At 72.9% G+C, this 56,984-nt stretch carries 48 protein-coding genes and 1 pseudogene (2 of these 49 cut by a window edge); 26 read left to right on the forward strand and 23 right to left on the reverse strand.

Annotation, left to right across the window (positions count from 1 at the left end):
• From HCJ93_RS08650 to HCJ93_RS08700, 11 genes are all read right to left on the reverse strand, one after another.
• Positions 1-995, reverse strand: partial view of a sulfatase family protein gene (locus tag HCJ93_RS08650; RefSeq protein ID WP_167992674.1) — the 5' portion only. It extends 502 nt beyond the left edge of the window; only the first 995 of its 1,497 coding nucleotides appear in the window; it begins with the start codon at positions 993-995; its stop codon lies beyond the left edge, outside the window.
• Positions 992-3,142, reverse strand: coding sequence for a glycoside hydrolase family 3 N-terminal domain-containing protein (locus HCJ93_RS08655; protein ID WP_167992676.1), 2,151 nt, complete (start codon positions 3,140-3,142; stop codon positions 992-994). Before HCJ93_RS08655 ends, HCJ93_RS08650 begins: the two co-directional genes overlap by 4 nt.
• 129 nt (positions 3,143-3,271) lie before the next feature.
• On the reverse strand, positions 3,272-5,812 hold the full coding sequence (locus HCJ93_RS08660) for a beta-galactosidase (RefSeq protein WP_167992678.1): 2,541 nt from the start codon (positions 5,810-5,812) through the stop codon (positions 3,272-3,274).
• Positions 5,809-7,266, reverse strand: a complete 1,458-nt coding sequence (locus tag HCJ93_RS08665) for a glucoamylase family protein (protein ID WP_167992680.1) — start codon at positions 7,264-7,266, stop codon at positions 5,809-5,811. The genes HCJ93_RS08660 and HCJ93_RS08665 overlap by 4 nt, the downstream gene beginning before the upstream one ends.
• Before the next feature lie 170 nt (positions 7,267-7,436).
• Positions 7,437-8,318, reverse strand: a complete 882-nt coding sequence (locus HCJ93_RS08670; RefSeq protein WP_167992682.1) for a carbohydrate ABC transporter permease — start codon at positions 8,316-8,318, stop codon at positions 7,437-7,439.
• Positions 8,315-9,307 carry a carbohydrate ABC transporter permease gene (locus HCJ93_RS08675; RefSeq protein WP_167992683.1) on the reverse strand — a complete coding sequence of 331 codons (993 nt, stop codon included), beginning with the start codon at positions 9,305-9,307 and terminating at the stop codon, positions 8,315-8,317. Before HCJ93_RS08675 ends, HCJ93_RS08670 begins: the two co-directional genes overlap by 4 nt.
• Complete coding sequence (locus HCJ93_RS08680) at positions 9,304-10,554, reverse strand: sugar ABC transporter substrate-binding protein (protein WP_167992685.1); 1,251 nt, start codon at positions 10,552-10,554, stop codon at positions 9,304-9,306. Before HCJ93_RS08680 ends, HCJ93_RS08675 begins: the two co-directional genes overlap by 4 nt.
• Positions 10,555-10,843: 289 nt before the next feature.
• Entirely contained in the window at positions 10,844-11,896 is a 1,053-nt protein-coding gene (locus HCJ93_RS08685) for a LacI family DNA-binding transcriptional regulator (RefSeq protein ID WP_167992688.1), read from the reverse strand.
• Positions 11,897-12,276: 380 nt separating this feature from the next.
• Entirely contained in the window at positions 12,277-12,885 is a 609-nt protein-coding gene (locus HCJ93_RS08690; RefSeq protein WP_240967510.1) for a peptidoglycan recognition protein family protein, read from the reverse strand.
• A gap of 223 nt (positions 12,886-13,108) precedes the next feature.
• Positions 13,109-13,990 carry a lysozyme gene (locus HCJ93_RS08695; RefSeq protein ID WP_167992690.1) on the reverse strand — a complete coding sequence of 294 codons (882 nt, stop codon included), beginning with the start codon at positions 13,988-13,990 and terminating at the stop codon, positions 13,109-13,111.
• Between the two features lie 858 nt (positions 13,991-14,848).
• Positions 14,849-16,057: a pyridoxal phosphate-dependent aminotransferase gene (locus HCJ93_RS08700; RefSeq protein WP_167992692.1), complete on the reverse strand. Its 1,209-nt coding sequence runs from the start codon at positions 16,055-16,057 to the stop codon at positions 14,849-14,851.
• An 87-nt stretch (positions 16,058-16,144) separates the two neighbouring features.
• On the opposite strand from HCJ93_RS08700, the gene HCJ93_RS08705 reads away from it, so the two are divergent.
• Both HCJ93_RS08705 and HCJ93_RS08710 read left to right on the forward strand, forming a co-directional pair.
• A complete protein-coding gene (locus tag HCJ93_RS08705) occupies positions 16,145-16,813 on the forward strand; it encodes a winged helix-turn-helix transcriptional regulator (RefSeq protein WP_167992693.1) in 669 nt (222 codons plus the stop codon).
• A 34-nt stretch (positions 16,814-16,847) separates the two neighbouring features.
• A complete protein-coding gene (locus HCJ93_RS08710) occupies positions 16,848-17,765 on the forward strand; it encodes an immunity 49 family protein (RefSeq protein WP_206317128.1) in 918 nt (305 codons plus the stop codon).
• 5 nt (positions 17,766-17,770) lie between these two features.
• On the opposite strand, the gene HCJ93_RS08715 is transcribed toward HCJ93_RS08710, so the two are convergent.
• Positions 17,771-19,306 carry an IucA/IucC family protein gene (locus HCJ93_RS08715; RefSeq protein WP_167992695.1) on the reverse strand — a complete coding sequence of 512 codons (1,536 nt, stop codon included), beginning with the start codon at positions 19,304-19,306 and terminating at the stop codon, positions 17,771-17,773.
• Between the two features lie 119 nt (positions 19,307-19,425).
• Here HCJ93_RS08715 and HCJ93_RS08720 point away from each other — a divergent pair, with 119 nt between their 5' ends.
• Positions 19,426-21,027 (forward strand): IucA/IucC family protein, encoded by a 1,602-nt coding sequence (locus tag HCJ93_RS08720; RefSeq protein ID WP_206317129.1) that lies wholly within the window; start codon positions 19,426-19,428, stop codon positions 21,025-21,027.
• On the opposite strand, the gene HCJ93_RS08725 is transcribed toward HCJ93_RS08720, so the two are convergent.
• Positions 20,996-21,271 (reverse strand): DUF3140 domain-containing protein, encoded by a 276-nt coding sequence (locus HCJ93_RS08725; RefSeq protein ID WP_167992810.1) that lies wholly within the window; start codon positions 21,269-21,271, stop codon positions 20,996-20,998. The genes HCJ93_RS08720 and HCJ93_RS08725 overlap by 32 nt on opposite strands.
• Before the next feature lie 65 nt (positions 21,272-21,336).
• Positions 21,337-21,585 (reverse strand): hypervirulence associated TUDOR domain-containing protein, encoded by a 249-nt coding sequence (locus tag HCJ93_RS08730; RefSeq protein ID WP_167992698.1) that lies wholly within the window; start codon positions 21,583-21,585, stop codon positions 21,337-21,339.
• A gap of 196 nt (positions 21,586-21,781) precedes the next feature.
• On the opposite strand from HCJ93_RS08730, the gene HCJ93_RS08735 reads away from it, so the two are divergent.
• Complete coding sequence (locus HCJ93_RS08735) at positions 21,782-22,696, forward strand: HipA family kinase (RefSeq protein WP_167992700.1); 915 nt, start codon at positions 21,782-21,784, stop codon at positions 22,694-22,696.
• A complete protein-coding gene (locus tag HCJ93_RS08740) occupies positions 22,693-22,971 on the forward strand; it encodes an Rdx family protein (RefSeq protein WP_167992702.1) in 279 nt (92 codons plus the stop codon). The genes HCJ93_RS08735 and HCJ93_RS08740 overlap by 4 nt, the downstream gene beginning before the upstream one ends.
• Positions 22,972-23,070: 99 nt before the next feature.
• Here HCJ93_RS08740 and aceB read toward each other — a convergent pair whose 3' ends face one another.
• Together aceB and HCJ93_RS08750 are read right to left on the reverse strand one after the other, a co-directional pair.
• A complete protein-coding gene (gene aceB, locus HCJ93_RS08745; RefSeq protein ID WP_167992703.1) occupies positions 23,071-24,696 on the reverse strand; it encodes a malate synthase A in 1,626 nt (541 codons plus the stop codon).
• Positions 24,697-24,928: 232 nt separating this feature from the next.
• Positions 24,929-25,543 (reverse strand): nucleotidyltransferase family protein, encoded by a 615-nt coding sequence (locus HCJ93_RS08750; RefSeq protein WP_167992705.1) that lies wholly within the window; start codon positions 25,541-25,543, stop codon positions 24,929-24,931.
• Positions 25,544-25,719: 176 nt separating this feature from the next.
• Here HCJ93_RS08750 and HCJ93_RS08755 point away from each other — a divergent pair, with 176 nt between their 5' ends.
• The gene (locus tag HCJ93_RS08755; protein ID WP_309141344.1) at positions 25,720-26,034 is read left to right on the forward strand and encodes a DUF5955 family protein; all 315 of its coding nucleotides are present in this window, start codon (positions 25,720-25,722) and stop codon (positions 26,032-26,034) included.
• A 73-nt stretch (positions 26,035-26,107) separates the two neighbouring features.
• On the opposite strand, the gene HCJ93_RS08760 is transcribed toward HCJ93_RS08755, so the two are convergent.
• Positions 26,108-26,914: an IclR family transcriptional regulator gene (locus tag HCJ93_RS08760; RefSeq protein WP_167992709.1), complete on the reverse strand. Its 807-nt coding sequence runs from the start codon at positions 26,912-26,914 to the stop codon at positions 26,108-26,110.
• Positions 26,915-27,214: 300 nt separating this feature from the next.
• Here HCJ93_RS08760 and allB point away from each other — a divergent pair, with 300 nt between their 5' ends.
• Positions 27,215-28,555, forward strand: coding sequence for an allantoinase AllB (gene allB, locus HCJ93_RS08765; protein ID WP_167992710.1), 1,341 nt, complete (start codon positions 27,215-27,217; stop codon positions 28,553-28,555).
• Positions 28,556-28,591: 36 nt separating this feature from the next.
• The gene (alc, locus tag HCJ93_RS08770; RefSeq protein ID WP_167992712.1) at positions 28,592-29,707 is read left to right on the forward strand and encodes an allantoicase; all 1,116 of its coding nucleotides are present in this window, start codon (positions 28,592-28,594) and stop codon (positions 29,705-29,707) included.
• A 131-nt stretch (positions 29,708-29,838) separates the two neighbouring features.
• Here alc and HCJ93_RS08775 read toward each other — a convergent pair whose 3' ends face one another.
• Positions 29,839-30,513: a GntR family transcriptional regulator gene (locus tag HCJ93_RS08775; RefSeq protein ID WP_167992714.1), complete on the reverse strand. Its 675-nt coding sequence runs from the start codon at positions 30,511-30,513 to the stop codon at positions 29,839-29,841.
• A gap of 224 nt (positions 30,514-30,737) precedes the next feature.
• Between HCJ93_RS08775 and HCJ93_RS08780 the strand changes: the two genes are divergently transcribed.
• From HCJ93_RS08780 to HCJ93_RS08790, 3 genes are read left to right on the forward strand one after another with little or no spacing between them, the layout of a single operon-like run.
• Positions 30,738-32,471, forward strand: a complete 1,734-nt coding sequence (locus tag HCJ93_RS08780; RefSeq protein ID WP_167992715.1) for an L-lactate permease — start codon at positions 30,738-30,740, stop codon at positions 32,469-32,471.
• The gene (locus HCJ93_RS08785; protein ID WP_167992723.1) at positions 32,471-33,850 is read left to right on the forward strand and encodes an FAD-binding oxidoreductase; all 1,380 of its coding nucleotides are present in this window, start codon (positions 32,471-32,473) and stop codon (positions 33,848-33,850) included. Before HCJ93_RS08780 ends, HCJ93_RS08785 begins: the two co-directional genes overlap by 1 nt.
• Positions 33,847-35,094 carry a (Fe-S)-binding protein gene (locus HCJ93_RS08790; protein ID WP_167992724.1) on the forward strand — a complete coding sequence of 416 codons (1,248 nt, stop codon included), beginning with the start codon at positions 33,847-33,849 and terminating at the stop codon, positions 35,092-35,094. Before HCJ93_RS08785 ends, HCJ93_RS08790 begins: the two co-directional genes overlap by 4 nt.
• An 87-nt stretch (positions 35,095-35,181) precedes the next feature.
• Here the strand turns inward: HCJ93_RS08790 and HCJ93_RS08795 are convergent.
• Positions 35,182-35,981: pseudogene (locus tag HCJ93_RS08795) on the reverse strand (SDR family NAD(P)-dependent oxidoreductase).
• Between HCJ93_RS08795 and HCJ93_RS08800 the strand changes: the two are divergent.
• Both HCJ93_RS08800 and HCJ93_RS08805 read left to right on the forward strand, forming a co-directional pair.
• Positions 35,959-36,585: a dihydrofolate reductase family protein gene (locus HCJ93_RS08800; RefSeq protein WP_167992726.1), complete on the forward strand. Its 627-nt coding sequence runs from the start codon at positions 35,959-35,961 to the stop codon at positions 36,583-36,585. The pseudogene HCJ93_RS08795 and the gene HCJ93_RS08800 overlap by 23 nt on opposite strands.
• Before the next feature lie 164 nt (positions 36,586-36,749).
• Positions 36,750-37,145 (forward strand): guanyl-specific ribonuclease, encoded by a 396-nt coding sequence (locus HCJ93_RS08805; RefSeq protein ID WP_167992728.1) that lies wholly within the window; start codon positions 36,750-36,752, stop codon positions 37,143-37,145.
• 63 nt (positions 37,146-37,208) lie between these two features.
• Here the strand turns inward: HCJ93_RS08805 and HCJ93_RS08810 are convergent, their stop codons facing one another.
• Positions 37,209-37,409 (reverse strand): hypothetical protein, encoded by a 201-nt coding sequence (locus HCJ93_RS08810; RefSeq protein ID WP_167992729.1) that lies wholly within the window; start codon positions 37,407-37,409, stop codon positions 37,209-37,211.
• A gap of 171 nt (positions 37,410-37,580) precedes the next feature.
• On the opposite strand from HCJ93_RS08810, the gene HCJ93_RS08815 reads away from it, so the two are divergent.
• The 3 genes from HCJ93_RS08815 to HCJ93_RS08825 all read left to right on the forward strand — a co-directional run bounded on the left by HCJ93_RS08815 (position 37,581) and on the right by HCJ93_RS08825 (position 40,281).
• On the forward strand, positions 37,581-38,840 hold the full coding sequence (locus tag HCJ93_RS08815; protein ID WP_240967505.1) for a sensor histidine kinase: 1,260 nt from the start codon (positions 37,581-37,583) through the stop codon (positions 38,838-38,840).
• A 93-nt stretch (positions 38,841-38,933) separates the two neighbouring features.
• Positions 38,934-39,608, forward strand: coding sequence for a response regulator transcription factor (locus tag HCJ93_RS08820; protein ID WP_167992731.1), 675 nt, complete (start codon positions 38,934-38,936; stop codon positions 39,606-39,608).
• 244 nt (positions 39,609-39,852) lie between these two features.
• Entirely contained in the window at positions 39,853-40,281 is a 429-nt protein-coding gene (locus HCJ93_RS08825; RefSeq protein ID WP_167992732.1) for a PaaI family thioesterase, read from the forward strand.
• A 37-nt stretch (positions 40,282-40,318) separates the two neighbouring features.
• Here the strand turns inward: HCJ93_RS08825 and HCJ93_RS08830 are convergent, their stop codons facing one another.
• Positions 40,319-41,341 (reverse strand): Gfo/Idh/MocA family protein, encoded by a 1,023-nt coding sequence (locus HCJ93_RS08830; protein ID WP_167992734.1) that lies wholly within the window; start codon positions 41,339-41,341, stop codon positions 40,319-40,321.
• Between the two features lie 128 nt (positions 41,342-41,469).
• On the opposite strand from HCJ93_RS08830, the gene HCJ93_RS08835 reads away from it, so the two are divergent.
• The 6 genes from HCJ93_RS08835 to HCJ93_RS08860 all read left to right on the forward strand — a co-directional run bounded on the left by HCJ93_RS08835 (position 41,470) and on the right by HCJ93_RS08860 (position 49,666).
• Entirely contained in the window at positions 41,470-42,207 is a 738-nt protein-coding gene (locus tag HCJ93_RS08835; protein WP_167992814.1) for a GntR family transcriptional regulator, read from the forward strand.
• A gap of 76 nt (positions 42,208-42,283) precedes the next feature.
• Positions 42,284-43,432, forward strand: a complete 1,149-nt coding sequence (locus HCJ93_RS08840) for an ROK family glucokinase (RefSeq protein ID WP_167992742.1) — start codon at positions 42,284-42,286, stop codon at positions 43,430-43,432.
• Positions 43,429-44,007, forward strand: a complete 579-nt coding sequence (locus HCJ93_RS08845) for a sugar kinase (protein ID WP_167992744.1) — start codon at positions 43,429-43,431, stop codon at positions 44,005-44,007. Before HCJ93_RS08840 ends, HCJ93_RS08845 begins: the two co-directional genes overlap by 4 nt.
• A 121-nt stretch (positions 44,008-44,128) precedes the next feature.
• Positions 44,129-47,065 carry an SCO1167/SCO6262 family helicase gene (locus tag HCJ93_RS08850; RefSeq protein WP_206317131.1) on the forward strand — a complete coding sequence of 979 codons (2,937 nt, stop codon included), beginning with the start codon at positions 44,129-44,131 and terminating at the stop codon, positions 47,063-47,065.
• Positions 47,062-49,173: an SWIM zinc finger family protein gene (locus HCJ93_RS08855; RefSeq protein WP_167992746.1), complete on the forward strand. Its 2,112-nt coding sequence runs from the start codon at positions 47,062-47,064 to the stop codon at positions 49,171-49,173. The genes HCJ93_RS08850 and HCJ93_RS08855 overlap by 4 nt, the downstream gene beginning before the upstream one ends.
• Positions 49,174-49,285: 112 nt before the next feature.
• Positions 49,286-49,666, forward strand: a complete 381-nt coding sequence (locus HCJ93_RS08860) for a hypothetical protein (RefSeq protein WP_167992747.1) — start codon at positions 49,286-49,288, stop codon at positions 49,664-49,666.
• Positions 49,667-49,818: 152 nt separating this feature from the next.
• Here the strand turns inward: HCJ93_RS08860 and HCJ93_RS08865 are convergent, their stop codons facing one another.
• Together HCJ93_RS08865 and HCJ93_RS08870 are read right to left on the reverse strand one after the other, a co-directional pair.
• Positions 49,819-50,073 carry a lipopolysaccharide assembly protein LapA domain-containing protein gene (locus tag HCJ93_RS08865; protein WP_167992753.1) on the reverse strand — a complete coding sequence of 85 codons (255 nt, stop codon included), beginning with the start codon at positions 50,071-50,073 and terminating at the stop codon, positions 49,819-49,821.
• Between the two features lie 162 nt (positions 50,074-50,235).
• Positions 50,236-50,658: a pyridoxamine 5'-phosphate oxidase family protein gene (locus HCJ93_RS08870; protein WP_167992755.1), complete on the reverse strand. Its 423-nt coding sequence runs from the start codon at positions 50,656-50,658 to the stop codon at positions 50,236-50,238.
• Positions 50,659-50,922: 264 nt separating this feature from the next.
• Here HCJ93_RS08870 and HCJ93_RS08875 point away from each other — a divergent pair, with 264 nt between their 5' ends.
• From HCJ93_RS08875 to narH, 4 genes are all read left to right on the forward strand, one after another.
• Positions 50,923-52,359, forward strand: coding sequence for a nitrate/nitrite transporter (locus tag HCJ93_RS08875; RefSeq protein WP_277350691.1), 1,437 nt, complete (start codon positions 50,923-50,925; stop codon positions 52,357-52,359).
• Positions 52,360-52,372: 13 nt separating this feature from the next.
• Positions 52,373-52,876: a hemerythrin domain-containing protein gene (locus HCJ93_RS08880; protein ID WP_167992756.1), complete on the forward strand. Its 504-nt coding sequence runs from the start codon at positions 52,373-52,375 to the stop codon at positions 52,874-52,876.
• A 284-nt stretch (positions 52,877-53,160) separates the two neighbouring features.
• Positions 53,161-56,868 carry a nitrate reductase subunit alpha gene (locus HCJ93_RS08885; protein WP_167992818.1) on the forward strand — a complete coding sequence of 1,236 codons (3,708 nt, stop codon included), beginning with the start codon at positions 53,161-53,163 and terminating at the stop codon, positions 56,866-56,868.
• Positions 56,868-56,984, forward strand: the beginning of a protein-coding gene (gene narH / locus HCJ93_RS08890; RefSeq protein ID WP_167992758.1) for a nitrate reductase subunit beta. The gene runs 1,569 nt beyond the window's last position; 117 of the gene's 1,686 nt are visible here — the first part of the coding sequence; its start codon is at positions 56,868-56,870; its stop codon lies beyond the right edge, outside the window. Before HCJ93_RS08885 ends, narH begins: the two co-directional genes overlap by 1 nt.

Here is a 56,984-nt window from a genome sequence, read left to right on the forward strand (position 1 = left end):
TCCTCCCGGCGCGAGCCGGGCTCGGCGACACCGGGCCAGCGCAGCACCAGCGGGATGCGCATGCCCTCCTCGTACATGAACCGCTTGTCGAACCAGCCGTGCTCGCCGAGGAAGAAGCCGTGGTCGGAGGTGTAGGCGACGGCGGTGGAGGCGTCCAGGCCGGTGACGTCGAGGTAGTGCAGCACCCGGCCGACGTTCTCGTCGAGCGCGGCGATCACCCGCAGATAGTCCTTGATGTAGCGCTGGTAGCGCCACTCCCGCTCCTCGCGCGGTGAGAGCCCGGGCGGCACCGGGACGCCCTTGAGGTCCTCGTCGGTGAGGTCCTCCATGCTCATCTCCGCCTCGCGCGCGGCGGGTGCCCGTCCGGCGAGGTCGTCGTGCAGGGTCGGTGGCGCGGGGACGTCCTGCTGCTCGTACAGGTGCCGGTGGCGAGCGGCGGGCTCGAACGGGCGGTGCGGCGCCTTGTGCTGGATCAGCAGGCAGAACGGCTTGTCCGGGTCGCGCCGGTCGAGCCAGTTCAGGGCCAGGTCGGTGATGATGTCGGTGACATAGCCGGGGTACCTCCTCCTGCCGTCCGCGGTGAGGAACTCCGGGTCGTGGTAGACGCCGTGCTCCGGGAGGATCTCCCAGTGGTCGAAGCCCTCCGGGTCATGGCCCTCGCCGTGCCCGAGGTGCCACTTGCCGACGATCGCGGTCTGGTAACCGGCCTCCTGCAGCATCCTCGGGAACGACGGCTGGCGGGCGTCGAACTTGTGGTCCGGGCCCTCCAGCGAGGTCATGCCGTTGACATGGCTGTAGGTGCCGGTCAGCAGGGTGGCGCGGGCGGGGGAGCAGATGGCGTTGGTACAGAAGGTGTTCTCGAAGACCGTGCCCTCGGCCGCCAGGCGATCGACCGACGGGGTCCTGTTGATCACGCTGCCGTAGGCGCCGATGGCCGCCGGTGCGTGGTCGTCGGTCATGAACAGGACGATGTTCGGGCGCCGCGGGACGCTCATGACCGGACCACCGTCAGGGTGCAGCGGGCGTCGGCGAGGGAGTCGGTGCCGGCGTACAGGTCGAAGCGGCCCGGCTCGACGACGAAGCACCCGGACGGGTCGTTGGTCCAGAAGCCCAGGTCGTCCGCGCCGAGGGTGAAGCGCACCTGGGTGGTCCGCCCCGGCTCCAGGGTGACGCGGCGGAAGCCGCGCAGCCGGCGCACCGGCTGGGCGATGCTCGCCACCGGGTCGTGGACGTAGAGCTGGACGACCTCGTCGCCGGTGCGGTCACCGGTGTTGGTGACGCTCACCAGCACCTCGACGTGCGCGCCGCGCTCCAGCTCGTCGACGGTGACCGTCTCCCGGTCCAGGCGCGGCCGGCCGGTGGTGAACGTGGTGTAGCTCAGGCCGTGCCCGAAGGCGAACTGGGGGCCGTCGGCGAGGTCGAGGTAGCGGGAGACGTACTTCTGCTCGGCGCCGTCGGGGGAGTAGGGGCGGCCGGTGTTCTCCCGGTTGTAGTAGATCGGGATCTGGCCCAGCGCGCGCGGGAAGGTGACCGGCAGCTTGCCGCCGGGGTTGACCTTGCCGAACAGCACATCGGCGACGGCGTTGCCGGCCTCGATGCCCGGGTGCCAGGCCTCCAGCAGCGCGGGCACCTCGTCCACCCAGGAGCCGATGGTCAGCGGGCGGCCGTTGAGCAGCACCACCGCGAAGGGCTTGCCGGTGGCGGCGATGGCGGCGATGAGCTGCTCCTGCCCGTCGGGCAGCGAGATCTCGCTGCGCACCGCGGCCTCACCGCTGAGCTCGGGCTCCTCGCCGACCACCACGACGGTGACGTCGGCGGACCGGGCGGCGGCCACGGCCTCCTCGATGTCCGCACCGGCGTGGGTGACCGTGGCGCCGGGCGCGGCGGCGCGCACGCCGTCGAGGATGCTGACCGTGGGGAAGCGGCGGCAGCCGGGGCCGGCCCAGGTGCCGTGCAGATCGGTGTGGCCGGCGAACGGGCCGACCACGGCGATGGAGCGGGCTCCCGGGCCGAGCGGCAGCACCCCGCCGTCGTTCTTCATCAGGACCATGGAGCGGCCCGCGGCCTCCCGGGCCGCCGCCCGCGCCTGCGGGGTCGGCTCGTCGATGGCCTGCGACTCGTCGGTGTACGGGTCGTCGAAGAGGCCGAGTTCGAACTTCAGCCGCAGGATGCGGGCCACGGCGTCGTCCAGCCGGTCCTCGGTGACACGGCCCTCGGCGAGCAGCCGCTTGCCGTGCGCGGCGATGGTGGTGCTGACCATCTCCATGTCGAGGCCCGCCATCAGGGCCAGGCGGGCCGCGTCGGCGGCGTCGGCCGCGTAGCCGTGCGCGATCAGCTCCTCGACGCCGGTGTAGTCGCTGACCACGACGCCGTCGAAGCCCCACTCCTCCTTCAGGATGCCGGTCATGGTGTGCGGGTTGCCGTGCGCCGGCACCCCGCTGACGGTGTTGAACGCCGCCATCACCGTGGCCACCCCGGCGTCCACCGAGGCCTTGAACGGCGGCAGGTACAGATTGCGCAGCCGCTGCTCGGAGACGTCGACCGTGTTGTAGTCCCGCCCGCCCTCGGCGCCGCCGTAGGCGACGAAGTGCTTGGCGCAGGCGGCCACGTTGTGCCCGGCGCTGAGGTCGTCGCCCTGGTAGCCGCGGATCTTGGCGACGGCGAGGACGGTGTTGAGGTACGGGTCCTCGCCGCAGCTCTCCGCGATCCGCCCCCAGCGGGGCTCGTGCGTGACGTCCATCATGGGCGAGAACGTCCAGCGGATGCCGTTGGAGCGGGTCTCCATCGCCGAGATCTCGGCGTCCAGCTCCACCACGGCCGGGTCGAAGCTGGAGGCCTCGGCGAGCGGGATCGGGAAAGTGGTCCAGAAGCCGTGGATCACGTCCTGGCCGAAGAGCAGCGGGATGCCCAGGCGGGACTCCTCGACCGCCATGCGCTGCAGGGTGTTGGTGTGCTCCGCGCCGAACAGGTTGAGCACCGAGCCGAGCAGACCCGCACGGGCCGCGCGCTCGACCTCCTCGGTCTGGCCGCCGCCGGGGCCGGTGTCACCGGTCCAGGTCAGCTGCTGGAGCTGGCCCAGCTTCTCCTCGACCGTCATCCGGCTGAGCAGGTCCTTGACCTCGTGTTCGTACGGTCGGTGCATGTCCTGTTCCTTGTCACCCGTGTCGCGCTCGGCACTGCGCCGAATGTAAGCGCATACATCCCATGCTTGCAAACGTCTCGCCGGTGTGGCGCACCGGGGGGTGCCTCCCTTCCCCGGTGCGCCGGCCGCTCAGCCCCGCCGGACGGTGAACTCCCCGCCGCCGCGCACCCGCAGCAGCGTGCGGCCGCCCTCGGCGGAGACCTTGGCCCCGCCGCAGCGGGCCCGCCCCTCGACGGCCACCACCGCCTCGTCCCCGAGCGGCCGGAAGGTCACCCGCCCCTCGCGCACCGCGGTGATCTCGGCGGTGGCGTAGGCGATCCGCAGCCCGCCGGCGGTGAGCCCCAGTGGCAGCATCGCCGCGCTGCGCCCCGGCAGATGCAGCCGCTCGCCGCCGAACAGCGGCTTGCCGCGCTCGGCGACCGTGACGGACTGGGGGTAGCCGGAGGCGATGTTGAAGGCGTGCAGCAGCCGACCGCCGTCCCGGTCCACCGTGCTGAGGAAGAAGATCCCCGGCAGCCGGGCGTCGTGGGTGATGCCCGGCTCGGCGCCCAGCCGGCGCAGGGCGGCGGTCCAGAAGTCCGGATCGCAGCGGTAGTTGGCGGTGATCACCACGGCCCGGCCCTTGCCGACGGGGACGTCGAACCCGCAGCCGTCACCGGTGGAGACCTCCCGCAGCACCACGTCGCCGCGGCTCGCCTCGCACAACTGGGCCTTGTTCACCCGGATCTCGGCGCGCGGCGCCGCCCACCCGTGGGCCGTCACCGACAGGAAGAAGCGATCGGCGTCCGTGAGCGTTCTGCCCGGCTTCAGGCCGAGGGCCTCGCGCAGCTCGGTCGAGGCCCGCCCGGACATGTCCTTGCCGGGCACGAGACCGGACAGCAGCAGCCGGCCGCCCGCCTCCAGATAGCGCACCAGGCGCCGCTGCAGCGCGGAGTCCAGGTACTCGCCGGTGGCCAGTGCGAGCACCGGCGTGCGCTCCGGGTCGAGGTCGCCCGCCTGGAGGTCGACGCTGTCGTAGCGGAAGCCGCTGAGCAGCATGCCCCGGGAGAGCGCACCGCCGGGCCCGAAGCCGCGCACCCCCTGTACATCGGAGAGCACCGCCTCCACCGACGGCGTGTCCGGGTGGTACTCGGTGAGGTAGTGGTCCGGGACGAACCCCAGCGAGACGCGGTCGTACTGCGGCTTCATCGGCGCGAGGAGCCCGGCGTTGGCGTTCACCGCGTGCACCGTGCGCCGCAGCGACGGATAGCTGTAGCCGGGCCGGCCCTCGGGGTCCACCGGGGCGGCGAAGCCGTGGCGTTCGCCGGTGGAGCCGATGCGGTCGTTGCCGTCGCCGAGCGGCTCGTCGAGCCGGGGGTTGAAGCCGCCCGCGAACAGGTAGTAGTTGATCATCTTGGCGCCCTGGGCCAGACAGAGCCTGGTCTTCAGATCCGCGGCCTCGGCGCCGGACTGGTTGTCCAGGGTGTTGCCGTAGTCGGCGTGCCCGGCGTCGAACTCCAGCGCCGTGACCGGCTGGTCGGCGTCGTTGGTGGCGTCCATGAACGCGTTCACCAGATACAGGTCGGTGACGTTGCTGAAGCTCAGGTCGCCCAGGTAGAAGTCGGCGCCGGACACCATGCCCGGCTTGCCGGAGTACGTCTCCATCAGCTGGCTGATGCCGATGGGGAAGTTCTCCGCGCTGCCGCCGCCGGTGCCGTGGATGTTGATCAGGAACGGCACGCCCTTGACGCCGTTGTCCTCGGCCGCGGTGCGCAGCTCCGTCACATAGCGGGCGAAGCGTCCGCGCATGAAGGTGCCGAGGTCGTGCATCAGCACGGCGGCGTAGCCGTCCTCGGGGGAGCGGATCGCCCGGTCGCGCTCGGCGGCGGGCTTCCCGGCGAACGGGTAGCGGTCACCGAGCCTGTCGCCGTACTTCTCGTCCAGCCAGGAGTTGAAGTCCTCCAGCAGATGACCGGTGAGCGCCGGGGTGTTGCTCACCCAGTCGAGCATGCCGATCTCGTTGTCGAGCTGGCAGGCGATGACGCCAGGACGGCCGTCGCGGCGCAGCCGCTCGGCGAGCACCGGCATCACCGCGTCGTACCAGCGGCGGGCCTCCTTCAGGAAGGTCGGTGCCAGGTAGTCGATGGCCGGAGTGGGGCCGTCGGCGCCGTCCCAGCCCCTGGGGTTGATCTCCGGGTGCTCCTTGCGCACCCGCTCCGGCACGCCCTCGCCCTTCAGTTCGGCCATGGTGAACGGGCCCGGGCGGGGGACGATGTCGAAACCGTTGTCGATGCACAGGTCGAGGAAGGCACCGAGGTCGCGTTCGGGCCGGGTGCGCCCGGTGACGTCGATGGAGCCGTCGGGGGTCTCGTGCCACATCCAGGGGACGTAGGTGGCGATGGCGTTCAGGCCCGCGTCCTTTGCCCTGTCCAGGCGGGACTGCCAGTCCTTGCGCCTGAGCCGGAAGTAGTGGATCTCGCCGCCGAGGACCAGCGTGGGCCGGCCGTCGACCAGGATCTGCTTGTCGCGGCAGGTGACCGGGCCCGCCGAGCCCGCCTTGCCCGCGGTGGCGGAGCCGGAGGCGGGTGCGGCGGCGGCCGGAGCGGCCGTGGCGGAGGCCGCGGCGGTGGCCATGCCGGCCGCGGCGGTGCCGAGGACGGTGCGGCGGCTGACGGTGCGGAAGGCGCTCACAGCCCGAAGTCCTCCCTCACGATCAGCGGGCGCAGGTTCTTGCGGAACCCGCCGGTGCGGAACGGGCGCTGCAGCACGCCCGGCTCGAGCACCTGCGCGAAGGCGGCGGCGGCCATGCCCTGGTCGAGGGAGAGCATCCGGTCGCTGACCTTGCCGGTGGAGACGTTGACGGAGTCGTAGAACCCCATGCCGTCCTCGTAGGAGTCGAAGTCCCGCTCGATGCGCATCAGGTTGGTGAGCGCGTCCCGCGGGGAGATCATCAGCGCCAGGGCCCCGGCGTGCGGGGTGACCACGCCGTTGGTGTAGGCGGACGGGTCCGGCCCCGGCTCGCCGTGGGGGACGTAGGTGCGGTCGGTGTTGGAGCAGTAGCCCTCGGGGTTGATGCCGAAGTACTGCACGCCGTACTCCTGGTAGCCGCCCTCGGGGACGTTGCAGGGGGAGAAGCCCCAGTAGCCGTACTCGGTGTCGAGCAGGCCGTGGTCCCGGTGGCCCATCACGTGGTGGGTGAAGCTCTTGCGCCAGGAGTCGTTCCACTGCGCGGACGGCACGAACAGCTCCGTCATCAGCTGGCCGAACATGTCGCCGCCCCAGCCGGGCACGTGCTTGCGGCCGCGGTAGGTGTAGTGGCCGTTGAAGTAGCGCACCCCGTCCCGGACGACCCATTCGCCGCCGGGCGGCATCTCCTGGCGCACGCCCGGCTCGAAGGTGCGCTGCATACGCCAGTAGTGCTCGCCGGGGACGGTGCCGTCGGCGATGCCCAGGTAGCCGGCCATGCGGGTCTCGGAGACCAGTGCCCCGTAGAAGTAGGGGGTGAGGCGGTCCTCGCCGGGCCAGAAGCCGGTGCGCATGTGGCCGGGGTGGGCCGCCGGGTCGGCCTCGTCGTAGGGCTCGTAGAAGAAGGACCAGTCGATGTCCTTGCGGATGCGGCGGATGCGCGGGGCGAGCCGCGGGTCGGCGTCCTCGGCGATGCGCAGGCCCACGTCCAGCCAGGCGTTGTCGACGGTGGACAGCAGATGCTTGATCGGGTCGCCGCTGCCCGGCCAGGTGTCGAGCACCTCACCGGTGAAGGTGTCGTACCAGTTGAACCAGAAGCCGTGCACCCGCTCCATCTTCTCGACGGTGGCGACGGTGCGGGCGAGCCGGCGGTGCATCTCGCTCTCGCTGATCACCCCGAGCCCGGCGGCGGCGACCGTGGACCACAGCCAGCAGCCGATGTTGGTGGTGGAGGTGTTCCGGGCCGGCACCGGCTTGTCGCCGCCGAGCCGGATGTTGTCGGCGGGCAGGCCGCTGTCGGCGACCATCGCCTCCAGCGAGCGGTAGGTGTCGGTGAACCAGCGGGTGATCAGGGCCTCGGGGTCTCGGGCGGGGCGCCGGCCGGCGTGGGCGGGGGCGGCGCCGAGGGCGAGGGCGCCGGCGGCGCCGGCCGAGGCGGCGAGGAACGTACGGCGGTGCATGGAGCGATCCAACTCCCTTGGCAGCAGGGGACATGTGCGGGGACGTGCAGGGCAGGGCGAAGCGTGCGGTCCGCCCCGCCGGGCATGCGGTGGATGGAGCTCATGTGCCTGGTGCGGGGCCGGCAGCCGTCAGGTTGCCGCCGGCCCCGCACCGGTTCGGGGACGACCGGCTACTTGAGGCCGGTCGTGGCGATGCCCTGGGTGAAGTGGCGCTGGAGCGCGATGAAGACCGCGATCACCGGAAGCACCACCAGGAAGGCGCCGGCCATCAGGACGCCGTTGGAGCCGTCGGACTTGGTGGGGTCGGTGGCGAAGGTCGCGAGCGCCACGGGCAGCGTGTACTTGTCCGGGTCGTTGGTGGCCACCAGCGGCCACAGGAAGTTGTTCCACGATCCGAGGAAGGTGAAGATCGTCAGGGTGGCCAGCGCCGGCTTGACCAGCGGCAGCACGATCCGCCAGAAGATGTACCACTCGCGGGCGCCGTCGATCCGCGCCGCCTCGAGCAGCTCGTCGGGGATGGCCGACATGAACTGCCGCATCAGGAACACCCCGAACGCGCCGGCCGCGAAGGGCAGGATGAGCGCGGCATAGGTGTCGAGCAGTTCCATCTTGCTCATCATCACGAACTTCGGCAGCAGCATCAGATTGCCGGGCACCATCAGGGCGCCCAGCACCACGCCGAACACCACGCGCTTGCCCGAGAAGTTCAGCTTCGCCAGGGCGTAGCCGAGCATCGAGCAGAACAGCAGGTTGCACAGGGTGACCAGCACGGCGACGGCGGCCGAGTTGAGGAACGCCTGGCCGACGTCCATCAGGGACAGCAGCTCGCGGAAGTTGTCCAGCGTCCAGGTGGTGGGGATCCACACCGGGGGGCTGGCGCCCAGGTCCGCCTGCGTCTTGAAGGCGGACAGACCCATCCAGACGAACGGCGCGGACATCACCAGCAGTCCCACGCTCAGCAGCGTGTACGTCACTGCCCTGGCGCCGGGCACGCCCGAGGTGGCCGTGCGGCCGGGGCGCGCGGGTGCGGCTTCGGAGTCGAGAGCCTTCATCGGGTCTTGTCCTTCAGCAGGCGGAGCTGGAGCAGCGTGACGGCGAGCACGACGGTGAACAGCACATACGCCATGGCGCTCGCGGAGCCCATGTGGAAGAAGCGGAAGCCCTCCTCGTACATGTGCAGGGAGACCGTGAGCGTGCTGTCGTCGGGACCGCCGTCGGTCATCACGAACGGCTCCTCGAAGACATTGAGGAAGCCGATGGTCGTCATCACCGAGACGTAGAGCATCGTCGGCCGCAGCAGCGGCACGGTGATCCTGCGGAACTCCTGCAGCGGCCCGGCGCCGTCGATCCGCGCCGCCTCGCGCACCTCGGCGGGGATGGCCTGCAGTCCGGCGAGGAAGAGCACCATCGCGGTGCCCATGTTCCGCCACACCGCCATCACGATCAGCGAGGGCATGGCCAGCGTCTCGGAGGCCAGGAAGTCCGGCGTGGAGAAGCCGAGCTGGGCGCCGAGGCCGGCGATCAGGCCCTCCGACGGGTCGAGCACGAACCGCCAGATGACCGCCACCGCCACGATCGCGGTGACCACCGGGACGTAGAAGCCGACCCGGAAGAAGGTGCGCAACCGGTCGATGCCCGAGTTGAGCAGCACCGCCGCCACCAGTCCGCAGCCGATCGTCAGCGGTACGCCCAGGACCACGAAGTAGCCGGTGTTGAACAGGGCGGTGAGGAACTTGTCGTCCTGGAGGAGCGCGGCGTAGTTGTCCAGGCCGACCCATTCGGCGTCCAGCGGGTGGGTCACATGGCGCAGCCCGAAGTCGGTGAAGCTCATCAGGAGCGTGGCGACGATCGGGAACGCCATGAAGGTGAGGAAGAACGCCAGGAACGGCGTGGAGTACAGCCAGCCCGCGAGGTTCTGGCGGGAGAGCCGGTCGGGCCGCCGCCCGGCCCCGCCCGGCTGCCCGGCGGTGACGCCGGCCGGGGCCTTCGCCGGGCGGGCGGCCCGGTCCTCGGTCTCCGCCTCGGTGACGGCGGAGGTCACTGGTCCACCAGCCCTTCGGTCGCCTTCTGGAGCTTCTTCGCGGTGGCCGCCGGGTCGGCGCCGCGGGCGACCTTCTCCATGGCCTCCTCGATCTGGACGGCGAACTCGGTCCACTTCTCCAGCGGCGGGACGTCCTTGGCGGTGTCCAGGGACTTCTCGAACACCGGCAGGGTCTCGCTGTTCTGCATCTCCGGCTCGTTCCAGGCGGCCTTGTTGGCCGGCAGCGACTTGGAGATCTCGTACCAGTGCGCCTGCATCTTCGGCGTGGTCAGGAACTGGGTGAACTTCTCGGCGGCGGCCTTGTGCGCACTGTCCTTGAACGTCACCAGCGAGGAGCCGCCGACCCAGGAGACCGAGCCCTTGCTGCCGGCGGGCAGCGGCGCCACCTTCCACTTGCCCTTGATCTGCGGCTGCTGCTCGTCGAGGTTCTGCACCATCCACGGGCCGGACATGAACATCGGGACCTTGCCGGCGCCGAAGTCCTTGGCGACGTCGCGGCCGACCACGAAGTTCTTCTTGGCCAGGCCGTCCTCGAAGTAGCTGCCGAACCGCTCGAAGGCCCTGACCGCCTCCGGCGAGTCCAGGGCGGGCTTGCCGTCCTCGCCGATCAGCTCGCCGCCCTCGGAGTAGAGGAAGGGCAGCCAGGTCTGCCAGGCGCCGGTGGAGCCGGGCTGCAGCTCGGTGCCCCAGGTGGCGCCGTTCTTCTTGTAGGCCTCGGCCAGGGCGTGGTGCTCGTCCCAGGTGGCGGGCTCCTTGCCCTTGCCGGCCTTCTCGGCGATGTCGGTGCGGTAGTACAGAGCGCGGACGTCGGCGTACCAGGGGACGCCGTAGGAGACGCCGTCGACGACGTTGTTGTCCCAGGTGGCGGGGAAGAAGTCGGCCTTGTCGAAGACCTTCTCGTCCACCGGCTCCAGCGCGTCGAGCGCGATGAACTCGCCCATCATGGTGGACCCCATCTGCGCCATGTCCGGCAGGGTCCCGGCGGCCGCGGCGGAGGTCATCTTCTGGCCGACGACGTCCCAGCCGACCGGCGTCACCTTGACGGTGATGTTGGGGTGCTTCTCGGTGAAGTCCTTGGCGACCTCCTCGAGCCGCTTGGCCTCCTCGCCCATGCCCCAGATGGTCAGCGTCTGCTTGGCGTCCGCTCCCACCTGATCGCCGTCCCCGCCACCGCAGGCGGCCAGCCCGAGCGACAGCACCAGAGCGGTCGCGGTGATCGTGGTACGGGACAAGGCGTTGCGGGACATGCGGCTCCTCCTTGAGTACGCGCATCATTCTGTAAGCGCATACATGACCCTGTAGGACACTCCGCGGCGAGACAAGAGGGGCTGGGTAACGCTTCTGTATACCTGCCGGGACCTCGGCCACCCCGCGGGCGGCCGTCACACAGCGCTCACGCGCACACGCGCGGAGTCCGCGCCGCCACCCTCGGGATTTCTGTTGTGACAGGCGGTCGTCCACCGATGCCGCACACCGGCACGCCGCCGCACGCGGACGCGGGGACATCCCTCCGCCCGGGCGATGCGCCCCAGGCTCTCATACCTCGCAGCCGCAGCTGACCCGCCTGCTCACCGAGGTCGGCAGCGTGCGCGCGACCGCCTGCTTGCCGCGGTCGGCCAGCCGCGCGAGCAGCAGCTCCACCGCCTCCTCGCCGAGCCGCCGCATCGGCTGGCGCACCGTGGTGAGCGCCGGGCTGACCAGCCGGCTCAGCGGAATCCCGTCGAACCCCGTCACCACCAGGTCGCCGGGCACCGACACGCCCCGCCCGGCCAGCGCGTACAGCGCTCCGACCGCCATCTGGTCGTTGGCGAAGACCAGGCCCTGCGGCCGTGGCCCGTCCCGGTCCAGCAGCTCCGCCACCGCCTTGCGGCCGGCCGCGAGCGTCAGATCGCCCCGCGTGGCCGGCTCCTGCGGCAGCGGGAGACCGGCCGCCAGATGGGCCGCCTGGAAGCCACGGAAGCGGGCCTCGGCGTCCGGCGAGTCCTCCGGACCGCCGACAAAGGCCAGGTCGGTGAGCTGGTGGTCGGTGATCAGATGCCGGGTGAGCTCCAGCTGACCGTCGAAGTTGGCCACGTCGATACGGTCGAGCCCCGGTGCCGGATCCCCGGCGAGCACCACGACCGGCAGCCGCCGCGAGACCACGTCCAGCACGTCCGGCGGCACGTGCTGCGCCAGTACCGCCAGACCGTCCACCCGCCCGGCCACCTCCGCCAGCGTCTCGCCGACCCGGTCGGCGTGCGCGGACGCGATCAGCAGGGCGTACCCCTGCCGCCGGGCGGCACGTTCCATGCCGCGGATGACCTCGTCGCCGTAGAAGCTCAGCTCCGTCCCGTCGTCCCCGCCGACGTCCGCCGTCCCCTCCGCCTCCGGGTCGGCGAAATCCGGGAAGAACAGTCCCAGGACCTCGGTGGACCGGCTGGCGAGCCCACGTGCGCTGGCGCTGGGCACGTACCCCAGTTCCCGTCCGGCCGCCAGCACACGCTCGCGGGTCGTCGCGCGCACCGCGTCCGGGTTGCGGTACACCCGCGAGACCGTCGCGATGGAGACGCCGGCGCGCTCGGCCACGTCGTAAACGGTGGGATCACCCATGATGGAGCCGCTGCCCTCGCTACCTGCGGATCTTCTGGAGACCTGCGCCGACCGGACTGACTGGAAGCGCATTCATCCTAGTTTGGCCACGAGGGGGCTGACAACCACGGGCGAGGCGGGTGACAACCACGGGCGGGGGCGGGTGACAACCACGGGCGGGGGCGGGGCGGGTGACAACCCGCGCGCCGAGTCGGGTGACCAGCGGTGGCGCCCGCGGGTGCCGGAGGGGAGGCGGACGGCGGCCGGTGACCGGCCGGGGCTCAGGTCTCGGGCGCGAAGCAGGGGAGCGGCCCGGCACCCGTCGTCAGTGCCCGGCCGCTCCTGTGGTTCCCGTGCTTCCCGTTGGTTGCGTGTGCTCCGGTGCTTCGCGCGGCTCGTGCCTACAGGGCCGCCGCCACCTCCTCGCGCAGCCGGGGCAGCATGTCGTGGTAGACGCCCGGGCAGAGGGTGGTGCCGTGGTCCTTGTGACCGGTGATCTGCGCCGGGGCGATCCCGTACTGGGCGCAGACGTACGCGCACAAGGTCACCAGCACGTCCCACTGGGCCTCGGGCGGCAGCGCGCCCGCGTGGTAGGAGCCCTCGTTGGCGATGCCGATGGTGCGGTCGTTCTGACCCGAGGTGTGCGCGCCGAGCACGAAGCTGCTTCCGCCGGTCAGCGCCGAGAGGCTGCCGTGCCGCCCCTCGGTGATCCAGCCGCCCCGGCTGACCAGGAAGTGGTAGCCGGTGTCGGCCCAGCCGTTCTCGTCCAGGTGCAGGTCCTGCACCCAGCGGGCGTGGGCATGTGCCTGGGCGCGGCTGAAGTCGGTGGAGTTGGTGCTCGCCGTGTGGTGGATGACGATGCCGGACGGCCGGTGGCGCAGCACGCTGATGGTGCCCTGCGGGGCGCGGGCCCCCCAGGTGCTGGTGCTGTCGATGTCCGGCTGGACGGCACCCGCGCCCGCCCCTGTGCCCTGAGCGCGGGCAGGGCCCGGCAGCAGGGCGGCGGCCAGGGCGGCGACGCCGGCCGCACCGGTGCGCAGCAGCCCGCGGCGGCGGAGGCCGGCCGTCCGGAAGGTGCCGCCGGGGCTGTCCGGATGTGCTGAGCGGTCCGGATTCGGTGGGGTCGCTGGGGTCACTGGGGTCACGGACACTCCTCGGAACGTGGGGGAGGGAAGTGAGGAGAGGGCGGGCGGGTGCCGTCCCGCGGCGAGCGGCTGGTGCGAGACCGTCCTGCTACGTGTTGTTGGCCAGTGCCAGCAGCCGGTCGCGCGAGCCGTTGAACTTGTTGCGGTCGACGTTCCCGGAGACCCCGGAGACCGAGCCGGTGCTGGTGTACTGCCACACGGTCCAGGTCGGGAAGCCGGCGGGGATGGTCGGCGAGGAGGCCGAGGTCCAGTGCGCCACCCACAGCGGGCTCTTGGCGGACATGCCGGTCCAGTTGCCGGTGCAGGTGTTCCACCAGCTCGCGGTCGTGTAGATCACCACGTCACGGGTGGTCCGCGCCTTGTAGGTGTTGTAGAAGTCGTTGATCCAGTTGCGCATCTGAGTGGTGGACAGGCCGTAGCACATCGCCCCGTACGGGTTGTGCTCGATGTCCAGGACGCCCGGGAGGGTGAGGTTGTCGCGCGACCAGGCGCCGCCGTTGGACGCGAAGTAGTTCGCCTGGACGGCGCCGCTGGAGACGTCGGGCCGGGCGAAGTGGTAGGCGCCGCGGATGACCCCGGCGGCGTGCGCGGCCGGGTAGTTGGTGTTGAAGCGGCTGTCCTTGTAGCTGGTGCCCTCGGTCGCCTTGATCCAGGCGAACTGGATGCCGGCGTTGCGCACGGAGGTCCAGTTGATGGCGCCCTGCCAGTGCGACACGTCGATGCCCTGGACGCCGTCGGTGGGGGCGAGGACGCCGAGGGAGTCGCGGGCGGCGGGGAGGCCCTGGTGCACCTTGATCCCGACGCCCATGTAGGCCTGGCCGGGGGTGACGCGGACGCGGTCCGGGTCGGGCGGCGGAGCCGCGACGGAGCTGCCGGCCGTGCCGGCCAGGAGGGTGAGGGCCGCGCCGAGGACTCCGGCCGCGAGGGCCGTACGTCTGCCGGGACGCCGCAGGGAGCGGAACGCGAACATGTCTGCCTCCGGATACGGGTGGGGGTACGGAACTGGAGGTGACGTCGACGTTTGTTGACGTGCGCGCGTCATCAGTTACGCACGTAGATTGTTCGTGTGTAAAGGGCTTCCAGCCTTCTCTGGTGGTCTGGTCCACTGTAAGAGCGGATGGCCTGGAAACTTGTGATTTGAGCGTGCGAAAACTTCATCGGATGAAAATGGAATCGCGCGGATCGCACGCGTGAACGCGCGTCAGGTGCCCCGGTGGCGGTGTGAGTCGAGAGGCGGGTGGGGCGAGAGCTGACGGTCCGTCGCCGGCCGGTTGGTTCGAGGTGCCGAACCGGCTGCTGGTGACGGCTCCTCGGTCCCGCAGCTCGTGGAGGTGCAGGAGGCGTCCCGCGCCGCGTCTCGTTCGCCGGCGGTGCGGGGGATCGCGCCCGGCCTCGGTGAGCGCGGACGCCGCGGTCGCTTCGTCACCCAGGCCGGCGCGGCATCCGCGCGCAGCACGAGCAGGCGCGGCAGCCGCACAGGCGTGGGACCCTCGTCCTGGCTTGTGCAGTGCCTGGTCGAGGATCTTGGCGGCGGGCCGCCGGGTCCTCCCTGGAGTCCGCGAAGAGCGAGGCGAAGTGCAGGGCCCGGGGCGCGGTGGCAGCCGGGAACGGGCTGGCGGGTGCGGCAGGGCGGGAGGGATCGTCGAGCGACTCGGAGGTCATGTACGGGGCGTGGTGTTCCGCTCCTCCGGTCAGGAACTCACCACCGCCGGCACCTACGCCGGCATGGTTTCCCGGATCAGCGAGCAGGTCCTGCCCCGACTCGCCGTTCTCGCTGTCCGCGGGGCGGGTCGAACGGTAGGGACCCTGCGGCCCGGGAGCGGCACGTCTACTGCCGGTAGCCGCTCAGGAAGCGGCCGATGCGGCCGATCGCCGCCTCCAGGTCCTCCGCGTGCGGGAGAGTGAGGATGCGGAAGTGGTCGGGGGCCGGCCAGCTGAAGCCGGTGCCCTGCACGACCTGGATCTTCTCCCGGAGCAGCAGGTCCAGGACGAACTTCTCGTCGTCGTGGATCTTGTGGACCTTCGGGTCGAGGCGGGGGAACGCGTAGAGGGCGCCCTTGGGTTTGACACAGCTCACGCCCGGGATCTCGTTCAGCTTCTGCCAGGCCACGTCCCGCTGTTCGCGCAGCCTGCCGCCGGGGGCGGTCAGCTCGCGGATGGACTGGCGGCCGCCCAGGGCCGCCTGGACGGCGTACTGGGCGGGCGCGTTGGCGCACAGGCGCATGGAGGCCAGCATGGTCAGCCCCTCCAGGTAGTCCTTGGCGTGCTGCCGGGGGCCGGTGACGACCAGCCAGCCGGAGCGGAAGCCGGCCACCCGGTAGGTCTTCGACAGGCCGCAGAAGGTGAGGACCACCAGGTCGGGGGCGAGGGCGGCGGCCGAGTGGTGGACGGCGTCGTCGTAGAGGATCTGGTCGTAGATCTCGTCGGCGAAGACCATCAGGCCGTGGCGGCGGGCGAGGTCGAGGATGCCCTCGACGATCTCCTTCGGGTAGACCGCGCCGGTGGGATTGTTGGGGTTGATGATGACGACCGCCTTGGTACGGTCGGTGATCTTCGACTCCATGTCGGCGAGGTCCGGGTACCAGTCGGACCGCTCGTCGCACAGGTAGTGCACGGCCTTGCCGCCCGCCAGGGTGGTCACCGCCGTCCAGAGCGGGAAGTCGGGGGCCGGGACGAGGACTTCGTCACCGTCCTCGAGGAGCGCCTGCACGGCCATCGAGACCAGCTCCGACACGCCGTTGCCGAGGTAGACGTCGTCGACATCGACCTCCAGGCCGAGGGCCTGGTAGCGCTGGGCGACGGCCCTGCGGGCGGAGAGGATGCCGCGGGAGTCGGTGTAGCCGTGTGCCTGCGGCAGCATCCGGATCATGTCCTGGACGATCTCCTCCGGCGCCTCGAAGCCGAACAGCGCAGGATTTCCGGTGTTGAGCCGCAGCACGTGGTGCCCCGCCTCCTCCAGCGCATCGGCGTGCTCGATCACCGGGCCGCGGATCTCGTAGCAGACCTCGTTGAGCTTGCTCGACTGCCGGAACTCCATGCGCCGCCACCTCTCAGGTCACTGGTGTTGCTTGGTTTTACCAAGTAGGCGCTTGGAAAGTCCAACAACTTGTCTAGACTGCGCCGCATGTCACCTCGCGCTCGCCGTAGTTACGACCAGTACTGCTCCGTCGCCCGTGCCCTCGACGCCGTGGGCGACCGCTGGACCCTGCTGATCGTCCGGGAGCTGCTGGCCGGCCCGCGGCGCTACACCGACCTGCACGCGGATCTCCCCGGTGTCAGCACCGACGTCCTCGCCTCCCGGCTGCGGGACATGGAGCGCGAAGGACTGTCCACCCGCCGCCGGCTGCCCCCGCCCGGTGCCGCCTACGTCTACGAACTGACCCCGCGCGGGCGGGAGCTGCTGCCCGTGCTGCAGGCGCTCGGCGCCTGGGGGCAGGACGCGCTGGGGGAGCGGCGGCCCACCGACGCCGTGCGGGCGCACTGGTTCGCCCTGCCGCTGCTGCGCTCGCTGGAGGGCGAGGGGCTGGTCGAGGTGCGGCTCGAGGAGGGGCGGTTCCATGTGCGGGCGGGCGCCGGGGACGGGCCCGTCTACGGCGACGGTCCGGCGCCCGCCGAGCCGGACGCGGTGCTGGTGCTCGACACCGAGACCTGCACCGCGATCAGCCGCGGCGAACTCCCGCTCGGCCGGGCGGTCGGCACCGGCCGGGTCGAGGTGACGGGCGAGGGCACCCTCGCCAAGTGGCTGCGGGAGACCGCGACGGAGGGCACTGCCGGGGCACCACCGGTGACCTGACGGACTGTCGGCGACCGCTGGCAGGATGACCGGCATGACGATCATGAATGTGGACCGGCACGAGGTCGGTACGGCGGCCGTGGAGCGCGCGCTGACCGACATCGAGGGGCGGGCCCTGGGCCGCTGGCACCGCATGGAGTACGACTGCTACTCCGACGCCGAGTTGTGCGCCCTGCGTGACGACCTCCTGGACCATCTCGCCGCCCGCACCCTGACCGACCCCCAGCTGCGCACCGAGGCGTCCGTCACCGTCGCCCGCACGGCGGCGGAGTGCGCTCTCGGCTATCTGGACCTCGGCAGCTTCCCCAATGGGGACCAGGAGATCCGTTTCCCCCTCATCGGGAAGAGACTCAGCAGCGAGAATCACGACTTCGAGCCCACGGTGGAGCACGCCTCCACCGCCGGCGACTGGCTCGACGCCTTCGCGCTGAGCCTGATCAGCGGCCTGATGTACGAGCGGAACCGGGTCATAGGGCTGCTGCTGCGCGACGATCACGCACCCGCGATCCGCGCCGGCGTTCCGTACTCGAAGCTGAACTCCGTGTCCGATCCGGGCGAGCTGGCGGAGATGGACACCCTGGCCTGCTATCTGACCGGGGCGGAAGGCCATCCGCCGCGCCAAGGCGCGGTTCCGGTGCGCATGCCGGAGGTCGACGAGCGGCTCGACGGGATCCTGCGCCTCAGGGAGGCCGGAGAGCTGACGCCGGACCAGCGGCTGCTGCGCGTGCTGATGGAGGACGATCGGACGGCCTTCGAGCGGGCGCTGGCCGAGCGCCTGGAGCAGTACCGGCACAGCGTGCCCGCCGGCGCCGCCCCGCGCAGTCTGCTGCCGCACCGGACCGTGGCCCTGGCCGCCCTCGCGGTGCGGGTGCACGGCTGGGACCTGCGGGTGCGCTCCCCCTATCTGCCGCAGGGTCTGCTCCAGGCCCCGGCTCACGCCGTGTCGGTGTGAAGGGCTCACGCCCCCTCGGCGTGCAGGGGGTTGGGCAGTTCGGCCCACAGGGCGCCGGGGGTGCGGGGGGACAGGCGCATCAGGGTGAGCGCCTTCGCCGGGATCGGTGCGCCGAGCAGGGCGGGCAGGTCGGGCGTGCGGGGCAGTCCGTCGCGCACGGCCGCCCGGAGTGCCGCCCCGAGCAGTCCGGCCGAGCCGGTGGTGCCGGCCAGTGAGCCCGCCACCAGGGATCCGAACAGCTTGCTGCGCAGCACCCGTTCGTCGTCCGTGAGCATCCGGGCGGGCAGGTTCGGGACGGGGATGCCGTGGCGGGTCAGCCGCGCCGGGCTGACCCGCAGGTCGGCCAGGTCCCGGTAGACCAGCCGCAGCGGCTCGCCCTCGCCGGACAGCACGACCAGGAGATTCTGGCCGTGTGCCTCGAGGGCCACGCCCAGCTCGAGCAGCCGCAGGCCGACGGTGAGCGCCAGCCGGGTGAAGCGCGCGGACCAGGCGGGGGAGCCGGGCAGCCCGGTCGTCGCCAGGACGGCCACCGGGAGGACCCGTTCTCCGGGTCCCGCGTACTGCCGCGGTGATTCCCGCAGCACCGCGGCGAGGTCGGGGGAGCCCGCCGCGGCGGCGCCCAGCGTGCGGGTGATGTGCAGCAGGCCGCCGGTGCGCTCGGCCATCGCCTCCCCGAAGCGCGACAGCTCCGCGGAGGCGGTGACCGAGCCGAGCGAGATGTCCCGCACCGAGGACGTCAGGCGGGCGCTCAGCGCCGTCTTGACGTGCGGGCCGCCGGCGGGGAGTGCGAGGGTGCGCAGCGCCATCAGCGGATGCGCGCCCCGCACCCGTTCCTCGCTGCCGCGCTTGAGCACGTGCTCCGCCTGCCAGGGATGGACCGGGATCAGCAGCCGCCCGCCGTCCCGCAGCCACTCGGGCCAGCCCCCGCTGACCACGCACTCCCCGGCCGGGGCCGGCAGCAGACCCAGGTCGACCACCGGCCCGTGCTCGGGCGCGTAGGCCAGCTGCTCGGCCACCGAGAAGCCGGGCCGGGAGCGGCAGCTTGGGTGGAAGGGATGCCCGTCGGTCACCCGCTGCTCCCACTCCCAGTCGGTGTCCGGCCACTCGTCCGGGTGATCTCCGCCGGCCCGTGACGCGACCCGTGCGCCGGCCCGGGAGAGCGCCAACGAGGCGACACTGTGGGCGAGTTCGGCCGCGAAGGCCGCAGACCGGGGTACGGCGAGATCGGTCATCAGGCGTGCCGGGTCGTCGTAGTCCGTCTCCCCGAGCCGTACGACCTCGGCATACGTCTGTGTCGCGTAGGGATCCGCGCACGGGCCGTGCAGCCGGCGCCCGTCCCTCAGGTGCAGGGTGAGCCCGTCACCGCCGCGCTCCCGGCGGTCCACCCAGGGCAGCGGCTCGAGCGCCAGGCCCCGCCACAGCCGGGTCAGCACGGCCGCACGGGCTCCGGGCAGCTCCCGCTCGTACCCGGGCAGCAGGGCGGGCCGTACGGCGGCCAGCTCGTCGGCCATCTCGGTCTCGGCGGCGGTGGGACGGTGCACGGGCGGACTCCTCGGGGTACGCAAGGTGGACGGACGGGACGAAGGGGAGGTGCGCGGCAGACATACTGATCGTCTCCGCCCGGACAGACCGTAGGGAACCAGTGGAACGCGTTGACCACATGCCCCCGCACGCAGACGACGACCCGGGGGCGCGCTCCGATCAGGCCGGGCGCGCCGACGCCTACGCGGCGGTGCCCCTGCTCAACTGCCTGCTGCGGGAGGTGGCCGAGCCGCTCCCCGGGGACGGCACCGGCGACCGCCGCACCTACCGGCTGCCCGGCACCGGGCGTTTGCTCCGGGTCGGCGGCGGGCGGCGCCCCACCGGGCCCGAGGTGCTCACCGACGGTGCCTGGCAGCGCATCGGCCACGTCGAGCTGGTGAAGCTCGCCGGCGAGGAACTGCGCCGCCACACCGGCGTGTCCAACCACGAGCTGCCCGGCGAGATGATCGACAGCCGGGACGCGGTGGCCGCGCTGCTCGCCGCCCGCACCGCCGCCACCCCGCCCGACGACCCCTATCTGCGCTCCGAGCAGAGCCTGGTCACCGGACACACCCACCACCCGGCACCCAAGGCCCGCGGCGGCGGCCCCGCGGCGAGCTGGCTGCCGTACGCGCCCGAGGCGCACGCCCGGTTCCCGCTGACGCTGCTCGCCCTGCGCGAGGACGCCGTCGTCGAGGACGGCGACACCGCCGCGCTGGACCTGCTCGGCGCCGCCCCGCCCGGCTACCGGCTGCTGCCCGCCCACCCCTGGCAGCTGGAACTCGCGGCCCGCGACCTCGCCCCGGCCTTCGCCGACGGCCGGCTCCTCCGGCTCGGCACCACCCCGTTCCCCGTCTGGCCGACCGCCGCGATCCGCACCGTGTACGCGCCGGAGCTGGACCTCTTCTGCAAGTTCAGCCTCGATGTGCGCATCACCAACGACATCCGGCGGCTGTGGCGGCACGACCTGACCCGGCTGCGGGCCACCGACGAGGCGGTGCGCGCCGCGTTCGCCCGCTGCACCGGGCCCGCCGCCCCGGGCGCCGGCACGGCGGCCTGGCTGAGCGACCGCGGCCACCGCTCGGCCGACTTCGCCTACGAGCAACTGGCCGTCGTGGTCCGGGACGGACTGCGCGCCCATCTGCTGCCCGGCGCCACGCCGTACCTCGCCGCCGCCCTGGTCGAGGGCTTCGACGGCAGCCCGCTCCCCGCGGCCACCCCCGGCCCGGACGCCTGGTGGCGTGCGTATCTGACCCAGGTGGTGCCGCCCGTCCTGGCCGTCTTCGCCCGGCACGGGGTGGTCCTGGAGGCGCATCTGCAGAACACCCTGATCGCCGTGGACCGCGCCGGAACCCCTGTCCAGGCCCTGTTCCGGGACGCCGAGGGCGTGAAGCGGGTGCGCGGGGCGGCCGGGACGCCGGGCCCGCCCGAGGTGTCCCGGGAGGCGGGCTGGGAACGGCTGGTGTACTGCCTGATCGTGAATCACCTCGCCGAGGTGGCGGCCGCCCTCGCCGACCTCCACCCCGGATTCGACCCCTGGCCCGCGGTACGTCACGAGATGGCCCGCCACGACCTGCCCGAGGCCGCCGCCCTGCTCACCGCGCCCACCCTCCCCGGCAAGACCAACCTCCTGCTGCGCTGGACCGCGGCGGACGGCGCCGACGCCCGCTACCGCCCCCTGCCCAACCCGCTGCGCGCGCCGGACGCGGCTACTTCAGGGGATCGTGGCCCCAGTTCATGAGCGAGTGGCGCCAGGCGGAGCCGGTGACGTCGCCGGCCGGCCGCTGGGCGAGGTGCCGGTGCACGTAGCCGACGACCTTGCGCATATGGGCCAGGTCGTCCTCCGTCAGGTCGTCCTTCCTGGTACGCAGCAGTTTCACGATGCGCCGTCCGGAGGCATGGCCGACGCTCTCGCCCCCGTCGCTCTGCCCCGCGCTCCTGGACTCCTCGGTGCCGAGCCACTTCTCCAGCTCGGCGGCGGTCATGTTCACCGCCTCGCCGAACGCCTTGCGCGTCTCGTCCCGGTCCTCGCCGGAGCTCTTCGCCGCCGTCACGAGCGCTCGTCCTCATCGCCGTCCCGGCGGCGCAGCGCCTCCGGCTTGTGCACGGCCGTGCGGCCGGACTTGTCGCTCTCGACCTCGTACTGCGGCTCGTCCCCGGAGGCGTCCACGGTCCGTCCCGAGGCCTCGGTACGCTCCGTGATCTTCTTCTTGACCCTGCCGGGCACGTCCTGCCCGTGACTGCTCCACGAGACCTTCTCGCCCCTGCCCAGGTCGTCCTCGTCCTTCTTCTTCGCCACGGTCCACTCCTACGCGCCGGCACCGGAGGCCGGCCCTCCTTCAGGTTGCGGCACCACCCGCGGGACTGCATCCGGGCGGGGACCGGTACGCCGGGGGAGGCGGTCGCGGCGGTCGAGGCACCGCCCGGGCGGTGACTCTCGGTCACGGCCTCGGGTTACCATGCACTCTTCGTGCCGAACGCCGGGAGTCTGGGAGATGCTGACCGAGGTCACCGCGACCCGCTATGTGGAGCCCCTGCACACCGGCGGCAGCGTGCCCGGCGTGGTCGAGGCCGATGACCTGGGCACCTACGTGGTGAAGTTCACCGGCTCCGCCCAGGGCCGCAAGGCGCTGGTGGCCGAGGTGATCGTGGGGGAGCTGGCGCGGGCGCTCGGACTGCGCTTCCCGGAGCTGGTGCTGGTGCACTTCGACCCGGCGATCGCCGGGGAGGAGCCGCACCAGGAGGTGCGGGAGCTGCACGCCGCCAGCGCCGGGGTCAATCTCGGCATGGACTTCCTGCCGGGGGCGCGCGACTTCACCCCCGAGGCGGCGGAGCAGTTCACGGTCGACCCGCTGGAGGCCGGGCGGATCGTCTGGCTCGACGCGCTGACCGTGAACGTCGACCGCACCGTGCACAGCTCCAACCTGGTGCTGTGGCCGACGCTCGGCGTCGCCCCGCCCCGGCTGTGGCTGATCGATCACGGCGCGGCGCTCGTCTTCCACCACCGCTGGGACGGCAGCGACCCGGCCAGGGCGTACGACTTCCGGCATCACGCGCTCGGCCGCTACGGGCCCGATGTGCGGGCCGCCGACGCGGAACTCGCGCCCAGGGTGACCGAGGAGCTGCTGTGGTCCATCGCGGCCGAGGTGCCGGACGCCTGGCTGGCCGGCGAGCCGGGGTTCGCCACACCCGACGCGGCCCGGGAGGCGTATGTCGGACACCTGCACGCGCGGGCGCGGGCGTCCGCCGCGTGGCTGCCGGTCGACTTCCCCTCGGCCGAGGAGATCGCCGCGGAGAACGCGCTCCGTGCGGCACGGACGCAGCAGGGCCGCCCGGACTGGCTGAAGCGGGTGCCGGACCTGCACGGCCGTCCGGCGGTGGAACAGGACGGGACGGTGCATCTGCGATGACGGCCGGCGACCGCCGTGTGGAGATCGAGTACTGCACCCAGTGCCGCTGGCTGCCCAGGGCGGCCTGGCTGGCGCAGGAGCTGCTGACCACCTTCGAGCAGGAGCTGACCGAGCTGGCGCTCAGGCCCGGCACCGGAGGCGTGTTCGTGGTCCGGGTCGGGGACGAGGTGGTGTGGGACCGGCGGGAGCAGGGCTTCCCGGAGCCGACCGCGGTGAAGCGGGCCGTACGCGACCGAGTGGCCCCGGGGAAACCCCTGGGCCACTCGGAGAAGTAAACCGCGCGGACGGCGCCGGCCACCGGCCCGTTGCCGGCCCCTCGGCCGCCGCAGGACGTGACCGCCGCCGTCCCCGGGCTGTCGGCCCTCGGGCCGCCGTCAGCCCTTGAGCTGTTCGTACGCCGGCAGGGTGAGGAAGTCGGCGTAGTCCTCGTCGAGGGCCACCTGCAGCAGCAGGTCGTGCGCCTGCTGCCAGTTGCCCGCGGCGAACGCCTCCTCGCCGATCTCCGCGCGGATGTTCGCCAGCTCCTCGGCGGCGACCTTGCGGGCCAGATCGGCGGTGACCTTCTCGCCGTTGTCGAGGACGACACCCGCGTTGATCCACTGCCAGATCTGCGAGCGGGAGATCTCCGCGGTGGCCGCGTCCTCCATCAGGTTGAAGATGGCGACCGCGCCGAGGCCGCGCAGCCAGGCCTCGATGTAGCGGATGCCGACCTGGACGGCGTTGACCAGGCCGTGGTACGTCGGCTTGGCGTCCAGGGAGTCGATGGCGATGAGATCCTCGGCCGTGACGTTCACGTCCTCGCGCAGCCGGTCCTTCTGGTGGGGCTTGTCGCCGAGGACCCGGTCGAAGGACTCCATGGCGATCGGCACCAGGTCGGGGTGGGCGACCCAGGAGCCGTCGAAGCCGTCGGCGGCCTCGCGGTCCTTGTCGGCGCGGACCTTCTCGAAGGCGACCCTGTTGACCTCCGGGTCGCGCCGGGAGGGGATGAAGGCCGCCATGCCGCCGATGGCGTGCGCGCCCCGCTTGTGGCAGGTGCGGACCAGCAGTTCGGTGTAGGCGCGCATGAAGGGGGCGGTCATGGTCACCGCGTTGCGGTCCGGCAGCACGAACTTCGGCCCGCCGTCGCGGAAGTTCTTGACGATGGAGAACAGGTAGTCCCAGCGGCCGGCGTTCAGCCCGGAGGCGTGGTCGCGCAGCTCGTAGAGGATCTCCTCCATCTCGTAGGCGGCGGTGATCGTCTCGATGAGCACGGTGGCGCGGATGGTGCCCTGCGGGATGCCCAGGTAGTCCTGCGCGAAGACGAAGACGTCGTTCCACAGGCGGGCCTCGAGGTGGGACTCGGTCTTCGGCAGGTAGAAGTACGGGCCCTTGCCGAGGTCGAGCAGCCGCTGGGCGTTGTGGAAGAAGTACAGGCCGAAGTCGACGAACGCGCCGGGGACCGGGGTGCCGTCGGCGTCGACGAGGTGACGCTCGTTCAGGTGCCAGCCGCGCGGGCGCATCACGACCGTGGCCAGCTCCTCGTTCGGGCGCAGGGCGTAGGTCTTGCCGGTGCGCTCGTCCGTGAAGTCGATGTTCCGGGTGTAGGCGTCGATCAGATTGAGCTGGCCGAGGACCACGTTCTCCCAGGTGGGAGCGGAGGCGTCCTCGAAGTCGGCGAGCCACACCCGGGCGCCCGAGTTGAGGGCGTTGATGGTCATCTTGCGGTCGGTGGGGCCGGTGATCTCGACGCGGCGGTCCTCCAGGGCCGGGGGAGCCGGGGCCACCTTCCAGGAGTCGTCCGCGCGGATGGCGGCGGTCTCCGGGAGGAAGTCGAGGGCGGAGGTGCGGGCGATCTCGGCGCGGCGTTCCGCACGGCGGGCGAGGAGCTCGTCACGCCGGGGCGTGAACCGCCGGTGCAGCTCGGCCACGAAGGCGAGGGCCGGCTCGGTGAGGACCTCCTCCTGCCGGGGCAGGGGCTCGGCGTCGACGATGGCCAGCGGGGACGGCGCTGGTGCGGACATCAGCTGTCACTTCCTTACGCGTGCAGGCGTGGCACCGGGTGCCAGTCGACCCGGGTACGGCTGGGAACGCCCGGAGACGGGCCGGGCCCTTCTGATCAGTGGATAGTAGTTTCCTCATGGTGGAAGTTCAATGGTTTGTTGATGTCGAGATTCTCTGGGTCGAGTGAAGGTGGCGCTGAGTGCCACGCCGCTCACTCGGGGTGTGGCTCGTCTCCGGACCGGGCGGGCCGGCTCACTCGAGGTGCGCCAGGTCGGCCTCGGTGTCGATGTCGTGGGGGTCGGCCACGTCCCCGCACTCGACCGGCGTGATCCGCTCCTCGTGCTCCCTCAGATAGGCGCGTGCCCCCCGGTCGCCGGTCGCAGTCGCGGCGACACCCGCCCAGTGCGCGGCGCCGAGCAGAACGGGATGTCCGCGGACGCCGTGGTAGGTGGCGGAGGCCAGCGAATCCGCAGTCCGGTACGCGGCGAGCACTCGTGCGACCGCCTGCTCGCCGATGCCGGGCTGGTCGACCAGCGAGACCAGCGCCGCCCGCGCGCCGGTCCCGGCCAGCGACTCGAGGCCCGCCCGCAGGGAGGTGCCCATGCCCTGCTCCCAGCCGGGGTTGTCCACCAGCACGCAGCTGGGCAGCGCCGCCCGCTCCCTCACCTCCTGCGCCCGCGCGCCCAGCACCACGTGCACGCGTCCGCAGCCGCCCTCGCGCAGCACCCGCACCGCGTGCTCCACCAGCGGCCGCCCGCGGTGGGCGAGCAGCGCCTTGGGTCTCCCGCCCAGTCTGCGCCCGCCGCCGGCCGCGAGCAGCAGTCCCGCGACCGGTGCGCGTCCGCCGTCCGTCCCTCGTGTCGTCATGCCTCCTCCCTACCCCACGCGCTCCCCGGCCCCGATGTCACGCTGCGGAGCAACTCGATGACGCAGCGGGCTGGCGCGCGGGGCGCCGGGTGGCGTTTACTGGCGCGCACCGCGACCGGCGGGGTGACGGTGTGCCGGGGGCGGTGAGCGCACAACGACGTGCCTGGGGGAGGACTGTGTTGCGGAGCGTGGAGCAGAGGCGCGTGGCCGGCGGTCGTGAGGATCCACGGGTGGCGGAGCTGCGCACGGCCGTGTCCCGGCTGCGGCGCCAACTCGCCGCTCTTCCGGCGGAGTTCCCCGACCGGGGCATCGCGGAGGAGGAACTGGCCGCACTGGACGCCATGGCCCTGAGCGGCACCCCCGACGTGCCCCGCCTGCGCCGCTCCCTGCTGCTCGTCGCCGCCGCCATCGGCTCCGTGAGTGCCCTGCGCGGCGCCCTGCGCGAGGTCCGCGAGGCGGTGGAGCTCTTCGGCCCGTCAGCCCGCAATTGACGAACGCCTGTACGGACCCCTCCCTGGCGGGTGAAGCGGGGCGGGCGCCGCTCACGCGGGGTGACGGCCCCCCTCAGGTGGCCTGGGCGCCGCCGCTCGTGAGGACCTCGGAGAGTTCCGAGGCCACCTGCCGCAGGGCCGGGACGAACTTCTCCGTGGCCGACTCGGTGACGCGGCCCGCCGGGCCGGAGATGGAGATGGCCGCGGGCGTGGGGGAGTCAGGGACCTGGACGGCCAGGCAGCGGACGCCGACCTCCTGCTCGTTGTCGTCGACCGCGTAGCCCTGGCGCCGTACCTCCTCCAGGGCTGCGAGGAAGTCCTCCGGCGTGGTGATGGTCCTGTCCGTCGCCGCGGGCATGCCGGTGCGGGCGAGCAGGGCCCGTACCTCCTCCGGGGGGAAGGAGGCCAGCAGCGCCTTGCCGACGCCGGTGGAGTGCGGCAGCACGCGCCGGCCGACCTCGGTGAACATCCGCATCGAGTGCTTCGACGGCACCTGCGCCACGTACACCACCTCGTCCCCGTCGAGCAGCGCCATGTTCGCCGTCTCGCCGGTCTCCTCGACCAGGCGGGCCAGGTAGGGGCGGGCCCAGGTGCCGAGCAGCCGGGAGGCCGACTCGCCGAGCCGGATCAGCCGCGGCCCCAGCGCATAGCGGCGGTTGGGCTGCTGCCGGACGTAGCCGCAGGCCACCAGGGTGCGCATCAGGCGGTGAATGGTCGGCAGCGGCAGTCCGCTGCTCGCGGACAGCTCGCTCAGGCCGACCTCCCCGCCCGCGTCCGCCATCCGTTCGAGCAGATCGAAGGCGCGCTCGAGGGACTGCACGCCACCGCCGGCGGCGGTGGTCCGGGCGGAGTCGGTGGTGCTGGCGCTGGACGTCGGCACGTCGCGTTCCTTTCGGGACGGGCAGGAAGGGGCCAAAGCCTACCCGGCGGCAGGTTGACTGCCCGTCGGTGCGTCACTACGTTCTGTGTGACGGAATTCTATTTCCGTGTCGTGGAAATGTCTAGGACGGCCGCCGAAGGGTCCCGAAGGGGAAGTGTGCCCTTGACGGGGCTGGAACGGGAGTGAAGACTCCTTCAACAGAACGTTGAATTTCGCTAGGCGGAAACCGCCGGAGGGGCAGCCGCCGGGGCAGGCGGGAACCCGTTCGGATGCCGCCGCGAACAGGTCAGGAGGGTCCGGGTGTCCGACGCCGAACTGGTGCTGCGCTCGACACGTGTCATCACTCCCGAGGGGACGCGCCCCGCGACCGTCACGGTCGCCGGCGGCACGATCACCGCCGTCGGCCCGCACGACGCCCCCGTGGCGTCCGGTGCCCGCCTGGAGGACCTCGGCGACGACGTCCTGCTGCCCGGCCTGGTGGACACCCATGTGCACGTCAACGACCCCGGCCGCACCGAATGGGAGGGCTTCTGGACCGCCACCCGCGCCGCGGCGGCCGGCGGCATCACCACGATCGTCGACATGCCCCTCAACTCGCTCCCGCCCACCACGACCGTCGGCCATCTGCGCGTCAAGCAGGAGACCGCCGCCGACAAGGCGCACGTCGACGTCGGCTTCTGGGGCGGGGCACTGCCCGGCAACGTCAAGGACCTGCGCCCGCTGCACGAGGCCGGCGTCTTCGGCTTCAAGGCCTTCCTGTCACCGTCCGGCGTCGAGGAGTTCCCGCACCTCGACCAGGAGCAGCTCGCCCGCTCCCTCGCCGAGATCGCCGCCTTCGACGGGCTGCTGATCGTGCACGCCGAGGACCCGCACCATCTCGCCGCCGCCCCGCAGCAGGGCGGGCCCAGGTACGCCGACTTCCTCGCCTCCCGCCCGCGCGACGCCGAGGACACCGCCATAGCCCACCTGGTGGCCCAGGCGAAGCGGTTCGGCGCCCGGGTGCACATCCTGCACCTGTCCTCCGCCGACGCGCTGCCGCTGATCGCCGAAGCGAGGGCCGAGGGTGTCCGCGTCACCGTGGAGACCTGCCCCCACTACCTGACCCTCACCGCGGAGGAGGTCCCGGACGGGGCCAGCGAGTTCAAGTGCTGCCCGCCCATCCGCGAGGCCGCCAACCAGGACCTGCTGTGGCGGGCGCTGGCCGACGGCACCATCGACTGCGTGGTCACCGACCACTCCCCGTCCACCGCCGACCTCAAGACCGACGACTTCGCCACCGCCTGGGGCGGCATCTCCGGCCTCCAGCTCAGCCTCTCCGCCGTCTGGACCGAGGCCCGCAGGCGGGGCCACACCCTCGAGGACGTGGTGCGCTGGATGTCCGAGCGCACCGCGCGCCTGGCCGGCCTCGACGACCGCAAGGGCGCCATCGCGCCCGGCCGGGACGCCGACTTCGCCGTCCTCGCGCCCGACGAGACCTTCACCGTCGACCCGGCCGCCCTTCAGCACCGCAACCGGGTGACCGCCTACGCGGGCAGGACCCTGTACGGCGTCGTCAGGTCCACCTGGCTGCGCGGCCGGCGCATCGTCGCCGACGGCGAGTTCACCGCACCGCAGGGCCGGCTGCTCACCCGCATCCGCTGACGACGCCCAGACGACGAAAGGCAGGAACACACCACCGTGACGGCGATCGAGACCTTCACCGGCGACGCCAGCCCCTACCAGGGCGGCGACCCCTACGCGGACTACCGCACCGCAGACTTCCCCTTCACCCACTACGCCGATCTCGCCGACCGCCGCCTCGGCGCCGGTGTCGTCGCCGCCAACGACGAGTTCTTCGCCCAGCGGGAGAACCTCCTGCTGCCCGAGCGCGCCGAGTTCGACCCCGAGCACTTCGGCCACAAGGGCAAGGTCATGGACGGCTGGGAGACCCGCCGCAGGCGCGGCCGCTCCGCTGACCACCCCTGGCCGGACGAGGACGACCACGACTGGGCCCTGATCCGGCTCGGCGCCCCCGGCGTGGTCCGCGGGATCGTCGTGGACACCGCCCACTTCCGCGGCAACTACCCGCAGGCCGTGTCCGTCGAGGGCACCAGCGTGCCCGGTTCCCCGTCACCCGAGGAACTCCTCGGCGACGACATCAAGTGGACCACCCTCGTCCCGCGCACCCCGGTCGGCGGCCACGCGGCCAACGGCTTCGCCGTCTCCGTCGAGCAGCGCTTCACCCACCTGCGCCTCAAGCAGCACCCCGACGGCGGCATCGCCCGCCTGCGCGTCCACGGCGAGGTCGTCCCGGACCCGGCCTGGCTCCAGGCCCTCGGCACCTTCGACGTGGTCGCCCTGGAGAACGGCGGCCAGGTCGAGGACGCCTCGAACCTCTTCTACTCACCGGCCACCAACACCATCCAGCCGGGCCGCTCCCGCAAGATGGACGACGGCTGGGAGACGCGCCGGCGCCGCGACCGGGGCAACGACTGGATCCGGTACCGGCTGGTCGAGCAGTCCCGGATCCGTGCCGTCGAGATCGACACCGCCTGTCTGAAGGGCAACAGCGCCGGCTGGGCGTCGGTGGCCGTCAGGGACGGCGAGGACGGCGAGTGGACCGAGGTCCTGCCGCGCACCCGGCTCCAGCCCGACACCAACCACCGCTTCGTGCTGCCCGAGCCGGTCACCGGCACCCACGCGCGGCTGGACATCTACCCCGACGGGGGCATCTCCCGGCTGCGCCTGCACGGCTCGCTCACCGAGACCGGAGCGGGGCGGCTGACGGCTCGTCACCAGGAGCTCGGCGGCTGAACGCCGAGTCGTTCCAGCAGAAGTGACCGACCTTCACGGGTCATCGCACTGACCGACCCCTCACGGGTCCTCGGGCGGCCGACCCGCACCACTGACCGGTTGTGTACCGGTGTCATGGTGCGGGCGGCCGCCTACCCTTCTGCCCCCACCGCGGTGAACACCTGCTGCAGCGAGTGGCAGGCGCCGTCGAGATGGGCCCGCATCCGGGCGATCGCCTCTTCGGCGTCGCCGGCCTGGAGCGCCTTCAGGATCCGGCCGTGCTCGCCGACGATGCGTTCGCGTCCCAGGGTGTGGCGGGTCTGCACCATGCAGAGATGTATCTCGCCCTTGATGCCCCGGTACAGCCGGCTGAGCCGGGGGCTGCCGACGGCGTCGATCAGGCACTGGTGGAAACGCAGATCCGGTTCGACGAAGGCGTGGTGCGGCGCGTCCTCCTCCAGCCGGTCCAGGTCCTCGAGCGCGCGCTCGGCGGCGGCCACGGGCACGGTGCCGCGCTCCAGCAGAACCCGCACCACCTCGGTCTCCAGCGGAGTGCGGACCAGGAAGAGATCCTCGACGTCCGCACGCGTCAGACGCGGCACATAGGCCGCCTTGTTGGCCTCGCGGTGCAGCAGCCCCTCGTACACCAGGGCGGTGATGGCGCTGCGGGCCGTGGGGCGGGAGACGCCGTACTCATTCGCGATCTCGGTCTCGGCGAGCGTCGTACCGGGCGGGATCTGCCCGTCGAGCACCCGGTCGCGCAGGGATGCGGCGAGAGCCTCGACGACCGAGACGGTGGACAGCCTGAGAGCGGCGTCCTGGGCCATGAACACCTCCGTGAAGGGACGGCCTCATTCTCCCATATGTCAGGTCAGACCTGTTGACGGACAGGAGTCATTGTCCGACAATCGCCGCCTTTCGTCTCGATCTGCGCCCCGGGGACACGTCTTGCCGGATCCATTGACAGACATGATCCATTGTCTAACAATCGACGCGCCCTGAAGGGTGACGGGGGCCACATGCAGCCCATCGAGAGAGGCAAGGTTCTGCCATGACCGGTTACCAACAGGTTTTCGACCCTGTCGCCGGATCCCTGGGGTGGAGCGCGCTGTGTGCCGCACTCCCCCTGGTCACGCTGTTCGTACTGCTGGGCGGTCTGCGCTGGAAGGCATGGCAGGCCTCGCTGGTCGCGCTCGCCGCCGCCCTCGGCGTCGCCGTCCTCGCCTACGAGATGCCGGTGGGCCAGGCGGCCCTGGCAGCGGGGGAGGGGGCCGCCTTCGGCCTGTTCCCGATCATCTGGATCGTGCTGAACGCTCTGTGGATCTACAAGCTGACCGAGCTCACCGGCTGGGACACGGTGCTGCGGCGGGCGTTCGGCTCGCTCTCGGGCGACCAGCGCGTCCAGGCCGTGATCATCGCCTTCTGTTTCGGCGCGCTGCTCGAGGCGCTGGCCGGCTTCGGCACCCCGGTCGCGGTCTCCTCGGTGATGCTGATGGCGGTCGGGCTGCGTCCGATGAAGGCGGCAGCGGTCTCGCTGGTGGCCAACACGGCACCCGTGGCGTTCGGCGCCATCGCCGTCCCGATCACCACCCTCGCCAAGATCACCGGCCTGGACGCCGCCGACCTGGGCGCGATGGTCGGGCGCCAGACGCCGCTGCTGGCCCTGTTCGTGCCGCTGGTGCTGGTGTTCATGGTGGACGGCAGGCGCGGTGTGCGGCAGACCTGGCCGGTCGCCCTGGTCGGCGGATTCGGTTTCGCCGCCGCCCAGTTCATCAGCGCCAACTTCCTCTCGTACGAGATCGCCGACATCGTCGCGGCCTTCGCCGGCGCCCTGGCCGTCGTGCTGATGCTGCGCGTCTGGCAGCCCAGGGAGACGCTGGCGGCGCGGGCCGAGACACCGGCCGCCGTGGGCGGCGGCGCCACCGGCACGAGCGGCGGCGCCACGGGCTCCGGCTCCGGGACCTCCGGGGACACGGGCTCCGGGGACGCGGCCCCGGCCGGCACGGACGCCACGGCCGCGGACCGGCGCAGGCGCACCGGTGAGGGGTCCGCCCTGATGGCCTTCGCCCCCTACCTCACGGTGGTCGTGCTGTTCGCGGTGGCCACCTTCGGACCGGTGAAGACCTGGCTGGACGCGCACTCGGGGTGGAAGTTCGCCTGGCCGGGACTGGACGTGGTCAACGGCGACGGCGAGCCGCTGTCCTCCGCGACCTTCACCTTCAACCTGCTCAACTCCGGCGGCACCATCCTGCTCCTCGCCGGTCTGATCACCGCCGCGCTCTACGGCATCGGCGTCCTGCGGGGCGTGCGGGCCTACGGTGACACCGTGCGCCAGTTCCGCTGGACCATCGTCACGGTCATGGCGGTCCTCGCCCTCGCCTATGTGATGAACATGTCCGGCCAGACCGTCACCCTCGGCCTCTTCCTGGCTCAGACCGGCGCCGCGTTCGCCCTGCTCTCGCCCATCGTCGGCTGGCTGGGTGTCGCCGTCACCGGCTCCGACACCTCCTCCAACTCGCTGTTCGGCCTGCTGCAGCTCACCGCCGCCCAGAAGACCGGGATGTCCCCCTACCTGCTCGCCGCGGCCAACACCACCGGCGGCGTGCTGGGCAAGATGATCTCCCCGCAGAGCCTGGCCATCGCCGCCGCCGTGGTGGGCCTGGAAGGCCGCGAGGGCGAGCTCTTCCGCCGTGTGGTCGGCTGGGGCCTCGGCCTGCTCGCCGCGATCTGCCTGCTGGTCTACCTGCAGTCCACCCCGGTGCTGGACTGGATGGTGGTGCGCTGATGGACCGCACGGACCTGGCCCGTGACCTGGCCGCCATCGTGGGGGCGGACCACGTACGGGTGGACGACGGCGCGCTGGCCGCCTACGCCCGCGACGCCACTCCGCTCTTCCACGCCCTGCCGCAGGCGGTCGTGCTCCCCGGCAGCACCGAGGAGGTCGCCGCCGTCCTCAAGTACGCCACCGAGCGGGCCGTCCCGGTCGTGCCCCGCGGCGCCGGCTCCAACCTGTGCGCCGGCACCGTCCCGCTGACCGGCGGCATCGTCCTGGCCCTGACCCGGCTGGACCGCATCCTCGAGGTCAGCTCCGAGGAACTGCTGGCCCGCGTCCAGACCGGGGTGACCACGGCACGGCTCGCCGACGCAGCCGCCCGGGCCGGACTGCTCTACGCCCCGGACCCCGGCAGCCGCACCGTGTCCACCGTCGGCGGCAATGTGGCCACCTGCGCCGGCGGCCTGCGCGGGCTGAAGTACGGAGTCACCCGCAACTACGTACTGGGCCTGGAGGCCGTGCTGCCCACCGGTGAGATCATCCGCACCGGCGGGCGGCTGTGGAAGGACGTGGCCGGCTACGACCTGACCCGGCTGCTGACCGGCTCGGAGGGCACCCTGGCGGTGATCACCGAGGTGACCGTGGCGCTGCTGCCCGCACCCGCGGAGACCGGCACCGGCGTCGCCTACTTCCCTTCCCTCGCCGACGCCTCCCGGGCGGTGACCGACGTCATCGCCGCCGGCATCGTCCCGGCCACGCTGGAGTTCCTGGACCGCAAGTGCATCGTGGCGGTCGAGGAGTTCGCCGGGCTCGGCCTGCGGCAGGACGCCGGGGCGCTGCTGCTCTTCGGCGACGACGGCGACGCCCGGGCCGTGGCCACCCATCTCGGCCGCATCCAGGAGGTGTGCGACCGGGCCGGTGCGCTCGAGGTCACCCTCGCCGAGGACGTGGCCCGCGCGGACGCCCTGCTGGCCGCCCGGCGCTGCTCGCTCCCGGCGCTCTCCCGCCTGGGCTCGGTGACCGTCCTCGAGGACGCCACCGTGCCCCGGCACCGGCTCGCCGAGATGGTCGACCGCATCGACGAGATCGCCGCCCGCCACGATCTGACGATCGCCACCTTCGGGCACGCCGGGGACGGCAACCTCCACCCCACCTGTGTGCTCGACCCCGACGACCACGAGGCCGTCGACCGCACCCACGCCGCGTTCGCGGAGATCTTCGCCGCCGCCATCGCCCTGGACGGCACCATCACCGGCGAGCACGGCGTGGGCGCCGCCAAGCTGCCGTATCTGGCCGACCGGCTCGGCGCAGACCAGGTCGCCCTGCTGCGCCGCATCAAGAACGCCTTCGACCCGGCAGGAATCCTCAACCCCGGAAAGCTCGGCTCATGACCGATCCCACCAACGACCACCGCACGGCCCAGGCCGGCCCCGGCCACACCGGCGGGGGCCCGCCCGCGGCCCGTCCGGCCACCGGTCCGGAGCAGAACGGCCACGGTGCCGGGCCGGAGCCGGGCCGCGGCATCTTCGACAAGGACCTGCTGGACCGGTGCATCTCCTGCGGCTTCTGCCTGCCGGCCTGCCCCACCTACGCCCTGACCGGCGAGGAGACCTCCTCCCCCCGCGGCCGCATCACCCTGATGCGGGCGCTGGAGACCGGCCGCCTCGACGAGGACGACCCGACCCTGGCCGAGGAGTCCTCCTTCTGCCTGGGCTGCCGCGCCTGCGAGACCGTCTGCCCGGCGGGCGTGGAGTACGGGCTGCTCCTCGAGCAGTGGCGCGACCACCAGTGGCGCGGCCGCCACCGCCCCTGGCTCGCCCGCCTCCTCATGGCCCTGGTGTCACGCCCCTGGCTGCTGCGGCTCCAGGGCCTGGTACGGCGCCACGCCCGCGGCGGTGGCAGCCCTGCCGCGAAGCCGGAGACCGGGCCGGCGGACCAGCCCGTGTCCCTGATGCTCGGCTGCGTCGAACGAGGCCTGTACCCCAAGGTGTCGCGGGCCGTCCAGCAGCTGTGCCCCGAGGTCACCGTCCCGCCGGGGCAGGGCTGCTGCGGTGCGCTGCACGCCCACAACGGCGACTCCCGCACCGGCGCGGAACTGGCCGAGGCTCTCGGCGAGCGGCTGCCCGGCACCGTCCTGACCACGGCCGGCGGCTGCGCCGCCCACCTGGCCCACCATCTCGGCCGGGACCGGGTCGAGGAGCTGAGCGAGTACCTCGACCGGGACGGCCGGCGGCCCACGGGCCAGGTCACGGTCGACGGCCGCAGGGCCAGGGCGACCCTCCAGGACTCCTGCCACCTGCGGAACGGGCTCGGCGTCAGCCGTCCACCCCGGGACCTCATCGCCGAGGTCGCGGACTTCGTCGAACTGCCGGGCGCGGACCGGTGCTGCGGCGCCGCCGGCACCTACTCCATGCTCCGGCCCTCCGACAGCCGGGCCGTGCTGGACCCGAAACTCGAGGATCTGGACCGCCTGGACGTGGACTTCATCGTGGCCGTCAACCCCGGCTGCCTGCGCCAGCTCCAGCAGAGCCTGCGCCGCCGCCGCTCCCGGGTGCGCGCCGTGCACCTCGCCGAGTTCCTGGCGATGGCGAGCGGACCCGGCACGGGGGGCGGGACCGGAAGCCGGGAGCTTTAGCCAGGAGGACCGCCGCCCGCCGATCGGGCTCCGGGCCGCGACCGCACGCGCGGCCCGGAGCCCGCGCGATTCCGGATCCTGGCGCACTCAGGCCGCGTGGCCGCCGTCCACCGCGAACTCCGCGCCGGTGACGAACGAGGCCGACGCCAGGTGGGCGATGGTCGCCGCCACCTCGTCCGTCCGGCCGAACCGGCCGAGGGCGGTCAGCGAGGCCCGCGCCCCGGCGAACGGGCCGTCGGCCGGGTCCATGGCGGCGTCCACCGGGCCGGGGTGGACGACGTCGGCGGTGATGCCCCGCGGCCCCAGCTCCCGGGCCCGGGCCTCGGTGAGGTCGACCAGGGGCGGCTTCGTCATCGCGTGCGGGGTGGCGCCGGGGCCCGGCACGCGCAGCGCCAGGCAGCTGCCTGCGGTGATGATCCGGTTCCCCGGTCCATGCGGGCGGCCGCCGCCCGGGAGGTGAGGAAGACGCCCCGCGCATGGACCGCGAGCACCCATTCCACGTCGGCCGGCGAGATGTCCTGGACCGGGCCGAGCAGTCCGACATCCCCGTTGTCGACGAGCACGTCGAGGCCGCCCAGCGGGTCCGCCGCGCGCTCCGCCGCTCCCGCCGCCTCCGCCGCCTCCGCCGCGTCGGCCAGGTCCGCCCGCAGTGCCACGGCCCGGCGGCCCAGCGCCCGGATCTCCCGTACGGCGTCCTCGGCGGCGTCCTCGCCCTGCACAAGGGTCACGGCCACGTCCGCGCCCTCCCGCGCGAGCCGCAGGGCCGTCGCCGCACCGATGAGTTCCGGGCGGCTCCCCGGTCTGAGCTGATGACCGGGAAGACCGCACCGGAGCGACCGGAGCACGAGAAGGGCAGGGATCGTCATGGGCAAGCTCTCAGTCACCACCTTCGTCACCCTGGACGGCGTCTACCAGGCGCCCGGCGGGCGTGACGAGGACACCCGCGACGGCTTCGAGCACGGCGGCTGGAGCGTCCCGTACGGCGACGAGGACTTCGGCCGGTTCATGGACGACGTCTTCTCGCGCGTGGGTGCCTTCCTCCTCGGCCGCCGCACCTACGACATCTTCGCCGCCCACTGGCCGAGGGTGACCGACCCCGGCGACCCGGTGGCCGGCAAGCTGAACTCGCTGCCCAAATACGTCGTCTCCGCCACCCTCACCGAACCCGCCTGGTCCGGCACCACCGTGATCGCGGGAGACCTCGCCAAGGAGGTCACCGCGCTGAAGGAGCGCACCGAGGGCGAGCTCCAGGTGCACGGCAGCGGCGCCCTCGCCCAGTCCCTGTTCGCCGCCGGCCTGGTGGACACGCTGCATCTGCTGACCTTCCCGGTCGTCCTCGGCGCCGGCCGCCGCCTGTTCCCGGAGGGCTCTTTGCCGACCGCCTTCCGGCGCACCGGCGGCAGCATCACCAGCACCGGTGTGTCCATCCAGTCGTACGACCGGGCGGGCCGCCCGGAGTACGGCACCTACGAACTGCCGGAGAACGCGTGAGCGCGCGGCTCCGGTGACGCACGCCGCCGCCCGGCACAGGGGACCGGGCGGCGGCGTGCGGTGAAGGTCCTGCGACCGCGGTCTGCCGATATGGGGGAGGAGTGGTACAGGTCTTCAACCTTGTCGTTGACATGCCAACGTCTACGCGCGTCAGTATGAAAGCCATGCGATTCCCCCCACGCGCCGCACGGACCGGCGCCGCAGCCGCAATCCTGTCCGCCCTCCTCGTGGGCGGCACCGTCACCGCGACCCCCGCAGGCGCCGGCACCGCCGCCGTCGGCGACATCTGCTACAGCGACCTTCCCTCACAGGCGCACGACACCCTGGACCTGATCGAGCAGGGCGGCCCCTTCCCGTTCGAGCAGGACGGCTCCGTCTTCCAGAACCGGGAGGGCATCCTGCCCAGCCAGTCCACCGGCTACTACCACGAGTACACAGTGATCACGCCCGGCTCCCCCGACCGCGGCGCCCGCCGCATCGTGACCGGCCAGGAGTACCAGGAGGACTACTACACCGCCGACCACTACGCCTCGTTCGACCTCGTCGACTACGGCTGCTGAGGGCTCCGCCGGCCACGGCTGCTGACCGCCGGGCCGGCTACGGCCAGCCGACCACGCGGCCGGCTACGGCTGCCGGCGGCTCGCCGCCGCGGCGAACAGAGCGCCGCCCAGCACCAGCAGGGCGGCGCTCACATACACCCCGTGGCGCTCGAGAAGGCCGACCCGCTGCACCAGCCCCAGCCGCCACCCGGTGAACTCGTGCAGCAGACCGGCCGCACCCTGCAGCACGGCGAGAAAGCCCAGCAACTCCAGCAGTCGCTTCATGATCCCCAGCCTCGCCCATGCCGGGGCGCGCGCACATCGTCCGCGGGACGGGAGGCGGGCCCACGGAAGTCGGCATCACCTGGCGTCCGGTGCGCCGAAAGTCTGCACCGCAGCGACTTTGGTCGCCGATCCGGGCCGCGCGAGAGCCCGGGGGCGTCGCGCTGCGTAGATTTGTCGACCGTGAAGACTGACGAAGGGGCCCCGGGCACCGCGCTGTTCCCGTCGCGGCGCTGGCTGCTGCCGTCGGCACTGGTTTCGGCGCTCGACCCGGAGGCGCAGCGGGAGGGCGGCCGGCGTCCCCGCCGCACCGTGCGCGACTGGATCGTCGACTTCACCTGCTTCCTGATCGCCGTCTTCATCGGCCTGCTCTCCATCGACTCGATCGAGAGTGCCGACCTCTCGCCGGGCCTGCAGGTCGCCGACCAGCTGATCGGCGCGCTGGCCTGCGGCGCCGTCTGGCTGCGCCGCCGGTGGCCGCTCGGCCTGGCGGTGGCGTTGCTCCCCGTCAGCTATGTCTCGGTCACCGCGGGCGGCGCCTCCCTGATCGCCCTGTTCACCCTCGCCGTGCACCGGCCCTTCCGCTACGTGGCCTGGGTGGCCGGGATCGACTTCGTCGCGCAGCCCCTGTACTACTGGCTGCGCCCCGAGCCGGGACTGCCCTACATCGCGGCCGTCCTGTTCACCTGGGTACTGATCGCCGCCGTCGCCGGCTGGGGCATGTTCGTCCGGTCCAAACGGCAGCTCCTGCTGAGCCTGCGCGACCAGGCCCGGCGCGCCGAGACCGAGGCCCGGCTGCGCGCCGAGCAGGCGCAGCGGCTGGCCCGTGAGGCCATCGCCCGGGAGATGCACGACGTCCTCGCCCACCGGCTGACCCTGCTCAGCGTGCACGCCGGTGCGCTGGAGTTCCGGCCCGACGCGCCCCGCGAGGAGATCGCCCGCGCGGCCGGCGTCATCCGGGAGAGCGCCCACGAGGCACTGCAGGACCTGCGGGAGATCATCGGCGTGCTGCGGGCCGGAGAGAACGAGGACGCGGGCCGCCCGCAGCCCACCCTCGCGGCCCTGGACGCCCTGGTCGCCGAGTCCCGCGAGGCCGGGATGAAGGTCGTCCTCGAGCACCGCGTCACCGACCCCGCGGCCGTCCCCGCCTCCGTCGGCCGCACCGCCTACCGCATCGTCCAGGAGGGCCTGACCAACGCCCGCAAGCACGCACCCGGCACGGAGGTCACCGTGAACGTCTCCGGCGGCCCCGGCGAGGGCCTGACCGTCGCCGTGCGCAATCCCCGCCCCGAGGAAGAGGTCCCGCACGTGCCCGGCGCCGGGCAGGGGCTGATCGGGCTCACCGAACGCGCCACCCTCACCGGCGGCACCCTGGAGCACGGCCCCACACACGACGGCGGCTTCGAGGTGCGGGCGCGGCTGCCGTGGGCGTGAGCGGCCTCCCGCCCCGGCGCGCGGTTTCTCCGCGCCCGGCGGGCGAAGGTGAGCATGTCCATGCACCCCGGCAACCGTGATTACGTAGGGCCCATGACAGCGATCAGACTGCTTCTCGTCGACGACGACCCGCTGGTGCGCGCCGGACTGTCCTTCATGCTGGGCGGCGCCGACGACATCGAGGTCGTCGGCGAGGCGGCGGACGGCGACGAGGTCGAGGCGCTGGTCGACCGCACCCGCCCCGACGTGGTCCTCATGGACATCAGGATGCCGGGCACGGACGGTCTGACCGCCACCGAGCGGCTGCGCGGCCGCCCGGACTCACCGCAGGTCGTGGTCCTCACCACGTTCCACGCCGACGAGCAGGTGCTGCGCGCCCTGCGAGCCGGAGCCGCCGGCTTCGTCCTCAAGGACACCCCGCCCACCGAGATCATCGACGCGGTGCGCAGGGTGGCCGCCGGGGACCCCGTGCTCTCGCCCACCGTCACCCGCCAGCTGATGCAGCACGCGGCGGGAACCGCCGCGGACACCCGGCACGCCCGCGCCCGCGAGCGCCTCGCCGTCCTCAACGACCGCGAACGCGAGGTCGCCGTCGCGGTCGGCAAGGGCCTGGCCAACGCAGAGATCGCCGCCCAGCTGTTCATGAGCGTGGCCACCGTGAAGACCCATGTCTCCCGCATCCTGGCCAAGCTCGACCTCAACAACCGCGTGCAGATCGCCCTGCTCGCCTATGACGCGGGACTGCTGGAGGGCACGGAGGAGCGCTGACGGGCACCGAGGGAGTCCTGCGCGGGACGACGGGGACCGACAGGGGGCGGCGGGGGACGGCGGGAGACAGCGGAGACCAGGGGGAGACCGTGGAGACCGGCGGGGAGCGCCGGAGACCGAGGGGGGACGGCGGAGACCAGAGGTTCCGGGAAGACCGTTCCGGGGAGAGACCAAGAGGTTCCGCGGGGAGACTGAGGGCCGTCCTCGTCCGCCGCAGCCATCCGCCCGAAGGAGCCCTTTGCCCATGACCGAGATCGCCGCCCACGACCTCGACACGGCCCGGCAGGCGCTGGAGAGCCAGCCCTTCAGCCGGCTGGTGGGCGCGCGGCTGACCGCCTTCGGCGACGGCGCCGCCACCCTCGAACTCGACGTCCGCGAAGAACTCCGCCAGCAGCACGGCTTCCTGCACGGCGGCGTCCTCTCCTACGCCGCCGACAACGCCCTCACCTTCGCCGGCGGCGCCGCACTCGGCCCGCACGTCCTCACCGGCGGCTTCTCCGTCCAGTACCTGCGCCCGGCGCTCGGCCGGACCCTGCGCGCCCGCGCCGAGGTGGTCCACGCGGGCAGGCGCCAGGCCGTGGTCCGCTGCGACCTGCTCATGATCGCCGGCGACGGCACGGAGACCCTCTGCGCGGTGGCCCAGGGCACGGTACTGCCGATCCCGGCACCCTGACGTGCGGCCCTGGAGCCGTCGTCCCGGAGGCCGCGCCTCACCCGAAGGGCACCGGAGCCCCGCCCTCGATCTCCGCCAGGCGGACCGGGCGGTGCTCGCGGCGGGAGATCTCGCAGGCCTCGGCGATGCGCAGGGCCTGCAGGGCCTCGCGGCCGTCGCAGGGGTTGGCCCGCTCGCCCAGCACCACCTCGACGAACGCGCTCAGCTCCGCCTCGTAGGCGGGACCGAACCGCTCCAGGAAGCCGGTCCACGGCTTGTCCGCGGCCGGCGGCCCGGTCGGCTCGGTGGAGGCGATCGGGGTGCGGTCGTCCAGGCCGACGACGATCTGGTCCCGCTCACCGGCCAGCTCCATGCGCACGTCGTAGCCGGCGCCGTTCAGCCGGGTCCCGGTGACCGAGGCCAGCGTGCCGTCGTCGAGGGTGAGCAGCGCCGCGCCGGTGTCGACGTCGGCCGCGTCCCGGAACATCGCGGGCCCGGCGTCCGAGCCGGTGGCGTACACCTCGGTGACCTCCCGGCCGGTCACCCAGCGCAGGATGTCGAAGTCATGGATCAGCGTGTCCCGGAACAGCCCGCCCGACTGCGGCAGATACCCGGCGGGCGGCGGCTCGGGGTCACTGGTCATCGCCCGCACCGTGTGCAGCCGGCCCAGCCGTCCGGACCGCACCGCCTCGCGTGCGCCCGCGTACCCGCGGTCGAACCGGCGCTGGAAACCCATCTGCAGCACGGTCCCCGCCGTCTCCACCTCCCCGATCGCCTGCAGGGTGCCCGGCAGGTCGAGGGCGATGGGCTTCTCGCAGAAGACCGGCAGACCGGCGCGCGCCGCGCGTCCGATCAGCTCGGCGTGGGCCGAAGTGGCTGCTGTGATCACTACCGCATCCACACCCCAGGTGTAGATCTCGTCCACGCCCGGTGCCGCGGTCTCGCCGAGCCGGTGGGCGAGCGCCTGGGCGCGCTTCGGATCGGCGTCCGTGAGGATCAGGGAGCCGACGTCGCGGTGCCTGCTGAGCGTGTGGGCGTGAAGGGTGCCGATGCGGCCTGTACCGATGACCCCGATGCGCATGGAAACAAAGTGCGGGTCGCACCCCCCGCTGTCAATCCGTATGTCCGGACAATGTGACTTCACAACTTCCCGTCAACAGCTCACAGAGCTACGCTCGGGCCGTGCCGAAACCAGATGCCGACCCGACCGTGCAGCTCGAACTGAGCGTCGACCGCAGTTCCCCCGTGCCGTTGTACTTCCAGCTGGCCCAGCAGCTGGAGGCCGCGATCGAACACGGCACGCTGACCCCGGGCAGCCTCCTGGGCAACGAGATCGAGCTGGCCTCCCGGCTCGGCCTGTCCCGCCCCACGGTCCGCCAGGCCATCCAGTCGCTGGTCGACAAGGGCCTGCTGGTCCGCCGCCGCGGAGTCGGCACCCAGGTGGTGCACAGCCAGGTCAAACGCCCCCTGGAACTGAGCAGCCTCTACGACGACCTGGAGTTGGCCGGCCAGCGCCCCGCCACGAAAGTCCTGGTCAACAAGATGGTCCCGGCCTCCGCCGAGGTCGCCGCCGCGCTCGGCGTGCCCGAGGACAGCGAGGTCCACCGCATCGAACGCCTTCGCCTCGCCCACGGCGAGCCCATGGCGTACCTGTGCAACTTCCTCCCGCCCGGCCTGCTCGACCTGGAGACCGCGCAGCTGGAGGCCACCGGCCTGTACCGCCTGATGCGCGCGGCCGGCATCACCCTGCACAGCGCCCGCCAGACCATCGGCGCCCGGGCCGCCACCCCGGCCGAGGCCGAGCGCCTCACCGAGGAGGCCGGCGCACCCCTGCTCACCATGCAGCGCGTCACCTACGACGACACCGGCCGTGCTGTGGAGTACGGCACACACACCTACCGCCCGTCGCGCTACAGCTTCGAGTTCCAGCTGCTGGTCAGGGGCTGAGGCGCCGGGGGGCCCGGGCCCGCCGGGCACCCGGCCGTTCGGCACCCGGGGGAGCGGTACGGCAGAATCGCACCCGATGAGCACCTACCGCGACTTCACCGCCCCCATCGGCTCCCGGCGTGCACCGGTCCTCAGAACCGTCGGCACCCGCGAACGCCGGTCCCACCTGTCGGCACCCCGCGTCCCGACGGTGGGCATCGACATCGGCGGTACCAAGGTCATGGCAGGTGTCGTCGACGCGGACGGCAACATTCTCGAGAAGGTCCGCACCGAGACCCCCGACAAGTCCAAGAGCCCCAAGGTCGTCGAGGACACCATCGTCGAGCTGGTCCTCGACCTGTCCGACCGGCACGACGTGCACGCCGTGGGCATCGGCGCCGCGGGCTGGGTCGACGCCGACCGCAACCGGGTGCTCTTCGCCCCGCACCTGTCCTGGCGCAACGAGCCGCTGCGCGACCGCATCGCCGACCGCCTCGCGGTGCCCGTCCTGGTGGACAACGACGCCAACACCGCCGCCTGGGCCGAGTGGCGCTTCGGCGCCGGGCGCGGCGAGGACCACCTGGTGATGATCACCCTCGGCACCGGCATCGGCGGGGCCATCCTGGAGGACGGCCAGGTCAAGCGCGGCAAGTACGGCGTGGCCGGCGAGTTCGGCCACATGCAGGTCGTCCCCGGCGGACACCGCTGCCCCTGCGGCAACCGCGGCTGCTGGGAGCAGTACAGCTCCGGCAACGCCCTGGTGCGCGAGGCCCGCGAGCTGGCCGCCGCCGACTCGCCCGTCGCCTACGGGATCATCGAGCACGTCAAGGGCAACATCGCCGACATCACCGGCCCGATGATCACCGAACTGGCGCGCGAGGGCGACGCCATGTGCATCGAGCTGCTGCAGGACATCGGCCAGTGGCTCGGCGTCGGCATCGCGAACCTCGCCGCCGCCCTCGACCCGTCCTGCTTCGTCATCGGCGGCGGTGTCTCCTCCGCCGACGACCTGCTCATCGGCCCCGCGCGCGACGCCTTCAAGCGGCACCTCACCGGACGCGGCTACCGCCCCGAGGCCCGCGTCGTGCGCGCCCAGCTCGGCCCCGAGGCCGGCATGGTCGGCGCGGCCGACCTGTCCCGCCTGGTCGCCCGCCGCTTCCGCCGGGCCAAGCGCCGCCGCGTCGAGCGGTACGAAAAGTATGAGAAGTACGCACAGTTCCGCAGGACGACCCGGGAGGCCCTGTGACCAGTGACCTTCCTCGTCAGAGCGGCGCCCCCGAGCGGCCCCGGCCGCCCGAGGACCGCCGGCACATGATCCGCCGCCGGGCGCTCACCCTGCTGATCATCGTGCTGCTCATCGGCATCCCGGCGGGCTACCTGGTGATCTCCGCGAACCAGAGCCGCGCCAGCGGCAAGGACAAGGAGGCCAAGTACGCCTCCACCGGTCTCGCCGAGGGCTGGCCCTCCAAGGTGCAGCGGCGCATCTACGAGGTGCCGATCCCGCACCCCGCCTGGTGGGTGGCCTACTACGAGACCAACAACTGGAAGACCAGCCGCCTCTACGTCGAGTTCGAGACCACCGACGCGGGCCTGGACGCGTTCCTCACCGGCATGGGCCTCACCAAGGCCGACCTGAACCGCGGCGACGTCACCATCGGCGAACGCGACCGCAGGATCACCGGCTGGCGCTTCGACGGGCCCGGCACCTGGTCCGGACTGGTCCACAAGCAGAAGAACCCCAAGCCCACCCGGGAAGTCATGGTCAACCACAACAAGCCCGGGTATCCGAGGGTGTACGTCGTCTCCCGGACCGTGCCCTGACGCTCCGCGTCCGCCGATCGGGGCCGTCCGCCGCCGCCCGGCCGCCGGGGCCGATTGTCGGACCCCGCCCGTAGAGTCGAAGACGACTGACCGGGCGGACGGGCGGGAGGTGACAGGGCGCATGACCGAAGGAGCCGCGGCGGCCACGGTGGCCGAGCGTGCGAGCACACCCTGGTCCGCGCCCGGAACCACCGGTGTGGGCGAGCCCCGGCCCGCGGCCGGAACCACCGGCTCGGAAGGGCCCGGCGCGCCGCTCCACCTCCCGGCCGTGTTCCAGCCCGCACCCCTCCCGCGCGACGGACGCTTCTACTTCTACGACCCCGAGGGCGACCCGCTGCCCGGCCCCGGAGGCGGGGGAGCGGAGCGGGTCACCGAGCTGACCGTGGTCCGCCCTCACGGCACCGGCGTGCGGCGCCGCACCGTCCCCGCCGTCTGTCTGCCCCTCGACGAGGCCCTCCCGCTGCTGGTCCGGGCGCGGCACCATCCCGGTGCCCACCCCGCCACCGCCTGCTGGGGTGCCGCCGCCCTGCACGCCCTGCGGCTCACCGCCCGCGGCCGGCTGCTCCCCGGGCTCACGCCCACCGGACACGACGCCTGGCGGGCCGGCCCGCTGGAACCGGACGACGTGGCCCATCTGCGCGCCGTGGCCGCCGCCCTGCCCTACGAGGGACACGCCGTACCGCTGCCCGGCACCGGCCCGGTCCGCCTGCCCCAGCCCGAGGCGCTGGTGCGCGCCTTCCTCGACGCCGTCGCCGACACCCTGCCCCGCACCCCGGCCGCCCCCTACGCCTCCGGGCTCCCGTTCGCCGCCCGGGCACCCCAGCCGCTGCCCCGGGCCCGGGACTGGGCCGCCGAGGTCGCCGCCGGCATGGACGCGGGCGTGCGCATCTCCCTGCGCCTGGACCTGTCCGCCCACGACCTCTTCGACGAGACCGGCCCCTCCGCCGGCACGCGCAGCGCGGGCGCGGCGATCGTGCAGGCGCACAGCCTCGCCGACCCCACCCTCGTCGCCGACGCCGCGGCCCTGTGGGCGGGCGAGGCCGACGGCGCCTTCGGCCCCCGCGCCCGCGTGGACACCGCCCTCGCCGTCCGCCGGGCGGCCCGGGTCTGGCCCCCGCTGGACCGGCTCTCCGACCAGGACGTCCCCGATGTGCTGGCCCTCTCCGACGACGAGCTGAACGACCTGCTGGGCCCGGCCGCCACCCGCCTCGCGGCCGCCGGAGTCGCCGTGCACTGGCCGCGCGACCTGGCCCAGGACCTGACCGCCAGGGCCGTGGTCCGCCCCGCGCCCGGCTCGGCGACCGACGGCACCGGCTTCTTCGAGAGCGAGGACCTGCTCCGCTTCGGCTGGCAGCTCGCCCTCGGCGGTGACCCGCTCACCGAGGCGGAGATGGACGCCCTCGCCGAGGCACACCGCCCCGTCGTGCGGCTGCGGGACCAGTGGGTGCTCGTCGACCCGGCGCTGGTGCGCAAGGCCCGCAAGCGGGACCTCGGCCTGCTCGACCCGGTCGACGCGCTCGCCGTCGCCCTCACCGGCAGCGCCGAGGTCGAGGGCGAGACCGTCGAGGCCGTGCCGACCGGTGCGCTCGCCGCCCTCCGCGACCGCCTCACCGCCGGCGTACGCCCCGCCGAACCACCGCCCGGACTCGCCGCCACCCTGCGCGACTACCAGCTGCGCGGCCTGGCCTGGCTGGAGCTGATGACCTCGCTGGGCCTGGGCGGCTGCCTCGCCGACGACATGGGCCTCGGCAAGACCGTCACCCTCATCGCCCTGCACCTGAAGCGCGCTCGCAGCGAACCGACCCTGGTGGTCTGCCCCGCCTCCCTGCTCGGCAACTGGCAGCGTGAGATCACCCGCTTCGCGCCCGGCGTCCCCGTGCGCCGCTTCCACGGAGGCGACCGCACCCTGGACGGCCCGGACGGCGGCTTCGTCCTCACCACCTACGGCACCATGCGCTCCGCCGCCCCCGAACTGGCCGCACAGCGCTGGGGCATGGTCGTCGCCGACGAGGCCCAGCACGTCAAGAACCCCCACTCGGCCACAGCGAAGGCGCTGCGCACCATCCCCGCCCCGGCCCGCGTGGCCCTCACCGGCACCCCCGTCGAGAACAACCTCTCCGAGCTGTGGGCCCTCCTCGACTGGACCACCCCCGGACTCCTCGGCCCCCTCAAGTCCTTCCGCGCCCGCCACGCCCGCGCCGTGGAGGCCGGCGAGGACCAGGAGGCGGTGCGGCGCCTCCACCGCCTGGTGCGGCCCTTCCTGCTGCGCCGCAGGAAGTCCGACCCCGGCATCGTCCCCGAGCTGCCGCCGAAGACCGAGACCGACCACCCCGTGCCGCTCACCCGCGAACAGGCCGCGCTCTACGAGGCGGTGGTGCGCGAGTCGATGCTCGCCATCGAGACCGCCCGCGGCATCGGCCGCCGCGGCCTGGTGCTCAAGCTGCTGACCTCGCTCAAACAGATCTGCGACCACCCCGCGCTCTACCTCAAGGAGGAGCGCACCGGCACCGGCGCCGACCGGCTCGCGGCCCGCTCCGGCAAGCTCGCCCTGCTCGACGAACTGCTGGACACCCTCCTCGCCGAGGACGGCTCGGCCCTGGTCTTCACCCAGTACGTCGGCATGGCCCGCCTCATCACCGCCCACCTCGCGGAGCGCGCGGTCCCGGTCGAGCTGCTGCACGGCGGTACACCGGTCCCGGAACGGGAACGCAGGGTCGACCGTTTCCAGTCCGGCGCCACACCCGTGCTGGTCCTCTCCCTCAAGGCCGCCGGCACCGGCCTGAACCTCACCCGCGCCGGTCATGTCATCCACTTCGACCGCTGGTGGAACCCGGCCGTCGAGGAGCAGGCCACCGACCGGGCCTACCGCATCGGACAGACCCAGCCCGTCCAGGTCCACCGCCTGATCACCGAGGGCACCGTCGAGGACCGCATCGCCGAGCTGCTCCACTCCAAACGCGCCCTCGCCGACGCGATCCTCGGCACCGGCGAGTCCGCCCTCACCGAGCTCACCGACCGCGAGCTGGCCGACCTGGTCTCGCTCCGGAGGCCGTCATGACCGAACGCCGCCCCTCCGCCGAGGTCCGCGAGGCGCTGCGTGCCGCCCGGGAGCGGGAGAGGGCCGAGGAGGCCACGCAGCGGACACAGCAGCAGGACACCGCCCGGGACCAGGGCCCGGCCGCCGCGGCCCGCGCCGCCCTGCGCGAGGCGCTCCGGGCGAACTCCGAACGGTCCGGGGACGGCGACGCCGACACCGAAGCACCCGTCAGCGGTGGCACCGGCCCCGGCAGCCGCCCCGGCGGGGACGCCGGTGGTCCAGGCTCCGGCCGGGAGGACGCCGCTGCCGTGCCGGACGCCGCAGGCGACGAGGGCGGGGCCGCCGAGGATGCGACAGCGCCCGCACCCGACGCCCCCGGAGCCGCCGTTCCACCCGGCCGCCCTCGCGCCCAGCGCCCCGGCGACATCGCCCGCGAGGCCCTGCGGTCCGCCCGCGCGGAGGCGCTGCGCGCGCGCCGGGCCGCCGAGGGCCACGGCACCGACGACACGGCGCGCGGCACTGCCACGCCGTCGGCCCGGACACCCCGCACGCCCCGCCCGTCCCGCACGCCGAAGGCCGCCCGCACCGCAGACAACCGTGCGCGCGAGCTGCGGAAGCTGCTCGCCGACGCCTTCCGCATGCCCGCCTCCGCCGACGAACCGGACGCCGCCCAGGCGCGCGACACCGGCGCGGCGGACGCCACCGCACCCGCACCGGACACCGCCCGCCCCTCGACCGACAGCCCCCGCCCCCAGCCCCGCCCGGCCGGCGATGCCAGGCCCGCGGAACTCACGCTGCCGGACAAGCCCGCCCCCGCCTTCACCGCCCCGCGATCCATGGCCGCCCCGTCCCGCGACTCGGACGTGCGCCGGACCTTCCCCCCGTTCCCGGCCCGGCCCTCCCGCGAGGGAAGCGGGGGAGCACAGGGGATGCCGGACGGCACGTTCGCCGAGACCTGGTGGGGCAACGCCTGGGTCACCGCGCTGGAGGAGGGCGCCCTGGACACGGCCCGGCTGGCCCGGGGGCGGACGTACGCCGACCAGGGGAACGTCGACGCCATCACGGTGACTCCGGGGCTGGTGCTCGCCTACGTCCGGGGCAGCCGCCCCCGCCCGTACCGGGTCCAGGTACGGCTGCGCACCTTCACCGACGCCGACTGGGAGCGCTTCCTGGACACCGCCGCCGACCGGCCCGGTCACATCGCCGCGCTCCTGGACAAGGAGATGCCCCAGTCCCTGGCCGACTGCGGCGTCCCCCTGCTGCCCGGCCCCCGCGACCTCGATCCGCACTGCAGCTGCCCCGACCGGGGCCACCCTTGCAAGCACGCCGCCGCCCTCTGCTACCAGACCGCCCGGCTGCTCGACGCCGACCCCTTCGTCCTGCTGCTCCTCCGGGGCCGGGGCGAACGAGCGGTCATCGACGACCTGTCCCGGCGCAGCGCCGCCCGCGCGGCCCGCGCCGCCCAGGAGAAGGAACCGGAGCCGCTGCCCGGCGTACGCGCCGGCGACGTGCTCGCCCGCGGTGACCGGCCTCCACTGCCCGCCCCTCTGCCGCCGCCCCCGCACCCCGAACAGCCCCCGGTGTATCCGCCGGCGCCCGGCGGCCCCGATCCCTTCGCGCTGGACCAGCTCGCCAGTGACGCCGCGGCACGCGCCCACGCCCTGCTGACCACCGGCCGCGACCCGGTCGGCGGCCTCAGCCTCTGGCAGGACGCGGTGCGGCTCGCCGCCGCCCGCCCCGGTTCCGGCCTCACCGCGGCCACCCGCTCCCTCTACGCCTCCCTCTCCACGGCCGCCGGCCGCGGCCCCGCCGAGCTGGCCCGTGCGGTGGCCGCCTGGCGGCAGGGCGGCCCGGAGGGACTCCGCGTCCTGGAGGAGCCCTGGGACCCGCCGGCCGGCCGCTTCGACCGCGCCCGTCCGCAACTGCTCGCCGCCGACCTGCCCGCCTTCCGCCCGTGGCGCAACCGGCTCACCCACCCCCGCGGGCACGTCCAGCTCCGTTTGGGCCGCGACCATCTCTGGTACGCGTACGAGTCCGAGCCCGGCCAGGACGACTGGTGGCCCCGCGGTACCCCCGACGCGGACCCGGTCGGCGCGCTGACCGGCCTGGACACGCCGGGCGACCCGTAGCCGGCCGGCGGTAGGGCCCGTCGGCGCCGCCTCCCGTGGCCGCCTAGAATGGTCACAAAACAGTCACGGGTCACGTGTCCGGGCGTCCGCCACCGCGGAAGGAGGCAGGCCGATGATCACCGAACTGGCTGTGGAGCGTGTCGAGTTCACCTGCGGGCACTGCTGGCACAAATGGAGTGCCGACTACGACGTGCAGTACTACCGCGACGACAACGGCGACGAATGGGAGTACTTCACCCGCGACGGGCTTCCCGTGGCGTCCCCCTACGACCCGCAGGGCGCCCCGCCCTGCCCGATCTGCGGCCGCCGCTGGGTGGGCCGCCTGATCGCCCGCAGGCCGATCCCGGTTCCGCCGGGTGACGCCGACACACCCCGGAGCCGGGTCACCGTGCCGCGCGACCAGCACCGCACGGACCGCTACACCGCGCCCCCGCTCGGCGCGGACGCCCACGACCAGCCTGCCCAGGCCGCCGGCTCACCCGGCGACCACTGACCTGTCGACGACCTGTCCCCACCGCCCGGCGGCCGCCCCCACCCCGACCACGGCGCCCGCCGGGCGCCCCGACCGCCCCGCATGCCGCTCCCCGCCCCTCCCGCATGACGAGCGGCCCCGCAGACGAGCGGCGCCGCATGACGAGCGGGCTGCTACCGCCGCGCACGCCGCCACGCGGCGATCAACCCGAGCAGCACACCCACGAGCAGCGTGACGGTCAGAACCCCCCACATCGGCAGCGTCACATCGGCCACCCACAGCCTGACGGTGACCGAGTCGGTGTTCGCCGCGATGAACCAGACGGCCACGCCGACGAGAGCGACGATCCCGATCGTCCGCAGCCGGATGTCCCGCCCCTTGACGGTCAAGGTCGACGGACCGTGCGCATGTGCGGCATTGCGGGCCATGAAGTCATTGTCGGCGGTCTCGCCGGGGCCGGCGACTCGGCGGCATGCCGAGGTGAGGTGCCCGGAGGGAGAGGGCGGAAGGCGGCGGTTGCTGACGGGTCGTGAACCTTCAGTCCGCGCGGCGGAATGGGTCCGAGGAGCCGTGCGTTCGCTCGCGATCCCTCACGCCGCGCTGCACGCACCGAGGAGTTCGCGACCGGTGACCAGCTCCCACTCGATGCGGATGAGCACCGAGTCCGGGAGGGGCATCCAGGACGCGGGGCCGGTGCCGGACAGCCGGGCCAGGTCCGCGGGGTCGGTCACCACTGAGGCCCGGCCGGTGACGATGACGCTCCAGCCGGTCCGGGCCACCGGGTCGAAGTCGTCCGCCTCGAAGGCCACGACGAAGCCGTCCACCGCGTGTACCAGCTCGGAGCCGGGTGCGGTGCGCAGGAGGACGGAGGCGTCCGTGTCCAGGGTGAAGTTGACGGGCAGTACCGCGGGCAGCGCACGCAGGGTGTAGACGACGCGGCCGACCGGGACCTTGGCCAGGAGCCTGAGGCACTCCTGCCGGTCCAGGGGGCGGAAGGCGTCGTCGGTGAACACGCCTTCATGCTTTCCGCGGCCACGCACGCCCGATAGGGCCGACAGGCCCCTCTCGCGGATCCTGGGCCGTCCGTCCGGTGATAGGGACCTATGACCCCTGCCCGCGGGGCGGCGGGACGCGGAATGTGGTGACAGGAGGCCGGACGGCGGTCGCACGGGCTGCGGCGCCGCCGTGTGCGGTCGCTCCGCGAGCACGGTCGGAGGACGTTCGGAGAGGGGCGACCCGGTCGAGGTCACCCACGACGCAGGGGACGGGCGGACGTGATGGTCCAACGAGTGAAGTCCGAGCAGGGCAGGCCCTCCTCGAAACCCCCGGTGCCGGGCCGGGCCTGGCTGATGCTGGCGCTCGCCACGATCGGCTTCGCCCTGAACTTCTGGGGCTGGGCGCTGCTCAGCCCGCTCGGCCCGCGGTTCAAGGACGACCTCGGTCTGTCCTCGTTCGAGCAGTCGCTCCTTGTGGCCGTGCCGGTCGTGGTCGGCTCGCTGGGCCGGATCCCGGTGGGGGCACTGACCGACCGGTTCGGCGGACGGGTGATGTTCCCGCTGGTGTCGGCGGCGACCATCGTGCCGATCCTCTACCTGGGCCTGGCGGGGCATTCCTCGCTCGCCGCGCTGCTGGTGGGCGGCTTCTTCCTCGGCATCGGCGGCACCGCGTTCGCCGTCGGCGTGCCCTTCGTCAGCGCCTGGTTCCCGCCCGAGCGGCGCGGCCTGGCCAACGGTGTCTTCGGCGCCGGCATGGGCGGCACCGCCCTCAGCGCCCTCACCACGGTGAAGCTCGTCGACGCCGGGAGCATGCCCACGCCGTTCCTGATCACCGCCGGTGTGCTGGCGCTGTATGCCGCGACCGCGGCGCTGCTGCTGCGGGATGCGCCGGGGCGTACCGTGCCGACGGCGCCGCTGCTCCGCCGGATGGCCGCCACCGCCCGGCTGCCGCTCACCTGGCAGGCCTCCGCGCTCTACGCGGTGCTCTTCGGCGGATTCGTCGCCTTCTCGGTGTATCTGCCGACGTACCTCAAGACCGGCTACGGGCTGACCCAGGCCGACGCCGCCGACCGGATGGCCGGGTTCGTGCTGCTGGCGGTGGCGATGCGCCCGGTGGGCGGATGGCTGTCCGACCGGGTGGGGCCGGTGCGGGTGCTGGCCGGGGCGCTGGCGGTGGTGATCGCCGGTGCGGCGGTGCAGGCGCTCGGTCCGGCTCTGATGCCGGTGGGCACCATCGCCTTCCTGTCGATGGCCGCCGCGCTCGGCGCCGGCAGCGGGGCGGTCTTCGCGCTCGTGGCCCTGCTGGCCCCGGCGAACAAGGTCGGTGCGATCACGGGGGTGGTGGGCGCCGCGGGCGGGCTCGGCGGCTTCCTGCCGCCGCTGGTGATGGGCGCCCTGTACGGCGCGTACGGCACGTATGCCATCGGGCTCGCCCTTCTCGCCGTGGTGGCCGCGGCGGCCCTGGTGCTCACGCTGACCGGGGTCCGGGCGGCGGCCCGGGGCGGGGACACCGAGGACGCCCGGGACATCGGGGACCGGGAGACCGGCAGGGGAGACGAGGGGCGCCTGGCGGGTGGGCGGCCCACCGCACCGGCCGGGTCCTCCGCCCGCTCTGGGTCCGGCGGCCCGCCGAGGCGAGCGGCGGCGGCGTCGTCGGACCCGGTCCCGAGCACCGACACCGGCCCCGTGAGCCGGCCCCACCGACAGCCCGAGGTGTGAAGGAGCAGAACCCGTGTGCGAGTACTGCGGCTGCCAGTCGCTGACGTCGATCGACGAGCTGACGCGTGAGCACGAGGAGGTGGTCCGGCTGATCAGCCACCTCCGCCCCGCCCACGCCGCCGGCGACGTGCCCGCGATGGCGCGGGTCGCCCGCCGGATCGCTGCCGTGCTGGCCCCGCACACCCGGGTGGAGGAGCACGGCCTGTTCCCGGCCCTCGCCGACGAGTTCCCGGACCAGATCGCCGCGCTGGAGGCCGAGCACCGGCGGATCGAGGCGGTGCTGGCGGAAGCCGCCGGCGAGCGCACGGCACCCGCCGACCCGAGCTGGCCGGACCGGCTGATGGAGCAGATGGCGGTACTGCGCGACCACATCCTCAAGGAGCAGGACGGGGTGTTCCCGGCGGCGCTGGCGCTGCTCGGTACCGAGGACTGGCAAGCGATGGCCGACGTCCGGGCCGAGGCCGGCAGCGCCCTGACGAGCAAGGTCCCGGCCGTTGAAGGGGCGGCGCGGGCGTGAGCGGCGCAAGCAGCACGAGGGAGCGGGAGCCCGACCCGGAGGCCGGCCGTCCCGGCCCCGGGCACAGCCGCCCCGGCGGCACTCGGGCGATTGCGGCGCCGCCGGCCCGGCCGCGCGGTGTCGCAGGCCCCGCCGCGGGGCCGTGCGGCCGTAGAGTCGAGGCGGCCGTATCCGATCACGAATCGAACGGGTGTCAGCACCCGGAGCGGAGTGGCGCGGTGAGTGCGGAGACCGGTAACCGGGCGCAGGCCGAGACGGGCACCACGACAGAGACCGGGACGGGCCTGTACGGCCCTCTCACGGAGGCGCTGGTGCGCAGCCGGCGCTACTTCACCCGGGCGGAGGTCTCCGACGACCTGCGCACCCTGCACAAGAAGGGCGGCCGGCAGGCCGACGAGTTCTACCGGGACCGCTGGTCCCACGACAAGGTGGTCCGCTCCACCCACGGAGTGAACTGCACCGGCTCCTGCTCGTGGAAGGTGTACGTCAAGGACGGCATCATCACCTGGGAGGCGCAGCAGACCGACTACCCGTCGGTGGGCCCGGACCGGCCCGAGTACGAGCCGCGCGGCTGCCCCCGCGGCGCTGCCTTCTCCTGGTACACCTACTCGCCGACCCGGGTGCGCTACCCGTACGTGCGGGGCGTGCTGCTGCAGATGTACCGGGAGGCCAAGGCCCGGCTGGGCGACCCGGTGGCGGCCTGGGCCGACATCGTCACCGACCCCGAGCGCGCCCGGCGGTACAAGCGGGCCCGCGGAAAGGGCGGCCTGGTGCGGGCGAGCTGGGCCGAGGCCGCGGAGCTGGTGGCGGCCGCGCACATCTACACCATCAAGCGGTTCGGGCCGGACCGGCTCGCGGGCTTCTCCCCGATCCCGGCGATGTCGATGGTGTCGCATGCGGCGGGCGCGCGCTTCTACTCCCTGCTCGGCGGCGCCATGCTCTCCTTCTACGACTGGTACGCCGATCTGCCGGTGGCCTCCCCGCAGATGTTCGGCGACCAGACCGACGTACCGGAGTCGGGGGACTGGTGGGACGCCGGCTACCTGATCATGTGGGGCTCCAATCTTCCGGTGACACGCACCCCGGACGCGCACTGGATGGTGGAGGCCCGCTACCGGGGGCAGAAGGTCGTGGCGGTGTCGCCCGACTACGCGGACAACGTGAAGTTCGCCGACGAGTGGCTGTCTCCGCAGCCGGGCACCGACGGCGCACTGGCGATGGCCATGGGGCATGTGATCCTCAAGGAGTTCTTCGTCGACCGGCCCACGCCGTACTTCACCGAGTACGTCAAGCGCTACACCGATCTGCCGTTCCTGGTGGCCCTGGAGGAGCGGGGCGACGGCGTGTTCGCGCCGGGCAAGTTCCTCACCGCCGCCGATCTCGGCGGCGAGCAGGCGCGGACCGAGCACGCCGGGTTCCGTACGGTGCTGCTGGACGCTGCCACGGGCTCGCCGGTGGTGCCCAACGGCACCCTGGGCGACCGCTTCGGCGCATCGGGCGCCGGCCGCTGGAACCTGGACCTGGGCGGCATCCGGCCGTTGCTGTCGGCCGAGGGCGGCGAAGAGCCGCCCGTGGTCGTGGAGTTGCCGCGCTTCGACCGCCCGGACGGCGGGGCGGGGGCGCTGCGGCGCGGGGTGCCGGTGCGCCGGATCGGCGGCCGCACGGTGACCACGGTGTACGACCTGCTGCTGGCGCAGTACGGAGTGGCCCGCGAGGGACTGCCGGGCACCTGGCCGTCCGGTTACGAGGACGCCTCCGAGCCCTGCACCCCCGCCTGGCAGGCCGCGATCACCGGTGTCGACGCGGGCAGAGCGGCGCGGATCGCCCGGGAGTTCGCGGCCAACGCCGAGGAGTCCAGGGGCCGTTCGATGATCGTGATGGGGGCGGGCACCAACCACTGGTTCCACTCCGACACCATCTACCGCTCCTTCCTGACCCTGACCACACTGACCGGCTGCCAGGGCGTCAACGGCGGCGGCTGGGCCCACTACGTCGGGCAGGAGAAGGTCCGCCCCATCACCGGCTACTCGGCGATCGCCACGGCCGCCGACTGGAACCGCCCGGCCCGGCTGATGATCCAGACCGCCTACTGGTACCTGCACAGCGACCAGTTCCGCTACGACCCGTTCACCGTGGACACCCTCGCCGCGGCCGGGGCAGGCGCATCCGCAGGGGCCGCCGCAGCGGGGGCCGGTCCGTTCGCCGGTAAGACGACCGCCGATGTCATCGCGGCCTCCGCCCGTCTGGGCTGGATGCCCTCCTACCCGACCTTCGACCGCAATCCGCTCGACCTGGCCGAGGAGGCCGAGGCGGCCGGGAGGAGCGTCGCCGAGCACGTGGTGGCCGAACTCAGGGCCGGGCGGCTGCGGTTCGCCTGCGAGGACCCGGACGCCCCCGAGAACTTCCCGCGCGTCCTGACCGTGTGGCGGGCCAATCTGCTCGGCTCCTCGGCCAAGGGCAACGAGTACTTCCTGAAGCATCTGCTGGGCACCGACTCCTCGCTGCGGGCCGAGGAGGCCCCCCCGGGGGCCCGGCCCCGGGACGTGGAGTGGCGGGAGGAGGCCCCCGAGGGCAAGCTCGACCTGCTGCTCACCCTCGACTTCCGGATGACCAGCACCACCGTCTACTCCGACGTGGTGCTGCCCGCCGCCACCTGGTACGAGAAGCACGACCTGTCCAGCACGGACATGCATCCCTTCGTGCACGCCTTCACCCCGGCGATCCCGCCGCCCTGGCAGACCCGCACCGACTTCGACATCTTCCGCACCCTGGCCGAGGAGTTCAGCCGCCAGGCCGCCCGCCACCTCGGCGTGCGCAAGGACGTCGTCGCCGCGCCGCTGCTGCACGACACCCCCGACGAACTGGCCACCCCGCACGGCCGGGTGCGGGACTGGAAGGCGGGGGAGTGCGAGCCGGTGCCCGGCCGCACCCTGCCGAAGCTGATCACGGTGGAACGCGACTACCCGGCGGTCGCCGAGAAGATGGCCGCCCTCGGGCCGCTCCTCGACACTCTCGGGGCCACCACCAAGGGGGTCACCTTCGACGTCGGCCGCGAACTGGAGTACCTGCGGCACAAGAACGGCACGGTGCGCGGCGGAGCGGCCGACGGCAGGCCCTCGATCGCCCGCGACACGGAGATGTGCGAGGCGATCCTCGCCCTGTCCGGCACCACCAACGGGCATCTGGCCACCCAGGGCTTCCACGCCCTGGAGGCGCGTACCGGCACCCGGCTGGCCGATCTCGCCGCCGAGCACGAGGGCAAGCGGATCACCTTCGCCGACACCCGCGCCGCCCCCGTCCCGGTGATCACCTCCCCGGAGTGGTCCGGCTCGGAGACCGGAGGCCGCCGCTACTCGCCGTTCACGGTCAACGTCGAGCGGCTCAAACCCTGGCACACCCTCACCGGCCGCCAGCACTTCTACCTGGACCACGACTGGATCCTCGCGCTCGGCGAGCACCTGCCCGTCTTCCGGCCTCCGTTGCGCATGGACGCCCTGTTCGGCGAGCCGGGCCTCGGCGAGGCCGGCGAACTCGGGGTCACCGTGCGCTATCTGACCCCGCACAACAAGTGGTCCATCCACTCCGAGTACCAGGACAACCTGTTCATGCTGTCGCTGTCGCGGGGCGGCCCGACGATCTGGATGAGCACCCTCGACGCGGCCAGGATCGGGGTGAAGGACAACGACTGGGTGGAGGCGGTCAACCGCAACGGCGTGGTCGCCGCCCGTGCCGTCGTCTCGCACCGGATGCCCCAGGGCACCGTCTACATGCACCACGCCCAGGACCGGCTCATCGACGTGCCCCGCACCGAGACCAGCGGCCGGCGCGGCGGCATCCACAACTCGCTGACCCGGCTGCTGATCAAACCGAGCCATCTCATCGGCGGCTACGCCCAGTTGTCCTACGCCTTCAACTACCTCGGCCCCACAGGCAACCAGCGCGACGAGATCACCGTCATCCGCCGCCGCGCCGACCAGGAGGTGACGTACTGATGCGCGTGATGGCCCAGATGGCGATGGTGATGAACCTCGACAAGTGCATCGGCTGCCACACCTGCTCCGTCACCTGCAAGCAGGCATGGACCAACCGCACCGGGGTCGAGTACGTG

The sequence above is a fragment of the Streptomyces composti genome, assembly GCF_012034205.1.
Lineage (GTDB): Bacteria > Actinomycetota > Actinomycetes > Streptomycetales > Streptomycetaceae > Streptomyces > Streptomyces composti.

What these genes read in the sequence shown, in the direction of transcription:
- HCJ93_RS08855 (WP_167992746.1), top strand. Translation starts at nt 47,062, where the DNA reads ATGACCGAACGCCGCCCCTCCGCCGAGGTCCGCGAGGCGCTGCGTGCC.
- HCJ93_RS08865 (WP_167992753.1), bottom strand. Translation starts at nt 50,073, where the DNA reads ATGGCCCGCAATGCCGCACATGCGCACGGTCCGTCGACCTTGACCGTC.
- HCJ93_RS08670 (WP_167992682.1), bottom strand. Translation starts at nt 8,318, where the DNA reads ATGAAGGCTCTCGACTCCGAAGCCGCACCCGCGCGCCCCGGCCGCACG.
- HCJ93_RS08705 (WP_167992693.1), top strand. Translation starts at nt 16,145, where the DNA reads ATGTCACCTCGCGCTCGCCGTAGTTACGACCAGTACTGCTCCGTCGCC.
- HCJ93_RS08810 (WP_167992729.1), bottom strand. Translation starts at nt 37,409, where the DNA reads ATGAAGCGACTGCTGGAGTTGCTGGGCTTTCTCGCCGTGCTGCAGGGT.
- HCJ93_RS08875 (WP_277350691.1), top strand. Translation starts at nt 50,923, where the DNA reads ATGGTCCAACGAGTGAAGTCCGAGCAGGGCAGGCCCTCCTCGAAACCC.
- HCJ93_RS08725 (WP_167992810.1), bottom strand. Translation starts at nt 21,271, where the DNA reads ATGACCGCCGCCGAGCTGGAGAAGTGGCTCGGCACCGAGGAGTCCAGG.
- HCJ93_RS08700 (WP_167992692.1), bottom strand. Translation starts at nt 16,057, where the DNA reads ATGGAGTTCCGGCAGTCGAGCAAGCTCAACGAGGTCTGCTACGAGATC.
- HCJ93_RS08710 (WP_206317128.1), top strand. Translation starts at nt 16,848, where the DNA reads ATGACGATCATGAATGTGGACCGGCACGAGGTCGGTACGGCGGCCGTG.
- HCJ93_RS08665 (WP_167992680.1), bottom strand. Translation starts at nt 7,266, where the DNA reads ATGCACCGCCGTACGTTCCTCGCCGCCTCGGCCGGCGCCGCCGGCGCC.
- HCJ93_RS08860 (WP_167992747.1), top strand. Translation starts at nt 49,286, where the DNA reads ATGATCACCGAACTGGCTGTGGAGCGTGTCGAGTTCACCTGCGGGCAC.
- HCJ93_RS08775 (WP_167992714.1), bottom strand. Translation starts at nt 30,513, where the DNA reads ATGGCCCAGGACGCCGCTCTCAGGCTGTCCACCGTCTCGGTCGTCGAG.
- HCJ93_RS08830 (WP_167992734.1), bottom strand. Translation starts at nt 41,341, where the DNA reads ATGCGCATCGGGGTCATCGGTACAGGCCGCATCGGCACCCTTCACGCC.
- HCJ93_RS08750 (WP_167992705.1), bottom strand. Translation starts at nt 25,543, where the DNA reads ATGACGACACGAGGGACGGACGGCGGACGCGCACCGGTCGCGGGACTG.
- HCJ93_RS08685 (WP_167992688.1), bottom strand. Translation starts at nt 11,896, where the DNA reads ATGGGTGATCCCACCGTTTACGACGTGGCCGAGCGCGCCGGCGTCTCC.
- HCJ93_RS08805 (WP_167992728.1), top strand. Translation starts at nt 36,750, where the DNA reads ATGCGATTCCCCCCACGCGCCGCACGGACCGGCGCCGCAGCCGCAATC.
- HCJ93_RS08695 (WP_167992690.1), bottom strand. Translation starts at nt 13,990, where the DNA reads ATGTTCGCGTTCCGCTCCCTGCGGCGTCCCGGCAGACGTACGGCCCTC.
- HCJ93_RS08720 (WP_206317129.1), top strand. Translation starts at nt 19,426, where the DNA reads ATGCCCCCGCACGCAGACGACGACCCGGGGGCGCGCTCCGATCAGGCC.
- HCJ93_RS08840 (WP_167992742.1), top strand. Translation starts at nt 42,284, where the DNA reads ATGAGCACCTACCGCGACTTCACCGCCCCCATCGGCTCCCGGCGTGCA.
- HCJ93_RS08735 (WP_167992700.1), top strand. Translation starts at nt 21,782, where the DNA reads ATGCTGACCGAGGTCACCGCGACCCGCTATGTGGAGCCCCTGCACACC.
- HCJ93_RS08785 (WP_167992723.1), top strand. Translation starts at nt 32,471, where the DNA reads ATGGACCGCACGGACCTGGCCCGTGACCTGGCCGCCATCGTGGGGGCG.
- HCJ93_RS08820 (WP_167992731.1), top strand. Translation starts at nt 38,934, where the DNA reads ATGACAGCGATCAGACTGCTTCTCGTCGACGACGACCCGCTGGTGCGC.
- HCJ93_RS08680 (WP_167992685.1), bottom strand. Translation starts at nt 10,554, where the DNA reads ATGTCCCGCAACGCCTTGTCCCGTACCACGATCACCGCGACCGCTCTG.
- HCJ93_RS08825 (WP_167992732.1), top strand. Translation starts at nt 39,853, where the DNA reads ATGACCGAGATCGCCGCCCACGACCTCGACACGGCCCGGCAGGCGCTG.
- HCJ93_RS08780 (WP_167992715.1), top strand. Translation starts at nt 30,738, where the DNA reads ATGACCGGTTACCAACAGGTTTTCGACCCTGTCGCCGGATCCCTGGGG.
- HCJ93_RS08800 (WP_167992726.1), top strand. Translation starts at nt 35,959, where the DNA reads ATGGGCAAGCTCTCAGTCACCACCTTCGTCACCCTGGACGGCGTCTAC.
- HCJ93_RS08740 (WP_167992702.1), top strand. Translation starts at nt 22,693, where the DNA reads ATGACGGCCGGCGACCGCCGTGTGGAGATCGAGTACTGCACCCAGTGC.
- HCJ93_RS08850 (WP_206317131.1), top strand. Translation starts at nt 44,129, where the DNA reads ATGACCGAAGGAGCCGCGGCGGCCACGGTGGCCGAGCGTGCGAGCACA.
- HCJ93_RS08655 (WP_167992676.1), bottom strand. Translation starts at nt 3,142, where the DNA reads ATGCACCGACCGTACGAACACGAGGTCAAGGACCTGCTCAGCCGGATG.
- aceB (WP_167992703.1), bottom strand. Translation starts at nt 24,696, where the DNA reads ATGTCCGCACCAGCGCCGTCCCCGCTGGCCATCGTCGACGCCGAGCCC.
- HCJ93_RS08790 (WP_167992724.1), top strand. Translation starts at nt 33,847, where the DNA reads ATGACCGATCCCACCAACGACCACCGCACGGCCCAGGCCGGCCCCGGC.